The sequence below is a fragment of the Mycobacterium sp. genome, assembly GCF_044342925.1.
In the GTDB taxonomy this organism is placed as follows: Bacteria; Actinomycetota; Actinomycetes; order Mycobacteriales; family Mycobacteriaceae; genus Mycobacterium.
This window is the reverse complement of the sequence record NZ_JBIIOV010000005.1, coordinates 1-42304: the sequence shown is the minus strand read 5'-3', so window position 1 is coordinate 42304 and position 42304 is coordinate 1. Positions and strand designations below refer to the sequence as shown.

Annotated in this window: 42 protein-coding genes and 4 pseudogenes; 31 read left to right on the top strand and 15 right to left on the bottom strand. The window is 68.0% G+C overall.

Features of this window, described 5'->3' with window-relative positions; genetic code table 11:
• From ADBZ6I_RS01540 to ADBZ6I_RS01525, 4 genes are all read left to right on the top strand, one after another.
• The coding region (locus tag ADBZ6I_RS01540; RefSeq protein ID WP_526380162.1) for a hypothetical protein at nucleotides 1-214 on the top strand (214 nt) is incomplete at its 5' end.
• Complete coding sequence (locus tag ADBZ6I_RS01535) at nucleotides 211-861, top strand: glycosyltransferase family 2 protein (RefSeq protein ID WP_526380160.1); 651 nt, start codon at nucleotides 211-213, stop codon at nucleotides 859-861. The genes ADBZ6I_RS01540 and ADBZ6I_RS01535, both read left to right, overlap by 4 nt.
• 9 nt (nucleotides 862-870) lie before the next feature.
• On the top strand, nucleotides 871-2055 hold the full coding sequence (locus ADBZ6I_RS01530) for a nucleotidyltransferase family protein (RefSeq protein ID WP_526380158.1): 1185 nt from the start codon (nucleotides 871-873) through the stop codon (nucleotides 2053-2055).
• Nucleotides 2056-2152: 97 nt separating this feature from the next.
• Complete coding sequence (locus ADBZ6I_RS01525) at nucleotides 2153-3856, top strand: glycosyltransferase (protein WP_526380156.1); 1704 nt, start codon at nucleotides 2153-2155, stop codon at nucleotides 3854-3856.
• A 14-nt stretch (nucleotides 3857-3870) separates the two neighbouring features.
• Here the strand turns inward: ADBZ6I_RS01525 and ADBZ6I_RS01520 are convergent, their stop codons facing one another.
• Both ADBZ6I_RS01520 and ADBZ6I_RS01515 read right to left on the bottom strand, forming a co-directional pair.
• Entirely contained in the window at nucleotides 3871-4362 is a 492-nt protein-coding gene (locus ADBZ6I_RS01520) for a DUF2771 family protein (protein ID WP_526380154.1), read from the bottom strand.
• Nucleotides 4359-5966: an MFS transporter gene (locus ADBZ6I_RS01515; protein ID WP_526380174.1), complete on the bottom strand. Its 1608-nt coding sequence runs from the start codon at nucleotides 5964-5966 to the stop codon at nucleotides 4359-4361. Before ADBZ6I_RS01515 ends, ADBZ6I_RS01520 begins: the two co-directional genes overlap by 4 nt.
• A gap of 220 nt (nucleotides 5967-6186) precedes the next feature.
• Here ADBZ6I_RS01515 and ADBZ6I_RS01510 point away from each other — a divergent pair, with 220 nt between their 5' ends.
• Nucleotides 6187-7170 carry a DUF3027 domain-containing protein gene (locus ADBZ6I_RS01510; RefSeq protein WP_526380152.1) on the top strand — a complete coding sequence of 328 codons (984 nt, stop codon included), beginning with the start codon at nucleotides 6187-6189 and terminating at the stop codon, nucleotides 7168-7170.
• Here ADBZ6I_RS01510 and ADBZ6I_RS01505 read toward each other — a convergent pair.
• Nucleotides 7167-7619, bottom strand: a complete 453-nt coding sequence (locus tag ADBZ6I_RS01505; RefSeq protein WP_526380150.1) for an SRPBCC family protein — start codon at nucleotides 7617-7619, stop codon at nucleotides 7167-7169. The genes ADBZ6I_RS01510 and ADBZ6I_RS01505 overlap by 4 nt on opposite strands.
• A gap of 14 nt (nucleotides 7620-7633) precedes the next feature.
• On the bottom strand, nucleotides 7634-7906 hold the full coding sequence (locus tag ADBZ6I_RS01500) for a DUF2530 domain-containing protein (protein WP_526380148.1): 273 nt from the start codon (nucleotides 7904-7906) through the stop codon (nucleotides 7634-7636).
• 37 nt (nucleotides 7907-7943) lie between these two features.
• On the opposite strand from ADBZ6I_RS01500, the gene ADBZ6I_RS01495 reads away from it, so the two are divergent.
• On the top strand, nucleotides 7944-8762 hold the full coding sequence (locus ADBZ6I_RS01495; RefSeq protein ID WP_526380172.1) for a TrmH family RNA methyltransferase: 819 nt from the start codon (nucleotides 7944-7946) through the stop codon (nucleotides 8760-8762).
• A 32-nt stretch (nucleotides 8763-8794) separates the two neighbouring features.
• Nucleotides 8795-9109 (top strand): DUF2537 domain-containing protein, encoded by a 315-nt coding sequence (locus tag ADBZ6I_RS01490; RefSeq protein ID WP_526380146.1) that lies wholly within the window; start codon nucleotides 8795-8797, stop codon nucleotides 9107-9109.
• 1 nt (nucleotide 9110) lies between these two features.
• Here the strand turns inward: ADBZ6I_RS01490 and sepH are convergent, their stop codons facing one another.
• Nucleotides 9111-10064 (bottom strand): septation protein SepH, encoded by a 954-nt coding sequence (gene sepH, locus ADBZ6I_RS01485; RefSeq protein WP_526380144.1) that lies wholly within the window; start codon nucleotides 10062-10064, stop codon nucleotides 9111-9113.
• A gap of 78 nt (nucleotides 10065-10142) precedes the next feature.
• Nucleotides 10143-11267, bottom strand: a complete 1125-nt coding sequence (serC, locus tag ADBZ6I_RS01480) for a phosphoserine transaminase (RefSeq protein ID WP_526380142.1) — start codon at nucleotides 11265-11267, stop codon at nucleotides 10143-10145.
• 168 nt (nucleotides 11268-11435) lie between these two features.
• Here serC and ADBZ6I_RS01475 point away from each other — a divergent pair.
• The 5 genes and pseudogenes from ADBZ6I_RS01475 to ADBZ6I_RS01455 form a co-directional block, all read left to right on the top strand.
• A pseudogene (locus ADBZ6I_RS01475) lies at nucleotides 11436-11591 on the top strand (diiron oxygenase); the annotation flags it as partial.
• A gap of 123 nt (nucleotides 11592-11714) precedes the next feature.
• Nucleotides 11715-12362: a pyridoxamine 5'-phosphate oxidase gene (gene pdxH, locus ADBZ6I_RS01470; protein WP_526380170.1), complete on the top strand. Its 648-nt coding sequence runs from the start codon at nucleotides 11715-11717 to the stop codon at nucleotides 12360-12362.
• Between the two features lie 75 nt (nucleotides 12363-12437).
• Nucleotides 12438-12587 (top strand): hypothetical protein, encoded by a 150-nt coding sequence (locus ADBZ6I_RS01465; protein WP_526380140.1) that lies wholly within the window; start codon nucleotides 12438-12440, stop codon nucleotides 12585-12587.
• A 56-nt stretch (nucleotides 12588-12643) separates the two neighbouring features.
• Nucleotides 12644-13318 carry a TetR family transcriptional regulator gene (locus ADBZ6I_RS01460; protein ID WP_526380138.1) on the top strand — a complete coding sequence of 225 codons (675 nt, stop codon included), beginning with the start codon at nucleotides 12644-12646 and terminating at the stop codon, nucleotides 13316-13318.
• Between the two features lie 85 nt (nucleotides 13319-13403).
• Complete coding sequence (locus ADBZ6I_RS01455; RefSeq protein WP_526380136.1) at nucleotides 13404-14696, top strand: citrate synthase; 1293 nt, start codon at nucleotides 13404-13406, stop codon at nucleotides 14694-14696.
• On the opposite strand, the gene ADBZ6I_RS01450 is transcribed toward ADBZ6I_RS01455, so the two are convergent.
• Together ADBZ6I_RS01450 and ADBZ6I_RS01445 are read right to left on the bottom strand one after the other, a co-directional pair.
• Nucleotides 14672-16285: a phytoene desaturase family protein gene (locus tag ADBZ6I_RS01450; RefSeq protein WP_526380134.1), complete on the bottom strand. Its 1614-nt coding sequence runs from the start codon at nucleotides 16283-16285 to the stop codon at nucleotides 14672-14674. The two genes, ADBZ6I_RS01455 and ADBZ6I_RS01450, sit on opposite strands and share 25 nt — an antisense overlap.
• A 3-nt stretch (nucleotides 16286-16288) precedes the next feature.
• Nucleotides 16289-16582 (bottom strand): DUF2630 family protein, encoded by a 294-nt coding sequence (locus tag ADBZ6I_RS01445; RefSeq protein ID WP_526380168.1) that lies wholly within the window; start codon nucleotides 16580-16582, stop codon nucleotides 16289-16291.
• A gap of 61 nt (nucleotides 16583-16643) precedes the next feature.
• On the opposite strand from ADBZ6I_RS01445, the gene ADBZ6I_RS01440 reads away from it, so the two are divergent.
• From ADBZ6I_RS01440 to arfC, 4 genes are all read left to right on the top strand, one after another.
• Nucleotides 16644-17006, top strand: coding sequence for an FKBP-type peptidyl-prolyl cis-trans isomerase (locus tag ADBZ6I_RS01440; RefSeq protein ID WP_526380132.1), 363 nt, complete (start codon nucleotides 16644-16646; stop codon nucleotides 17004-17006).
• A 221-nt stretch (nucleotides 17007-17227) separates the two neighbouring features.
• Complete coding sequence (arfA, locus tag ADBZ6I_RS01435) at nucleotides 17228-18199, top strand: channel-forming protein ArfA/OmpATb (RefSeq protein WP_526380130.1); 972 nt, start codon at nucleotides 17228-17230, stop codon at nucleotides 18197-18199.
• 12 nt (nucleotides 18200-18211) lie between these two features.
• A complete protein-coding gene (gene arfB / locus ADBZ6I_RS01430) occupies nucleotides 18212-18367 on the top strand; it encodes a channel accessory protein ArfB (RefSeq protein ID WP_526380128.1) in 156 nt (51 codons plus the stop codon).
• On the top strand, nucleotides 18367-19158 hold the full coding sequence (gene arfC / locus ADBZ6I_RS01425) for a channel accessory protein ArfC, sunset domain variant (protein WP_526380126.1): 792 nt from the start codon (nucleotides 18367-18369) through the stop codon (nucleotides 19156-19158). The genes arfB and arfC overlap by 1 nt, the downstream gene beginning before the upstream one ends.
• A gap of 6 nt (nucleotides 19159-19164) precedes the next feature.
• Here arfC and ADBZ6I_RS01420 read toward each other — a convergent pair whose 3' ends face one another.
• The gene (locus ADBZ6I_RS01420) at nucleotides 19165-20508 is read right to left on the bottom strand and encodes a HAMP domain-containing sensor histidine kinase (RefSeq protein WP_526380166.1); all 1344 of its coding nucleotides are present in this window, start codon (nucleotides 20506-20508) and stop codon (nucleotides 19165-19167) included.
• A gap of 4 nt (nucleotides 20509-20512) precedes the next feature.
• The gene (locus ADBZ6I_RS01415; protein WP_526380124.1) at nucleotides 20513-21223 is read right to left on the bottom strand and encodes a response regulator transcription factor; all 711 of its coding nucleotides are present in this window, start codon (nucleotides 21221-21223) and stop codon (nucleotides 20513-20515) included.
• Nucleotides 21224-21308: 85 nt separating this feature from the next.
• On the opposite strand from ADBZ6I_RS01415, the gene ADBZ6I_RS01410 reads away from it, so the two are divergent.
• The 11 genes and pseudogenes from ADBZ6I_RS01410 (at nucleotide 21309) to ADBZ6I_RS01360 (ending at nucleotide 33656) form a co-directional block, all read left to right on the top strand.
• Nucleotides 21309-23297: an ABC transporter ATP-binding protein gene (locus tag ADBZ6I_RS01410; protein WP_526380122.1), complete on the top strand. Its 1989-nt coding sequence runs from the start codon at nucleotides 21309-21311 to the stop codon at nucleotides 23295-23297.
• Entirely contained in the window at nucleotides 23294-25108 is a 1815-nt protein-coding gene (locus tag ADBZ6I_RS01405) for an ABC transporter ATP-binding protein (protein WP_526380120.1), read from the top strand. Before ADBZ6I_RS01410 ends, ADBZ6I_RS01405 begins: the two co-directional genes overlap by 4 nt.
• A 20-nt stretch (nucleotides 25109-25128) precedes the next feature.
• Nucleotides 25129-25764, top strand: a pseudogene (locus tag ADBZ6I_RS01400) (phosphoribosyltransferase); the annotation flags it as partial.
• Nucleotides 25765-25818: 54 nt separating this feature from the next.
• Nucleotides 25819-26304: a GDP-mannose mannosyl hydrolase gene (locus ADBZ6I_RS01395; protein ID WP_526380118.1), complete on the top strand. Its 486-nt coding sequence runs from the start codon at nucleotides 25819-25821 to the stop codon at nucleotides 26302-26304.
• Between the two features lie 33 nt (nucleotides 26305-26337).
• Nucleotides 26338-27069, top strand: coding sequence for an enoyl-CoA hydratase (locus tag ADBZ6I_RS01390; protein ID WP_526380116.1), 732 nt, complete (start codon nucleotides 26338-26340; stop codon nucleotides 27067-27069).
• A 3-nt stretch (nucleotides 27070-27072) separates the two neighbouring features.
• Nucleotides 27073-28239, top strand: a complete 1167-nt coding sequence (locus ADBZ6I_RS01385) for an MBL fold metallo-hydrolase (RefSeq protein ID WP_526380114.1) — start codon at nucleotides 27073-27075, stop codon at nucleotides 28237-28239.
• On the top strand, nucleotides 28236-29813 hold the full coding sequence (locus ADBZ6I_RS01380) for a serine hydrolase domain-containing protein (RefSeq protein WP_526380112.1): 1578 nt from the start codon (nucleotides 28236-28238) through the stop codon (nucleotides 29811-29813). Before ADBZ6I_RS01385 ends, ADBZ6I_RS01380 begins: the two co-directional genes overlap by 4 nt.
• A complete protein-coding gene (locus tag ADBZ6I_RS01375; protein ID WP_526380110.1) occupies nucleotides 29810-32248 on the top strand; it encodes a cation-translocating P-type ATPase in 2439 nt (812 codons plus the stop codon). The genes ADBZ6I_RS01380 and ADBZ6I_RS01375 overlap by 4 nt, the downstream gene beginning before the upstream one ends.
• Nucleotides 32249-32318: 70 nt before the next feature.
• The gene (locus ADBZ6I_RS01370; RefSeq protein ID WP_526380108.1) at nucleotides 32319-32558 is read left to right on the top strand and encodes a hypothetical protein; all 240 of its coding nucleotides are present in this window, start codon (nucleotides 32319-32321) and stop codon (nucleotides 32556-32558) included.
• A gap of 30 nt (nucleotides 32559-32588) precedes the next feature.
• A complete protein-coding gene (locus ADBZ6I_RS01365; RefSeq protein ID WP_526380106.1) occupies nucleotides 32589-33065 on the top strand; it encodes a type II toxin-antitoxin system Rv0910 family toxin in 477 nt (158 codons plus the stop codon).
• 14 nt (nucleotides 33066-33079) lie between these two features.
• Nucleotides 33080-33656, top strand: a pseudogene (locus tag ADBZ6I_RS01360) (amidohydrolase family protein).
• On the opposite strand, the gene ADBZ6I_RS01355 reads toward ADBZ6I_RS01360, so the two are convergent.
• Entirely contained in the window at nucleotides 33637-35361 is a 1725-nt protein-coding gene (locus ADBZ6I_RS01355; protein ID WP_526380104.1) for an NAD-binding protein, read from the bottom strand. The pseudogene ADBZ6I_RS01360 and the gene ADBZ6I_RS01355 overlap by 20 nt on opposite strands.
• Nucleotides 35362-35427: 66 nt before the next feature.
• On the opposite strand from ADBZ6I_RS01355, the gene ADBZ6I_RS01350 reads away from it, so the two are divergent.
• Complete coding sequence (locus ADBZ6I_RS01350) at nucleotides 35428-35841, top strand: hypothetical protein (protein WP_526380102.1); 414 nt, start codon at nucleotides 35428-35430, stop codon at nucleotides 35839-35841.
• Between the two features lie 49 nt (nucleotides 35842-35890).
• On the top strand, nucleotides 35891-36520 hold the full coding sequence (locus ADBZ6I_RS01345; protein WP_526380100.1) for an LpqN/LpqT family lipoprotein: 630 nt from the start codon (nucleotides 35891-35893) through the stop codon (nucleotides 36518-36520).
• On the opposite strand, the gene ADBZ6I_RS01340 is transcribed toward ADBZ6I_RS01345, so the two are convergent.
• From ADBZ6I_RS01340 to ADBZ6I_RS01330, 3 genes are read right to left on the bottom strand one after another with little or no spacing between them, the layout of a single operon-like run.
• A complete protein-coding gene (locus tag ADBZ6I_RS01340; RefSeq protein ID WP_526380164.1) occupies nucleotides 36489-37367 on the bottom strand; it encodes a winged helix-turn-helix transcriptional regulator in 879 nt (292 codons plus the stop codon). The genes ADBZ6I_RS01345 and ADBZ6I_RS01340 overlap by 32 nt on opposite strands.
• Nucleotides 37368-37420: 53 nt before the next feature.
• Nucleotides 37421-38938, bottom strand: a complete 1518-nt coding sequence (locus tag ADBZ6I_RS01335) for a carotenoid oxygenase family protein (RefSeq protein WP_526380098.1) — start codon at nucleotides 38936-38938, stop codon at nucleotides 37421-37423.
• A 14-nt stretch (nucleotides 38939-38952) separates the two neighbouring features.
• Complete coding sequence (locus tag ADBZ6I_RS01330; RefSeq protein ID WP_526380096.1) at nucleotides 38953-40185, bottom strand: acetyl-CoA acetyltransferase; 1233 nt, start codon at nucleotides 40183-40185, stop codon at nucleotides 38953-38955.
• Nucleotides 40186-40249: 64 nt separating this feature from the next.
• On the opposite strand from ADBZ6I_RS01330, the gene ADBZ6I_RS01325 reads away from it, so the two are divergent.
• Nucleotides 40250-41032 (top strand): bestrophin-like domain, encoded by a 783-nt coding sequence (locus ADBZ6I_RS01325; protein WP_526380094.1) that lies wholly within the window; start codon nucleotides 40250-40252, stop codon nucleotides 41030-41032.
• A gap of 438 nt (nucleotides 41033-41470) precedes the next feature.
• Here the strand turns inward: ADBZ6I_RS01325 and ADBZ6I_RS01320 are convergent, their stop codons facing one another.
• Nucleotides 41471-41746, bottom strand: coding sequence for a hypothetical protein (locus ADBZ6I_RS01320; protein ID WP_526380092.1), 276 nt, complete (start codon nucleotides 41744-41746; stop codon nucleotides 41471-41473).
• Between the two features lie 248 nt (nucleotides 41747-41994).
• Here ADBZ6I_RS01320 and ADBZ6I_RS01315 point away from each other — a divergent pair.
• Nucleotides 41995-42304 (top strand): annotated as a pseudogene (locus tag ADBZ6I_RS01315) (hypothetical protein); the annotation flags it as partial.

Genomic DNA, 42304 nt, shown 5'->3' with positions numbered 1-42304 from the left:
GGAGCACCCCACCGTCGAGCACGATGTCAGGGCTTTGATCGATTCTTGTGTTGACGCTCGGCTGCTTACGCCGGTGGAGCTGCCGCGGGAAGCGCCGATGGCAAGCAACGAATCCGATCTGAGCTGGCCGGGAGAATATGCCGTTCCTTCGCTGGTGCCGCATAGCCAACTGATCGACTTGGTGAAGATGTACGACGCGCCTCTTTGTTGGTGAGTGTTGCGCTGATCATCCCCTGTTGGAATCAGGGGCGTTTCTTGAGCGCGGCTTTGGAGAGTGTTGCAGCGCAATCAGTGCGGCCGACTCACATTGTTGTCGTGGATGACGGGTCGACCGATGAGAGCGTTGAGGTTGCGGGCGGGTTTTCGGGTGTGAGGGTGGTCAAGCAGCGGCATCGCGGTGTTGCTGCCGCCCGTAATCGGGGTTTAGGCATGGTAGACGCGGATTTGGTGGCGTTTCTGGACGCCGATGATCTGTGGCCGCCCACCAGTCTTGCAGTCCGCGTGGCGGCGTTGAAGGCTTCGGGTGTTGCCGGGTGTTTTGGCGTTGTCGAGTCATTCGGGACTCGCAAGTGGGGCGGGCCGTTGCCCGCACGGCAGCCTGCTCGCCTACTTGGGTCGGTGCTTGTCACCCGTGAAGCGTTCGATCGGGTGGGGGTGTTTGACGCCTCGTTGTCGATCGGGGAGGACCTGGACTGGGTGGCGCGGTTTGATGCGGCCGGGTTGCGTTGGTGCGCGGTGGATGACGTGGTACTGCGTCGGCGATTCCACGATGCGAACACCACAGCTGATACTGCTGCTGTGCAGCGCGATCTGCTGAAGGTTCTGCGACGCGCCCATCGCGCCAGTCGACGCGCGTGCTGAGTGGGGGCAATGGAGGGTGGCGCGGGCGCACTGCGGATTGCGCGGGGTGGGCACGACCTAGCCGGTGGTGGTTTCCGGCCGAGTGAACAACAGAAATCGCTGCTGCGGATTCTGGGCCTGTCAAGGGACGAGGCGCTGCAGGCGCTGATGGCTTGGTGTGACGCGCTGAATCCGCGGGTTCCCATGGACGGCGGCGCGTTTCGGCTGCTGCCTCTGATTTTCCATCGCATGGTGGAACTGGATGTTGATCACCGGGTTGTGCCGCTGCTGCGGGACGTGTACCGGCAGTCGTTTGTGCACAACATGCGTCTTGTCGAAGCGGTGACTCCCGCGCTGCGGGCGTTGTCCGCACACGGGTTGAGGCCGGTCTTCCTCAAGGGTGCGGCGCTGGTGGCCAACGGCAGTTACCCGAGCTTGGCGGCGCGCCCGATGGCTGACGTCGATGTCTATGTAGATCGCGCGTCGCGTGATGACGCGATCGCGATCCTGTGGGGGCTTGGCTGGCGGTTCGAGAACCCCGCGGTTTACCTGCCGTTTTCCAGGGCCGTAGCTTTTTGCGCGCCTGGCGGATCGGCAAAAATCGACCTGCACTGGCACGTTTTGAACAATGTGCGGGCCCCGACCGCGGACCTGGCGCTGATGGGCGACGTTGGGTATGGGTATGGGTATGGGTATGGGTATGGGGGTGGGCTGGACATCGCGGCGGTGCCGGATCCGACGGCACTGCTGCTGATCACCCTCATTCATGGGGCCGCCCCCAACGGGGAGCCACCGGTGCGCTGGGTCGCCGATGGCCTACAGATTCTGGGTCTGGAAAGCAATCCGGTCGACTGGGGCAGAATCGTGGCTTTCGCGGATGCTCACCGAACCGGGTTGGTCCTGAGCCGGATGCTTGAGGTGCTAAGCGGTTTCGCGGTCGATGCGGTGCCGCTCGATGTCATTGGGGACCTGCGTGCAATACGTGTCGAGCCGATCGAACGCTGGGAGCGCCGGCTCATGGACGCAGACCCTTCGTCGCTGGTCTTCAAGGTGTGCACTGGCATCGTGGCGGCCTCGTCGGCTCACCGCACAGCACGCACACCGGTGCTGCTAGCGCGGTACCTCATTTATTGGCGGGCCGTGCATGAGACCTCGTGGCCACTGTTGCCGTTGTTCGCCGCGGATAGGCTCCGGCGGCATTTGCTCGGTCGGTGATCAGTGATGACATTGCGCAGGCTGGGCGCGCTCGAAGAGCTGGTCGCCCATGGTTGACATGGGCTCACGCGCGCGAGTCGAACGTCACCGATTCGCTATGCAGGTTTTCGCGGCGACAGATCAGGCGATGGCCGACCGTGCCGTCGAAGTGCGTCACGTGAATGTTGCCGGGGTGGCGGTGCAGCTGGAGTTCACTAACCCAGCAATGAGTGCACAAGTCATGCCGGCGTTGTGCCACATAGAAGAGGATGCGAGAGCCGTACTCAACCCCGAGATCCGGCTGCGGATATGGGACTCGAACTCCACCGGCGTTGCGGTGCCGTCAGTACGGCTGCCGCGCGGCGCCTTCGCCGACCGTGGCGACCTCCCCGGGTTTGGGTCAGATCGAATCTTGGTTTCGTTCCACTTTGCCGAACCCGCCGTATGCATCTTTGATCGGGACGCTGGTCGAGGGGTGTACTGGGTGAACGATGCGGCCAATGTGCCCGCTTGGACGCGGGCCTCGCCGCTGCGCACGTTGCTGCACTGGGCGCTAATGGACCGGGGCCGCCACCTGGTCCATGGTGCGGCGGTCGGTGATGCCCACGCCGGGGTTTTGCTGGTCGGACCCGGCGGATCGGGGAAGTCCACGACCGCGTTGCGGTGTCTGGCAGCCGGGATGACCTACCTCGGCGACGACTACGTCGCTGTGGCTGCCGACCCTCCACGCGCCTACAGCATCTACTCGACCGCGAAGTTGTTGCATACCGGTCCGCGGATCGCGGGTCGACCGTTGGGGCCTCCGGCCCCGGGCGACGAGAAGGTGGTACTCGCGCTCGGCGATCACGGCACCCAGCTCATCCGTGAGATACCTCTTCGCGCGGTAATCGCCTTGGGATTCGGGGACCGGGAAGAGTCCGCGCTGGAGACGGTCGATCCCGCAGCGTTGCTGTACGCCGCCACGGCCACCTCCCTCGAGCAGCTGCCACATGCCGGCGCACTGCTGCGCCGACTGATGGGCGATGTGATGCCCCGAGTCTCGACGATGCGGCTGCGGCTCGGTCGTAACCCCGATTCTGTGGTGTCGGCGGTGCGGGGGATCGTCGCGGGTCGACGACTGGCCGTCGTACCCGTGGAAGCCGACGTGCTCCCGTTGGTAAGCATTGTGATCCCGGTGCATCACGGTGTGTCGTTCCTCACCCAGGCCATCGCCAGTGTGCTTGACCAGAAGTACCCCGCACTGGAGTTCATCGTCGTGGAGGACGGGTCGACCGACGACATCGACGCGGCGGTCGCGCAGCTCCCCGTCGGCGTGACGCTCGTACGTCAATCTCGACAAGGGCTCGCCTCGGCACGCAACACCGGCATCGGCGCTGCGCGTGGACAGTTACTCATGTTCCTTGACGTGGACGACCTGTTGCCGCCCGGCTCCCTCGAGCAGCTCGTCCGCGCCGCGATCGAGAAAGATGTGGACGTGGTGACCGGGTTTGCGCAGCGGGCCAATGGCAGCGATGAAGTCCCGCCGCCATTTCCCTACAGCGCCGGCGGCACACTGTACCGTCGAGCCGTCTTCGATGCCGTGGGCTTATTCGATCCCGACATGCCGTACGCGCAAGACGTGGACTGGTTCAACAGATTTCACGAATCGGGCCGGAAGGTGCAGCGCGTCTTTCTGACGACATTGATCGTTCGCCAAAGTCCGCCGAACACAACACATCACCAACACATTGTGAGTAGCCAGATTCTCGGTGTGTTGAAAAGCTCGCTCGACCGTCGAAGAGCGCGTCAAGGGCCGGACGTCAATGCCGATCAGTCGGAATAGAGCCCGGCTAGGTGTCACTTCCAGTCCAGCTGTACCGACCACTCGGCATGCGGCAGGTCGTGCAACTCGCCGTTCTGGTCCTGCACCAGCGTCAGCAGCTGAACGACGAGTCCGAGCACCCGGCCGCGATTCGGGTCGACGGTGGGGATCGTCACCGCCAGCTGGGTTCCGGGCCGGTAGGACGTGGTGGTGGTGTCGCGCTCGTCGGAGTAGACCTTGAGCAGCCGCCAGGGTGCGCCGCTGATCTCGGTGGGCACTGACAGCTGAACGGGATAGCGCTCGCTGACCCAAAGTTCCCCGTGGACAGCCTCTTTGGTGCAGTCGTTGAGGTCCACGACGTTGCAGTACAGGTACGGGCCGACCCGGGTCGTGGTGCCTTCGGAGTAGGCGCTGATCTGCGGCAGCTTGGAGTCGTGGCCGCGGGTCAGCGCCCAGGCGCCGACGCCGGCGCCGATGGCGGCCAGCACCACCAGTGCCGCCAGGATCCACCGGAAGTGCCGTTTCATTGGTGCGCCACCGCCGGCCCGCCCTCCGGTTCGGCCACCACCGGCCGGTTGCCACCGAAGCCGGGGATCAGTGATGCGCCGCGATAGCTCACCACCGTCTGCGCCAGACCCGGCAGGATCAGGGCGGCGATCGCGGTGAAGCCCACCCACAGTTCGGTATACACCAACACTCCCATCGCTCCGCCCATAACCCAGGCCAGTTGCAGCACCGATTCCGACCGCCCGAACGCCGACGCGCGCGACTCCTCGGGCAGGTCGTTTTGCAGCGAGGCGTCCAGCGACGCCTTGGCGACCGCACTGGCGCCGGCGGTGACGAACGTCGCGAGCGCGGCGACGATCAGATTTCCGGTGACCGCGGCCACGAGCGCCATGCCGGTGACCGCCGTCGCCGCCCGGACCACCAGCGTGGCGGGCCGTCCCAGCTGCATCCGGGCAGCGGTGAAGTTTCCGGCGAAGTTTCCGATTCCAGCCGCCGCCCCGATGGACCCGAGGATGCCCAGCTGGACCCATCCGCTGGCGTCGTGCGCTTTGGCGACAAAGGCCGGGTAGAGGAACAGGAACCCGACCATCGCCTTGATGGTGCAGTTGCCCCACAGCGCGGTGATGATGTTGCGGCCCAGCGGCTGTCGCCGCGGACCGGTGGTCGCGATGACCTCGGTGGGCTGGTCGAGCCAGTCCCATCCCCCGGTGCCGCCGTGGTAGGTCAGAGTGGCCGGCACCTCGCCCTCGGTGACCTCCACCCACTTGGGTATCCGCATGGTGAGCGACGCCCCGGCCAGCGTGACGAAGACGACGACGAACAGCGCGCCGGGCAGATGCAACAGGGTCGAGAAGACGTACTCCACGCCGGCGGCGATCCCGCCGCCCACGATCGTCCCGCCGATCAGCCCGAACATCGTCAACCGGGAGTTGACCCGAACGAGGTCGATCGTCGGCGGCATCACCCGCGGAGTGACCGCGCTGCGCAGCACCGAGAAGGACTTCGACAGCACCATCATTCCCAGGGCGCAGGGGTAGAGCACCCACGACGGGTAGTTACCGGTGGCCGGGTCGAAGTGCACGATCATCACCACGGCCAACACCGTGCGCAGCAGGAACGACATCGCCAGCGCCGCGCGCCGGCCGTGCTGGACCCGGTCGAGTGCCGGCCCGATCAGCGGGGCGATCACCGCGAACGGTGCGATGGTGATCAGTAGGTACAGCGCGACGCGGCCCTTGCTTTCCCCGGTCGCCGCGGCGAAGAACAGCGTATTGGCCAGCGCCACGGCCATCGCGGAGTCCACCGCGAAGTTGGCCACCACCGGCCAGGTCAGGGCGGTCAGACCGGACTTGTCGGCGCCGTCGGCCGTCGCCGCCCGGTGCACCATCGAATACATCCGCGAGCCCACCTCGGCGGCCGCCCGGCTGACGCCGGCGCGTTCGGCGCCCTCGTGGCCCAAGCGCGACCGGCCGTCGGAGTCGCGGTGGGTTCGGGGGCGCTCGTCGTCCAGTGGCGGCAGGTAGGGGTTGCCTCTGGGTTGCTCGGGGGGCGGGTCGGGGTGGTCTCCGGACCGGCCGGCGTCGCCGGGGCGGAAACCGGGGGCGTCGCTGGGGTAATTGGCCATGCCGGGGTGTTCACCGCGGTGGCCGGCGGTCCACGCCGGTCCCGGGGATCGACGCCGCGGAGCTGACACGTCCTCGATTGTCCCTCATGACGCCCCTGGGCGGGTCCAGCCGCGCGACGATCAATCGGCGACTCCAAGGAGCCGCGGTGCGGAGCGGGGTAATCGGGTCCAGCCGACCGGTGTAGTCGCGGTGAGGCCGGGTGAGGCAAGATTGTCGACGATGGACAGCACGATCGACGTGGCCGAGCACCCGGCCGACCCCGCGGCAGCCGCCACCCCGGCACAGCCGTCGGCTGAGGTTGCCGCCGTCTTGGAGGGTGCTGCCGACGTGGCCCGGCTGGCCGTCGTCGAGTTCAGCGGCGAGACGGTCGGGGCATATCTCGGCGTCACCGTCGAGGACGAGGCCGCGGCCACCCACCGGTTTCTGACCACCATGCCTGGTTATCAGGGCTGGCAATGGGCGGTGGTGGTGGCGGCCTACCCGGGCGCCGAGCACGCCAGCGTCAGCGAAGTGGTGCTGGTCCCTGGCCCGACGGCTCTGTTGGCGCCGTCGTGGGTGCCCTGGGATCAGCGTGTCAAACCGGGTGACCTGGGACCTGGCGACCTGCTGGCGCCGCTGCCCGACGATCCGCGGCTGGTGCCCGGCTTCCTGGCGACCGGTGATCCGCTGATCGACGACACTGCACTGGAGCTCGGGTTCGGACGGCGCCGGGTGCTCAGTGCGTTCGGCCGCGACGATGCCGCGCAGCGCTGGCATGACGGCGATCACGGTCCCGACGCGGCGATGGCCAAGGCCACCAAACGGGTGTGCCGGGACTGCGGCTTCATGGTCCCGCTGGCCGGCGGTCTTGGCGCGATGTTCGGGGTGTGCTGCAACGAGCTGTCGGCCGACGGACAGGTCGTCGACTTCTTCTACGGCTGTGGGGCCCACTCCGACACTCCGGCGGCGCCGCTGTCCGGATCGCCGGCGTTCGAGCCGTTCGACGACGGCGTCGTCGAGATCGTCGAGGTCGCCCCGGTGGTCGCGGAAGCGGTGGTCGAGCCGGAACCCGAGGTCGTCGTCGAGGGACCTGAAGCCGCCGTCGAAGAGACGGATGTCGCTGTCGAGGAGTCCGAAACGGCCGTCGAGCCGGAACCCACCGTCGAGCCGGAGCCGGCAACCGAGCCGGAAGCCGAACCCGAAGCCGGGACGCCGGAAAACTAGCCTTCCGCGGCGGCCTTGATCCGGGCCAGGCCCTGGTTCATGCCCTCGACGAGCTCGCGCTCGAAATTGTCGATGCCGCCCAGAACGGTCTTGGTGACCCCGGCGGAGACCGCTGTCACCCCGTTCTCGGCACGCCGGGTCTCGATGAGCCGGGTGCCGGTGGCGGTGGGTTCGAGTTCGTAGCTCCACACCGTGGTGTTCACTGGAATTCGGAAGGCGAACTTGCGCTCGGGCACAACCTCGGTGATGACGGCCGTCGTCGGCCAGAACAGCATCCCGCGGCGGTTGAGGTTGATCGTCTTGGTGCCAGGGCGAATGGGGCCGAGCGCCTTCATGACTCGGCACTGCGGGCTCCACTTCGGCATGTTGCTAACGTCGGAGACCAGATTCCACACCTTGCTCACCGGTGCGTTGATCTCGATCTCCGCCTTCAGAATCGGCGCAGCCATGGTTCTCCTTCGATCTAGTGTCGGCTCGGTTCGAGCCCGGTCTGTGCTCCGCGGGACCCCCGCCGGGCGGCGGAGCGCTGCCAGAGGAAGAGGCTGAGCCCGAAGACGCCGACGGCCAGCCCGGCTAGGGTCACCGGGCGCCACGTCTCCAGCGCGGGAATGATGAACGACGCCATCGCCGCCAGCGCCCACAACAGCGCACCGGCACCGATTACCGGCCGGGCGTCGAGCAAGGAGGCCGGCAATTGCGGCGGCGTCTTCTCGGTGGGCTGATCGGGCGGGCTCATCACCGATCACCGTAACCGACCCCTCGGCGCGTACGTTATCGGCGTGCAGGTAGTCGACATCACCGATCCCGGTGATGCCCGGGTGGACGACTTCCGCGACCTCAACAGCGTCGACCGCCGCCCCGACCTGCCCACCGGCAAGGGTCTGGTGATCGCCGAGGGCGTGCTGGTGGTGCAGCGCATGCTGGCGTCGCGGTTCGCCGCGCACGCTTGCCTGGGTACCGGACGGCGGCTCGACGACCTGCACACCGACCTGGCCGGCGTCGACATCCCGTACTACCGCGCGCCGGCGGAGGTGATGGCCGACGTCGTGGGGTTCCACCTCAACCGCGGTGTGCTGGCCGCCGCCCGCCGGCCACCCGACCTCACCCTCGCCGAGGTGCTGACCGGGGCGCGCACCGTCGCGGTGCTCGAAGGCGTCAATGACCACGAGAACCTCGGCTCGATCTTCCGCAACGCCGCCGGGCTGGGCGTGGACGCCGTGCTCTTCGGGCCTGGTTGCGCCGACCCGCTGTACCGCCGGGCGGTGCGGGTGTCCATGGGGCACGTCTTGCTGGTGCCCTTCGCCCGGGCCGCGAACTGGCCGGCTGATCTGGACATCCTGCGTGGCAATGGGTTTCGGCTGCTGGCCATGACGCCGGACCCGAATGCCCGCACCCTGGCCCACGAGGTCGACAACCTGGGCGACGCGAAGGTGGCGGTGCTGGTGGGCGCCGAGGGACCGGGTCTGACCGAGACGGCGATGCGGGCCGCCGACGTGCGGGTGCGCATTCCGATGTCGCGGGGGACCGACTCACTCAACGTCGCGACCGCGGCCGCGCTGGCGTTCTACGAGAGGGTCCGGTGCGGCGGGTAAGTGCCGGGCGCGGAGCGTTAATCTCAACTCCCATGTCCGACGAGGCGGTGTCCGACGAGGCGGTGTCCGACGAGGCGGTGTCCGACGGGCCGACTCCGTGGGGAACCGGGCTGACGGTCTCTGCGTTCGTGGCGGCGTTGGTCGCGGCAGCGATCGTCGTGCTCAGTCTGGGTATGACGCGGGTGCATCCGCTGGTGTCGGTCGGGCTGAACCTGGTCGCCGTCGGCGGTTTGGCTCCGACGTTGTGGGACTGGCGCACACAGCCGGTCCGACGGTGGTTCGTCCTCGGTGCGGGGGTGGGCGTCGCCGTCGGCTGGACGGCAACGCTGGCACTGATGCTGCGTTAACTCAGCGTTCGCCGCTGGAACGCACCCCGAGCAGTACGTCCTCCCACGCCGGCACCGCCGGCTTGCGGCCCGCTCGCTTGGCCGAGGTCGGACGGGGCGTGGGCTGCTCGACGGCCGGCGCCGGGATGGCGGCCGCAACGGCGGCGGCACTGAGCGCCGCGGACGGGGAGTTCACCAGCGCCGCCGGGGCGGTGGACACCGGGGCGACCGGCGCAGCGACGAACGCCGCGGGTGCCTTGACCAAGGCAGCCGGCGGTGCGACCGCGGTGGCCACGACGGCGGGCTGGTGCTCGCGCACCGGCGCGGGCGCCGGCGCCGGCGCGTCGAACTCCAGCTGCGATACCGGCGGCACCTGCCGCAGCGGGCGCTCGAACTCCGGGTCGACCAGGGCGCTGGCCTCCTCGTCGATCGCCGTGACGGTGCCGCCGTGTGCGCCGGGGGTGAACCGGAAGTGGGCGAAGTTCTCCGACAGGCCGGCCTGCCAGCCCATCCGGACCGTCCAGCGGCCGTCTTCGTTCTTCCACGAGTCCCAGGTGGTGTCCTTGGCGCTCAGGCCGCGTCCGGCCAGCGCGGAGGTGATCGTCTCCAGCAGCGTCGCGACCGTCGGTCCGTCAGCGAGTACGGGGTGCGCGGCGGTGGACAGTTCCGCGGCGCGCTGACGCTCCAACAGCACCGGGTGTGCGAACCGCTCTACCTTCGAGACGTCCATCCCGGAGCTCTGCGCGACCTCCTGAACCGACGCGCCTGCCCGAATGCGGAACTGGATGTCCTTGGGACGCAACATTCCTCTGACCTCGCTGTCTCGGGTTGCCTGAGTGGCGCGCACACCATCGCCGCGCACGGCTGCGCGCAGCCGGTCATCGAGACGGATCAGGAATTTGTCGGCGGGGTTGCCGCCTTCGCAAATGATGTGCTTGCCATCGACATCGAGGCCTATCAGTGTCAGTTCCCGCATGTCGACCTCCTTCAGCCGGGACCGTAACGCGGCGTCCGCTGACATAACGAAAGCGACACGCCCGTGTTACAGATGAGGCTAGAGGTGTTCGACGACCCAGTCCACACAGCTGGTCAGGGCGGTGACGTCCTCGGGGTCGACGGCCGGGAACATGGCGACGCGCAACTGGTTGCGGCCCAGCTTCCGGTACGGCTCGGTGTCGACGATGCCGTTGGCCCGCAGGACCTTGGCCACCGCCGCCGCGTCGACCGTCTCGGCGAAGTCGATGGTGCCCACCACCTGCGAACGCAACGCCGGATCGGCGACGAACGGAGTGGCGTACTGCGACGCCTCGGCCCACGAGTACAGCCGCGATGACGAGTCGGCGGTGCGCTTGACCGCCCAGTCCAAGCCGCCGTTGCCCAACATCCAGTCGATCTGCTCGGCCATCAGCACCAGCGTGCCGATCGCCGGGGTGTTGTAGGTCTGGTTCTTGAGGCTGTTGTCCACCGCGATCGGCAGCGACAGGAATTCGGGAACCCAGCGGCCCGACGCCGCGACCGCTTCGATGCGGGCCAGCGCCGCCGGCGACAGAACGGCGAGCCACAACCCGCCGTCGCTGGCGAAGTTCTTCTGCGGGGCGAAGTAGTAGGCGTCGCAATCGGCGACGTCGACGGGCAGGCCGCCGGCCGCCGACGTGGCGTCGATCAGCACCAGTGCGTCGCCGGAACCCGCCGGACGGCACACCGGGACGGCGACGCCGGTCGAGGTCTCGTTGTGGGCCCAGGCGATGGTGTCCGCCGACGGGTCGGACTGCGGCGCCGGCGCGCTGCCGGCGTCGGCCTTGATGACGATGGGATCGCCGACGAACGGGTTGGCGGCCACCGCGGAGGCGAACTTGGAACTGAACTCGCCGTAGGTGAGATGCAGCGACTTCTTGTCGACCAAGCCGAACGCGGCGGCGTCCCAGAACGCGGTGGCGCCGCCGTTGCCGAGGATCACCTCGTAACCGTCGGGTGCGGAGAACAACTCGCGCAGTCCCTCGCGGACGCGTCCCACCAGGTTCTTCACCGGCGCCTGCCGGTGCGAGGTGCCGAACAGCGCGGCGCCGGTGGTGGTCAGCGCGGACAACTGCTCGGGCCGGACTTTCGACGGACCGCAACCGAAACGTCCGTCGGCGGGCTTGAGGTCAGCGGGAATCGTGAGCTGGTCAGGTTCGGCCATGCCCATCAGCGTAGGGAGCAGGGGGCGCGTCGGAAAAATCGAGGCGAAAATCGAGGCGGATTCGGGACCGTTTCGGGTAGGGAAATGTATGCGATACCTGCGGTACCGCCTGCCGCAAGCGGCTGTACAAAACCTATCCCTATGTAAAGCCAACGCGGGAGGCTAGCGATGGCGAGGACCACGATGGTCAGGCGCTGGCGCCGCAATATGGAGGTATGCGACGACGCGGTCTACGTCGACCTGCTGACGACCCTGTCCGAGGGCTCGGTGCGGCGGAGCTTCAACCCGTACACCGATATCGACTGGGACGGGCCTGCCACCGCTTGAATCCAAGCTCGCACTTTGTCTATGTGGTTCCTCAGTCAGCGTGGCGTGGCGAGGCGGGCGGCGTACCGTGAGCCCGTGGCTGATCACGATGGCACGGCGCACCCACACCGGCTCGCCGTCATGCGGGTGGAATACGGCTCGGTGGAGAAGGACGGCAGCAGGGACCTCGACGTCGACTGGCTGACTGATGGCTGGCTTGCATTGCTGCACAACTGGATCGACGACGCCGAGGAGGCCGGAATCGTCGAGCCCAACGCGATGGTGCTGGCCACCGTCGAGGACGGCCGCCCGGTGACGCGGACAGTGCTGTGCAAGAGCGTCGACGCCGACGGCGTCACCTTTTACACCAACTACGACTCGGCCAAGGGCGCCGGCCTCGCCGCGACGCCGTACGCGTCGGTGACCTTCCCCTGGTACGTGCTGGGACGCCAGGTGCACGTCCGCGGTGCGGTCAGCAAGGTCAGTCCGGAGGAGACCGCGCAGTACTGGGCCCGCCGCCCCCGTGGATCACAACTGGGCGCGTGGGCCTCGTCGCAGTCCCGCCCGATCGGTTCGCGTGCCGACCTGATGGCCCAGCTGGCTGAGGTCACCCAGCGGTTCGCCGCGCTCGACGAGGTTCCGGTGCCGCCGCACTGGGGCGGCTACCGGATCACCGCCGAGGTGGTCGAATTCTGGCAGGGCCGGGAGAACCGGATTCACAACCGGATTCGGGTTGTGCCCGGCGGCGGCGACGGGGGAGTCGATCGCATCGAACGGCTGCAGCCCTAGGCGTGCGTCGGCTCTTCGCTGACACGACCCCGCTGCGGATGCCGGCCGCGCTGGCTCTGAACAACGTCTGGGTGGTTGCAAGGGGTGTTCATCGTGGTGGTCGGTGGCAGTGACGACGTGGTCGACGACGTGGTCGACGAGGTCGCGACGGCGGCCGCGTATGCGATGTGGTGCCTGCCGTCACCGCCGTCCAGAGGTGACGCGCGTTTCACCCTTTCGATGTAACACGTCGTTAACACTGACCCAGGCCGCCGCTCAGCGCCCGCGCCTACTATCAAGAGGTGTCTCAACGCCCTGGGGAGGCGGCCGTCGGGCTGCGGGAGCTGAAGAAACAGCGAACCCGGGAAACTCTGGTCGATGTCGCCGCCCGGCTGTGCGCGGAGCAGGGCTACGAGCGCACGACGGTGGATCAGATCGCGTCGGTGGCCGAGGTGTCACCGCGGACGTTCAGCCGCTACTTCCCCAACAAAGAGGCGGTCATCGCCGCGCTCATGGAGGAGATCTCCGAGGAGGTCGCCCGGGCGTTGGCCGCCCAGCCCCGTGACATCACCGAGCACGAGGCCCTGGTTCGGGCTCATACCCAGGTGCTGCGGGCCGCCGAGGTCGGTATGCCGCAGGCCATGTCCTTCCACCGGATGCGCGGTTTCCTCAGCATCGTCACCAGCACCCCGATGCTGAGCCTGGCGACCTTCACCTTCCGGCCGGACGGTTCCACGCACGCGGTCGTGGATGCCATCGCCGGGAGGATGGGCGTGCCGGTGGCTGACCCGGCCGTCCGCGTCGTGTTCGACACCTGGGCCGTGCTGATGGCCACCGCCTTGGGAAGCCCGGGGAGCGATGCCAGCGATCCGGGTGCGGTCAGCGCGCGGATCGAGGAGACCTTCGCGATTTTCACCAGGCTGTGGCAGCCGTGGACCCTCCAGGACCAGACCCCGTCGGGCGGCCCGGGACAATAGCGACTACGTTCACCTAGAACGCGAAGTAGCGTGACCTCACTACGGACGGCCTCTGATGCTGTCCAACGGGCAAGAAGGGGTTGAAGTGGCCGCAACCGACGACACCGCCATGCTGCGGTATCCCGGCGGAGAGTTGGACCTCGAGATCGTCCATGCGACCGAGGGTTCCGACGGGATCGCGCTGGGTCCGCTGCTGGCTAAAACCGGCTACACCACCTTTGACCAGGGGTTCGTCAACACAGCGTCGACCAAGAGCGCCATCACCTATATCGACGGTGATGCCGGCATCCTGCGGTACCGCGGGTACCCGATCGACCAGCTGGCCGAGAAGTCGACCTTCATCGAGGTCAGCTACCTGCTGATCTACGGGGAACTGCCGACCGCCGCCGAACTGGAGGCGTTCACCACCAGGGTCCAGCGGCACACTTTGCTGCACGAGGATCTCAAGCGGTTCTTCGACGGCTTTCCCCGCAACGCCCATCCCATGCCGGTGCTGTCGAGCGCGGTCAACGCGCTGAGCGCCTACTACCAGGATTCGCTGGACCCGCTCGACCACGCACAGGTGGAGCTGTCCACCATCCGGTTGCTGGCCAAGCTGCCCACCATCGCCGCCTACGCCTACAAGAAATCCGTCGGGCAGCCGTTCCTGTATCCGGACAACTCGCTCAGCCTGGTGGAGAACTTCCTGCGGATGACCTTCGGGCTGCCGTCGGAGCCCTACGTTCCCGACCCGGAGATCGTGCGGGCGCTGGACATGCTGCTGATTCTGCACGCCGACCACGAGCAGAACTGTTCGACGTCGACGGTCCGGCTGGTCGGTTCGTCGCAGGCCAACCTCTTCACCTCGATTTCCGGCGGCATCAATGCGCTGTGGGGTCCGCTGCATGGCGGTGCCAACCAGTCGGTGTTGGAGATGCTGGAGAAGATCCGGGTCTCCGGCGGCGACGTCCAGGACTTCGTCCGCAAGGTCAAAAACCGCGAAGACGGTGTGAAGCTGATGGGCTTCGGTCACCGGGTCTATAAGAACTACGATCCGCGGGCGCGCATCGTCAAGGAGCAGGCCGACAAGATCCTGGGCAAGCTCGGCGGCGACGACGAACTGCTCGACATCGCCAAGGCGCTCGAAGAGGCGGCGCTCACCGACGAATTCTTCGTCGAGCGCAAGCTCTACCCCAACGTCGACTTCTACACCGGCGTGATCTACCGCGCGATGGGCTTCCCCACCCGGATGTTCACGGTGCTGTTCGCGCTCGGCCGGCTGCCCGGCTGGATCGCGCACTGGCGGGAGATGCACGATGAGCCGAACAAGATCGGCCGTCCGCGGCAGATCTACACCGGTTACGGCGAGCGCGACTACCTGAGCCTCGGCGGGCGTTGACGCGACGGGTTCGCCAACCCGTAGAGCACGGCCATGGCGGCGTTGTGCCCGCCCAATCCCGACACCGCTCCACCGCGGCGGGAACCGGAGCCGCACAGCAGAATCCGCTCATGGTGGGTTGCCACACCCCACCGCCGCGCCGGGGTATCCAACGGGTCGTCGTCGTCGGCGAACGGCCACGCCAGCGCGCCGTGGAAGATGTTGCCGCCGGTCAGGCCAAGGGCGGCTTCCAGGTCGACCGTCGTCTTAGCTTCGATACACGGTCGCCCGTGCGCGTCGTTCATGAGGACGTCCTGAATCGGTTCGGCCAGAACGGAATTCAGCGAATATAGTACGGCGTCGGTGAGGCGTCGGCGCATCTCGTCGGGCGCGGTGGCCTGAATGCTGTGCGGGACGTGCAGGCCGAACACCGTCAGGGTGGCCGCACCCGAGGCACGCAGGTCGGCCGACAGGATGCTCGGGTCGGTCAGCGAATGGCAGTAGATCTCACAGGGCAGCGGTTCGGGCACCTGACCGGCGATGGCGGCGGTGTAGGCGGTGTCGAGCTGTGACCACATCTCGTTGATGTGGAAGGTTCCGCCGAACGCCTGCTCGGGGTCGACCGCACCGTCACTCAGCCGCGGCAACCGGCGCAGCATCAGGTTGACCTTGACCTGGCAGCCCTCGGTCAGCGCGGGGGCGGGTTCGCCCAGCAGTCCGGCCAGCACCGCCGGGGTGACATTGGCCAGCACATGGTGGCCACGAACGCTGCGCTCGACCCCGCCGGTGCGGTAGCGCACCTCGCCGTCGGGAGTCATCGCGAGCACCTCTGCTCCGGTGACCAGTTCGGCGCCGTGGGCGCGGGCCGCCGCGGCCAGCGCACCGGTCACCGCGCCCATCCCGCCGATCGGCACGTCCCAGTCCCCGGTTCCGCCGCCGAGCAGGTGGTAGAGGAAGCACACGTTCTGCTGCAGCCCGGTGTCGTCGAGCCGGGCGAAGGTGCCGATCAGGGCGTCGGTGGCCATCACGCCCCGCACCAGGTCGCTGCCCACGGCGTCGGCGATGGCCAGGCCGACGGGCTGCTCGATCAACGCCTCCCACGCCGCGGCGGCGTCGCGGCCGCCGGCGGCGACGACGTGGCGGCGGGCGTCGGCGCGGCGCCGCAGCGGATCGATCAGCGTGGGCCACAGCGGTTGGGTCAGCTCGCGGCAGCGCCGGTAGAAGTCGGCGAAGCCTGCCTCGTCCGCGGCGGCGCCGATGGCCGCGAAGTTCGACCGCTCACCGATCAGCAGCCCGCTGCGCCCGCCGTCGGCCGGATCGGGGGTATAGGAGGAGAACCGGCGCCGGGCCAATCGCACGTCCGCGCCGAGGTCGTCGAGGATGCGCGTCGGCAGCAGGCTCACCAGGTAGGCGTAGCGGGACAGCTGGGCCTCCACGCCGTCGAACGCCTGCGCCGACACCGCCGCTCCGCCCGTCTGCTGCAGCTTCTCCAGCAACCGGACCCGCAGGCCCGCCCGCGCCAGATATCCGGCTGCCACCAGGCCGTTGTGCCCGCCGCCGACGACGACGACGTCGACGTCGCGCCCGCCGGCGTCCAGATCCGATGTCATGCCTCAGCTTAGGTAGCGGGTGACCTCCTCGGCGGGCCGAATCGACGCCGCGGCCGGGTCGCCGCCGGTCTCCCGCAGCGCCCGGCGCTGGCGCAGCAGGTCCCAGCACTGATCCAGCGCCGTCTCCACCGCACGTAGCCGGTTCTGCTCCTCGGCGGGGTCGATATCCCTGTGCTGCAACCGGTCCCGCAGCCGGTGCTCCTCGGCGACCAGATCGCGGATGAGGTCCAGGGTGTCGCGGTCGGAGGGCTGCTGTGCGGGTCCCGGGCAGTTGCCGGTGCAGTCGTCGGATTCCACCCGAGGGGTATGCCCGTCGGACCGGGCACGGAAACGGGCCATCAGCCGCTACGGTGGTCCGGTGACGAGCAAACCCGAGATTGACTTTCCCGCCGGCCCGGCCCCCACCGAACTGGTCATCAACGACCTCGTCGTCGGTGACGGCATGGAGGCCAAGCCCGGCGATACCGTCGACGTCCACTACGTCGGCGTCGAGTTCGACACCGGCGTCGAGTTCGACAGCTCCTGGAATCGCGGAGAATCCATCTCCTTCCCACTGCGTGGACTCATCCAGGGCTGGCAGGACGGCATCCCCGGAATGCGGGTCGGCGGACGCCGTCAACTGGTGATTCCGCCGGAACTGGCCTACGGCCCGCCGGGCGCCGGGCACCGGTTGTCCGGCAAGACACTGATCTTTGTGATCGATCTGCTCGGGGTGCGCTGACCCCAGCTGAACCTCCGGATCCCGCGGCCACTGACGATGCGCCGCGAGGCACGAACGGCGAGGATGAATCGGCCCACTAGGTCGATGCCGAACGGCGGATTGATCATTGGATTTTCCGTTCGGTTGGCGTATGTTGCTCGCGGCTTGCAATGAGCCTTGCGATCAGCCTTGCAATGAGCTGATGAATCACATCGCCCTGGACGGGGCGGGGAGGGGGACCGATGGCGGGTTCCGGAGACGCGAAGCCCAGCGCGGCGTCGAGCGCTAACTCGACCGCCAAGGCCACCGAATGGCGCAGGGAGTCGCGGTTCTATCGTCGTTCGCCCGGCTGGGGCTGGTTGTTGGGTCTGCTGCTCATCCCGCTGCTGTTCGGGTGGCTGGGATGGAGCAACCTGAAGCCCTCGGTGAACGCCCAGCTGCCCAGTGTGGGTGTCACGGCGCCGAGCGTTTCGGCCCCGTCGCTGAACCTGTCCCCGCTGTCGATCCTGCGTAACGGCAAGGACTTCACTCTCGCCGGCATCGTGCCCGATCTGTCGGTCAAGAACAGCCTGCTCGCAGCGATGAAGGCGGCGCTCGGGCCGTCGGTCAACCTGATCGACAAGATCGACGTCGCCGCCGGGGCAAAGGCGCCAGCCTTCGACGGCCTGGACGCGGTGTTCAAGGCCGCTGCCGACATCCCCGACTTCCACTTCACTGTGGAGGGCGGCATGCTCACGCTGACCGGCACCGCCCCGTCGGAGGACGCCAAGGCTGCCGTCGAGGCCGCTGCGAAGGCGGGCTGGCCGAACCTCCAAATCATCAACAACATCTCCGTCAAGGGCGCGGCGCCGTCCTGTGACAACCTGCAGGCCACCGTCGATGCCTACCTGGCCGCTCCGATCAAGTTCCAGACCGGTAGCGACAAGCTGACCAAGGACGGACAGCAGCAGCTGTCCAGCGTCGTCTCGGCAGTCACGGCGTGCCCGGATGTGAAGCTGACCGTCATCGGTCACACCGACAACACCGGCACCGATGCGATCAACAAGCCGCTGAGCGAGAGCCGGGCCAAGGCTGTCGCGGGTTACCTGGTGGCGCAAGGCATTCCGGCTGACTCGGTCACCAGCGAGGGCGTCGGGTCCGCCGAGCCGGTCGCCGACAACGACACCGAAGCCGGACGCGCACAGAACCGGCGCACCGAGATCAAAGTCAACTAGGGGACGACAGACATGGGTTTCTTAACACAGTGGTTGTGGTACCTGGTGGCCTTTCTGGCCGGGTCCGCGGTGGCCTACGTGATCACCGTCCTGACCGTCCACCGCACCAGCGCGGAGCAGGCCATCGCCGACCTGCCGGCCGGCTCTCGTGAGATTGGAGTGCTCTGATGCACAACGTCAACGGATGGATGCTCGGCCTGGCGTTCCTGCTGGGTCTGCTGCTGACCTTCGCGATGATGATTCGCCGGGTCGCCCGCGAGGTCCCGGTCACCCATGCGGTGGCCACGCGGGTGCCCGATCTCAAGAAGCCCGTAGCCGAGAAGCCCGCCGTGAAGAAGCCGCACGTCGCCGGCGCGGTAGCCGCCGCCGGCGCTGCCGCGGCCACCGGTGCGGCGGCGAAACTGCACGGCGCGGCCGAGAAGGTGGAGCACGCCGAGAAGAGCGTCGCCAAGGCCGTCCACAAGGGTGCCGAGACGGCCGGCGAGAAGGTCGACGAGATGCGCCGCGGCGATGTCATCGAAGCCGTTCCCTACGGCGCCGGATCGGTCCGGGTCTCGGCGCGCACCAAGGCGCCGGCCGGCTACACGATCAAGGGGGACAAGGACACTGGGCAGTACTTCACCGTGGACAGCCCCGATTACGACACCATCGAGGCCGAGGTGTGGTTCGTCAACGAGGAGAGCGCCCAGAAGGCCGGCTTCTCGCGCTGGGACGCCATGGGCGATCGCCCGGCGGATCTGGTGTCCGACGCGGCCGCCGCGGTGATCACCGAGGAGCACGCCGAAGCCAAGACGGTCATCACCGAGGACCACTCGGCGGGGGACTCCGCGATGGTGATCGTGGACCACGGCGGTGAGCTGCCGGTCTCGACCGTCCGGGTGGTGTCGGAGGCCACCGCACGTGCCGAGGAAGCCGCCGCGAACAATTCCGGCGCAGGCGACACCAACGCCACGAAGTAGCGGCGGTTAGTGCGGCGCCGGCAGGCGCAGCACCAACCGGGCGCCGCCCAGCGGGCTGTCCTCGAGAGCGGCTGTGCCGCCGTGGATGTCGGCCTGCTGGGCCACCAGGGCCAGGCCCAGGCCGGAACCGGAACGCGACGCCGTCGAGCCGCGGGCGAAACGTCCGAACACCGACTTGCGCTCGGCTACGGGCACGCCGCAGCCGTTGTCGTCGACCGCGATCTGCACACCCTCGCGCGACGTCACCGCCGACAGCAGGACGTTGGTGGCGCCGCCGTGCTTGACGGCGTTGGCAATAGCGTTGTCCACCGCCAGCCGCAACCCCGCCGGCAGGCCGACGATGATGCACGTCGGCGACGGTGCCAGCGACACCTCCAGGCCGGGGTAGACGCGCATGGCGTCGTGCGCGGCCCGGTCGAGTAGTTCGGTGATATCCACCGGCACCTGGTCCGCCGCCGTGGACAGCTCGCCCTGAGCCAGCCGCTCCAACGCGCCCAGCGTCGCCTCGATCCGGCTCTGGGTGCGGATGACGTCGCCGATCACCTCGCCGCGCTGCTCGTCGGGCAGGTCGAGGGTGGACAGCACTTCCAGGTTGGTCCGCATCGCGGTCAGCGGTGTGCGCAGTTCATGCGCGGAGACCGCCGCGAAGTCGCGCGCCGAGGCCAGTGCGGCCTTGGTGCGGTCCTGCTCGGTCCAGATGCGCTCCAACAGGCCCTTGAGTGCCTCACCGATCTCGACGGCCTCGGTGGCCCCACTGACATCGACGTCGGGAGCGACGTCCCCGGCGTCGATCGCCCGGGTCTGCTGGGCCAGCCGGCGCAGCGGGCGGACGGCGAAGGCGGCCAGCATCCACCCCAGCACCGCGGCGGCGCCGATGGCGGAGGCGCAGATGATCAGCACCCGGCGGTGCAGGTTGTTGGTGTCGGCGATGGTGTCGTCGTAGGTCGCGCCGACCTGCAGCGTGGTCGGCGGCTCGGGGTAGGGGATGACGACGGTGCGCACCCGGTAGGGCACCCCGTCGATGTCGGTGGTCGCGTAATCGGCGTCCAGCACGGGCAGCACGACATCGCTGTTGGAACGGACCTCGGCGCCGCGGTGCACGGTGATCACCACATCCCGGACGTTCGGCGAGGGTGGGATCTGCTCCAGGCCGCGAGGCACGAACGGCACCGCGAACCCCGCTGCCTCGTCGAGCCGGCGGTCCAGCCGCTCAAGGCGGTCGTTGGTGATGCCGATCCACACGATGGTGCCGACGATGGTGACCACGATCGCCGCGCCGATCGCCGTCGCGAACGCCACCCGGGTGCGCAGTGACGGTGTGCGGCGCACGATCCGCGACAGCATCAGCAAGTTGTCACTGCGTTCGCAGGACGAAGCCGACTCCACGCACCGTGTGCAGCAGCCGGGGCGCGCCGCCGGCTTCCAACTTGCGGCGCAGATAGCCGATGAAGACGTCGACGACGTTGGTGTCGGCGGCGAAGTCGTAGCCCCACACCAGTTCGAGAAGTTGCGCCCGGCTGAGCACCGCCGTCTTGTGCTCGGCGAGCACCGCCAGCAGGTCGAACTCCCGCTTGGTCAAGTCGACGTCGAGGCCGTTGACCCGGGCGCGCCGGCCGGGGATGTCCACCTCCAGCGAGCCCACCTGAATGGTCTCCGAGGAGAACGTGGCCGTGGCGCCGCGGCGGCGCAGCAGCGCTTTGACCCGGGCCACCAGTTCGGCCAGCACGAAGGGCTTGACCAGGTAGTCGTCGGCACCGGCCTCCAGGCCGGCCACCCGGTCGTCGACCGAGCTGCGGGCCGAGAGCACACAGACCGGCACGTCGTTGTCCATGGCGCGCAGCGCGGTGACCACGCTCACCCCGTCGAGTACCGGCATGTTGATGTCCAACACGATCGCGTCCGGCCGGGTCTCGGTGGCGCTGCGCAGCGCCTCGGCGCCGTCCACGGCGGTGGATACCTCGAAACCGGACAGCCGAAGCCCGCGCTCCAGCGATGCCAGCACGTCGGGGTCGTCGTCGACCACGAGCACACGCGGCGCCGCACCGGAGGCCAAAGCGCTGTCCATGCCCCCATAGTGCCGGATGTGCGGGTATAGGAGTGTTAGGCGTGGCCGTGCCAGGATCACGCGGGTACGCCCGAGTAGCACGATCATGCGGGGCCCGAATAGCACCGAGGAGGCACTGACGGTGGTGGACAGTCGCCGCGCGGTGTCCATCGCCGCCCGTCCCCAGCGCGTCCGCGGGCTGACCGACCTGCTGCGTCTGCTGCCCTACCTTCAGCCCTATCGGGCGCGCTGGATCGCGATGATCGTGATCGCGATCGTCAGTCTGGCCGCTACCGTCGCCATCCCGCTGATGACCAGGGCGGTGATCGACGGACCGGTGCGCAACCGGGATCCGCACGGACTGTGGGTGCTGGGCTCGGCTGCGATGGCCGTCGGCGTCGCCGAGGCGGTGCTCTGGTTCATCCGCCGCTGGCTGGTCGCCCGCGCCACCATGGGCGTGGAGGCCGACATCCGCAAGGACCTCTACGCGCGGCTACAGATCCTGCCGATGTCGTTCCACGGCCGCTGGCAATCCGGGCAGTTGCTGTCGCGGATCATGAACGACCTGAACACGATTCGCCGGCTGCTGTCGTTCGGGCTGGTGTTTCTCATGCTCAACACCCTGCAGATCATCGTGGTGACCGCCATCCTGCTGGCGATGTACTGGCCACTGGGGGTGGTGGTGGCAGTCTCGGTGGTGCCGGTGACGCTGACCATGCTGCACTTCGAGCGCCGGTTCACCACCCTCTCGCGGGCGGCCCAGGATCAGGCGGGCCACGTCGCCACCCACGTCGAGGAGGCCGCGCTAGGGGTGCGCGCGGTGAAGTCGTTCGGCCGTGAGGACTACGTCTACGAGCGGTTCGACCGGGAGGCGAGCCGGCTCTACGAAACCCAGATTCAGAAGGTGGCGGTCTCAGCGCGGTTCTGGACGCTGCTGGAGGTCATTCCCAGTGTCACCCTGATCATCGTGCTCGGGTTCGGCGCGTACGCCGTCGGCCACGGGCTGGTGACGCTGGGGACACTGGTGGCCTTCATCACCATGATGCTGTCTCTGGTCTGGCCGATCGCGTCCCTGGGCTTCCTGCTGTCGATGGTCCAGGAGTCGATGACCGCCGCGAACCGGATCGCTGAGGTCTTCGACGCCCCAACCGAAATCACCGACGGCCCGCGGCCGGCCGCACCGAGTGGTGGCCGGCTGGACTTCGACGACGTCGGGTTTCGGTTCCCCGCCACGGACGGTTCGGGCACGGCAGGAAGCTGGGTGCTGCGCCACCTCACGTTGACGGTCGAATCGGGGGAGACGCTGGCGCTGGTCGGTGCCACCGGCGCGGGCAAGTCGGTGCTCACCGCGCTGCTGCCGCGGCTGTACGACGTGACCGAGGGCGTCATCCGGCTGGACGGGATCGACGTCCGTGAGCTGAGTCTGCCGGCGTTGCGCGGCGCGGTGGCGGTGGCGTTCGAGGACCCGACGCTGTTCTCCATGTCGGTGGAGGAGAACCTGCGACTCGGCCGGCCGGACGCCGCCGATGACGAGGTGCGTCGCGCCGTCGACATCGCTGCCGCGCAGTTCGTCTACGAGCTGCCTTTCGGCCTGCAGACCCGGATCGGGGAGCAGGGTATGAGCCTGTCCGGCGGTCAGCGGCAGCGTCTGGCGCTGGCGCGGGCGATCCTGGCCCGGCCGCGGGTGCTGGTGCTCGACGACACCCTGTCGGCTCTCGACGTGCACACCGAGGCGGTGGTCACCGAGGCGCTGCGGGAGGCGCTGGCCGGTGTGACGGCGATCGTCGTCGCCCACCGCGCCTCCACGGTGCTGTTGGCCGACCGGGTCGCGCTGCTCGACTGGGCCGACGGCGGCGACGGTCCGGCCACCGTCACCCACGTCGGCACCCACGAGGAACTGCTGGCGGGAGTGCCGCGTTACCGCTACCTGCTGGCCGCCGACGACGAACTCGACGACGGGTTCGAGCCCCGGCCCGTGTGGGAAGACGACGCCGATCACCGCCGCATGCGGGATCTCGGCGAGGAGGAGCTCCAGGAGCGTCAAGCAGGCAGGCGCCCGGCCGGCTACGCGGCCTCCGAGGGAGGTTCGCGGTGACTGACCCGCTGTGGCGCGGGCGGCTCGACGAGCAGGCCGACCTGCCGGTGGACGAGACAGTGCCGCGGCGGCGTGAGGCCCGGGCGCTACTGGCCAACCTGCTGCGGCCCTACCGGATGGTGTTGGCCGTGTTGGCCGTGGTGGTTGTCGCGGAAAATGCTGCGCGCCTTGCGATTCCGCTTCTGGTCAAGCGCGGAATCGACCATGCGATCCCGCCGTTGCTGGCCGGCGGCTCGGCCGGCGAGCTGATGGTGGTGGTGATCGCGTTGTGCGGGCTGGTGGCCGTGCAGGCGGTCACCCGGCTGGTGTTCCTCAACGCGTCGGGCCGTATCGGACAGCGGGTGCTGCTGGAACTTCGCCGTCGGCTGTTCCGGCATTTCGGCCGCCTCGACGTCGCCTTCCATGACCGCTACACCTCCGGCCGGGTGGTCAGCCGCTCCACCAACGACGTCGACGCCATCCAGGACATGCTGGAGACCGGGTTCGACAGCCTGCTCACCGCGGTGCTCACCTTGGGCGGCACCGCGATCCTGTTGGTGGTACTGGACTTTCGACTCGGCCTGATGTGTCTGGCGGCGTTCCCGGTGCTGGTGCTGCTGGTCCGCTGGTTCGCGGGAGAGTCGGCGAAGACCTACCGCAAGGTCCGGGAGAGCGCGGCGCTGGTGATCGTGCAGTTCGTGGAGACGATGACGGGCATCAAGGCCGTCCAGGCATACCGCCGCGAACCCCGCAACCAGGAGATCTTCGACGAGGTGGCCGACGGCTACCGCGACATCAACGAACGCACCTTCCGGCTGCTGGCGATCTTCATGCCCGCGGTGAAACTGGTCGGCAACCTGACCACCGCCGGGGTGCTGCTCTACGGCGGGTACCGGGTCCTGCACGGCCAGATGACCATCGGCACGCTGACGGCGTTTCTGCTCTATCTGCGGATGTTCTTCGAACCGATGCAGGAGATCTCGCAGTTCTTCAACACCTTCCAGTCGGCGTCGTCGGCGCTGGAGAAGATCGCCGGTGTGCTGGCCGAACAGCCGCGTATCGCCGACCCGCCCCGGCCGGTGCACCTTCCGGCGGTCCGCGGCGACATCACCATGGCCGACGTCTGCTTCGGCTACCTGCCCGACCATCCGGTGCTGTCCGGGATGAACCTGACCGTGCCGGCCGGCCAGACCATCGCGCTGGTCGGTACCACCGGCGCAGGTAAGACCACCATCGCCAAGCTGATCGCCCGGTTCTACGACCCGGGCTCCGGATCGGTCAGCCTCGACGGCGTCGAACTGCGCAGACTGTCGCAGAGCGAATTGCGCCGGCATGTGGTGATGGTGACCCAGGAGAACTTCCTGTTCTCCGGAACGGTGGCTGACAACATCCGGTTCGGCCGGCCGGAGGCCACCGACGCACAGGTGCGGGCCGCCGCCGCGGCGGTCGGCGCCGACGAGTTCATCGCCGCGCTGCCCGACGGGTACGACACCGACGTCGCCAAGCGTGGCAGCCGGCTATCGGCCGGCCAGCGCCAGCTGGTGGCATTCGCCCGGGCCTTTCTCGCCGACCCCGCCGTGCTGATCCTCGACGAAGCCACCTCATCGCTGGACGTGCCCAGCGAGCGGATGGTGCAGCGTGCCCTGGGGACGGTGTTGGCCAGCCGCACCGCGCTGATCATCGCCCACCGGTTGTCGACCGTCGAGATCGCCGACCGGGTGCTGGTCCTCGAACGCGGTCGCATCGTTGAGGACGGCACACCGTCCGACCTGATCGGAGCGGGTGGGCGCTACGCGGTGCTGCACCGCGTCTGGATCGACTCACTGGCGTAGAGACGCGGAGAATCGGGGCTATGACGCGTTTTGCCGACCGGGCCGACGCCGGCCGTCACCTGGCGGCGGGACTGCACAAGTACCGGGACCGGGATGTCGTCGTGCTCGGCCTGCCTCGCGGGGGAATTCCGGTGGCCTATGAGGTGGCCACCGCACTGGGCGCGCCGCTGGACGTTCTGGTGGTTCGAAAGCTCGGGGTTCCGTTCCAGCCGGAGCTGGCTTTCGGTGCGATCGGCGAGGGCGGTGTCCGGGTTCTCAACGAGGCGATGCTGCGCCGGATCGGTCTGAGCGCTGCCGACATCGCCGCCGTCGAAGACGCCGAGCGGTCTGAACTTCGCCGGCGGGTGGACGCCTACCGCGGTGGCCGGCCTGGGGTGCCGGTGGCCGGCCGGGTGGCGCTGATCGTCGACGACGGATTCGCCACCGGTGCCACTGCTCGGGCCGCCGCGCTGGTCGCGCGGGCCCACGGGGCTGAAACGGTGGTGCTCGCCGCGCCGATCGGGGCCGCCGACACCGTCGCCGACCTACAGACCGTCGCCGACGACGTGGTGTGCCTGGGTGCTCCACCGGGATTTCAGGCCGTCGGGCAGGGCTACGACGACTTCGATCAGACCTCTGACGAACAGGTCTGCGCGCTGCTCGCGGCGGCTCACCGGTCCTAGGCGCACCGGTCCTCGTTGTTCCCGGCGCATCGCTACCATCGAGAGGTCATGTTCCTGTCCAGCGACGACTTCGCACACGTCCTTCACTGTGCGCCGCTCATCAGCATCGATCTGGTCGTCCGGGACGAGAACGGGCGTGTCCTGCTCGGGCAGCGTCTCAACCGCCCAGCGCGCGGGTTCTGGTTCGTGCCGGGGGGACGGATCTACAAAGACGAGCGTCTCGACGACGCGTTCCTTCGTATCTCACAGGCGGAGTTGGGGCGTGTTACTACCCGGGAGCAGGCGAATCTTCTCGGCATCTACGAGCACTTCTACGACGACAATGCGCTCGACGTCCCTGGTGTGAGCACGCACTACATCGTGATCGGGTTCCAGCTGCACCTGGACGCCGCGTCGCTCGCGCTGCCTGGCGGACAACACGGGCGGTTTCAGTGGATGGACGTCGACGAGATACAGAACAGTCCGGACGTTCACCCGAATACGAAGCAATTCTTCGAGCCCCAGCGGCGGCTCGTCCCACAAACCGGTCAATAGTCCCGCGGTAACCGGACAGTAGGCTGGTCTCCCATGATCGGTATCGAGCGAGTCGGTGATGTCACAACCATCGAGCTCCAGCGCCCGGAACGGCGCAATGCACTGAACTCCGAACTCGTCGACACGCTGCGTGACGCGGTGGAAAAAGCCGCCGCCGACGATGTCCGCGCCATCGTGCTGACCGGGTCGGGCACCGTCTTCTGCGCGGGTGCGGACCTTTCCGGCGATGTGTTCGCGGCGGACTTCCCGGACAAGGCCATCGCCCTGAACAAGGCCATCGACGCCGTTCCGGTTCCGGTGATCGCCGCCATCAATGGCCCGGCGATCGGTGCGGGTGTCCAGCTGGCCATGGTCTGCGACCTGCGGGTGGTCGCGCCGGGTGCTTACTTCCAGTTCCCGATCGCCAGATACGGCCTGGCCCTGGACAACTGGAGCATCCGGCGGCTGGCTTCGCTCGCCGGATACGGACGAGCCCGGGCCATGCTGCTGGCCGCCGAGAAGCTGGACGCCGACGCCGCCCTGATGACCGGGATGGCCAACCGGATCGGCAATCTGCCCGATGCGCAGGCCTGGGCCGCTGAGATCGCCGGGTTCGCCCCGCTGTCTCTGCGGCACTCCAAGCGTGTGCTCAACGACGACGGCGCGTACGAGGAGCAGGGCGAGGTGCACAAGAGCCTTTTCGACCGGGCGTGGAGCAGTCACGACGTGATCGAGGCTCAGGTCGCCCGGATCGAGAAGCGCGCCGCGAGGTTCCAGGGGGCCTGAATCATGCCTGATTTGCCTGACTTCTCCGCGCTGCTGCCCGGCGGCAAGGCCACGGTGCGACTGGCCGCTGGAACCGCCTCGCTGGCGGCCGGCGGGTGGGCGCTCAAGGCCTTTCACGACGCACCCGCCGCGCTGGGCGCCAGCCCGGCGGCTATCAGCCGGGCTGCCCAGGGCTCACCGAATTACCGCGGCGGGGTCTTTCACAATCTCGAACCGTCCGCCTCGATCAAGATCGACGCCGAAGAGAACCGCCTGGTCCTGTTCGAGATGTTCTCCAACGGTTCGCACAGCCGGCCCAAAAAGGCGGTCCCGCTTGCCGATCCGCCCACCCTGGTCGGCTCCGAACCGCTGTCGGTGACCTGGTTGGGGCATGCCACCGCGCTGGTCGAGATCGACGGTTACCGGATACTCACCGACCCGGTCTGGGCGCAGCGCTGTTCGCCGTCGCGCACCCTGGGACCGCAGCGCATGCACCCGCCGCCGCTGCCGCTGGAGGGGCTACCCGCGCTGGATGCCGTGCTGATCAGCCACGACCACTACGACCATCTGGACATGGACACCGTGCGGCAACTGGCCCGCACCCAGCGTTCGGTGTTCGTCACGGCGCTGGGGGTGGGGGCGCATCTGCGGGAGTGGGGCATCCCCGCCTCCCGCGTGGTGGAACTGGACTGGGGGTCGAGCTACAGCATCGATGACCTAGTCCTGACCTGCCTTCCCGCCCGGCACTTCTCGGGCCGATTCCTGTCCCGCAACAACACGCTGTGGTCGTCGTGGTCGATCGCCGGTCCGCAGCACCGCGCCTACTTCGGCGGGGACACCGGCTACACCGCCAGTTTCACCGACATCGGCGCCCAGCACGGACCGTTCGATCTGACGCTGCTGCCGATCGGCGCCTACAACAAGTCGTGGCCGGACATCCACATGAACCCCGAGGAGGCGGTGCGCGCGCATCGCGACGTCAACCCCGACGGCGGCGGTCTGCTGGTGCCGATCCACTGGTGCACCTTCCGCCTGGCACCCCACCCCTGGGGAGAGCCGGCCGACCGCCTGGTCGCGGCGGCCACCGACGCCGGAGTCGACATCGCGGTGCCCAAGCCGGGCGGCCGGGTGGTGCCGGGCGCACCCGGCACCGCCGATCCGGCCGCGGTCGAACCGTGGTGGCGGTTTTGACGCTTGCCCGGCGCGTTCCGGTGTTCGCGGCCCTGCTCGCACTCACCGCCTGCGGCGGCACCGTTACCGGTCCGGCTTCGCTGCCTCAACCAGGCGAGCCGCCGCAACTGGCCGTCGCGATGCCGTTGCCGGACAACGCCGTTGACAACGCCGTCGCCAAGCTCGACGGCATCGCCGCTGAGCTGATGGCGTCCGCCGGCATTCCGGGGATGGCGGTGGCAGTGGTGCACGGCGGGAAGACGTTGTACGCCAAGGGCTTCGGCGTGCGGGACACCCGTGCGTCCGACAAGGTCGACCCGGACACCGTCTTCCAGCTGGCCTCGTTGTCCAAGCCCGTCGCCGCTACCGTGGTGGCCCACCAGGTCGGTATCCGCGACCTCGGCTGGGATGCCCCGATCACCGCTCACCTGCCATGGTTCGCGCTGTCCGACCCGGCGGCGACCGGGATGCTCACCGTCGCCGATCTGTTCGCGCACCGGTCCGGGCTGCCCGACCATGCCGGTGACCTGCTGGAGGACCTCGGCTATGACCGCCGCGCAGTCCTGGAACGCCTGCGCCGGCTGCCCCTGGCTCCGTTTCGAACGTCCTACGCCTACACCAACTTCGGGGTGACCGCCGCAGCCGAGGCGGTGGCCGCCGCCGCCGGTAAACCCTGGGAGGACCTCAGCGAGCAGGTGCTCTACCGCCCGCTGGGGATGGTGTCGACCAGTTCCCGCTTCGCGGACTACCAGAGCCGGCCCAACCGGGCCGTCGGCCATGTCCTCGTCCCCACTGATCAGGGGGCTCGCTACCAACCGCGCTACACCCGCGACGCCGATGCGCAGTCGCCGGCGGGCGGGGTCAGTTCCTCGCTCAACGACATGACGCGCTGGCTGACGATGATGCTTGCGGGCGGCAGTTACGACGGCGCCCAGATCGTGGAACCGTCTGCGCTGCTGTCCGCGCTGACGCCGCAGATGGTGTCCAGCCCGCCGAGCGAGCCGGCCATGCGGTCGGGGTTCTACGGGTACGGCGTCAACATCGGCACCTCGGCGGCGGCCCGGATGCAGTTCAGCCACTCCGGTGGCTTCGAGCTCGGTGCGGCAACCAATTTCGTCATTATTCCCTCCGCCGACGTCGCCATCGTCGTCCTGACCAACTCCGCTCCGGTCGGGGTGCCTGAGACGCTCACCGCCGAGTTCTCCGACCTCGTCCAGTTCGGTCAGGTCAGACAGGACTGGCGCACGCTGTACGCCGGCGCCTTCGCCGGGATGGACCGGCCGTTCGGCGAACTGGCCGGCAAGCAGCCCCCCGCCGACTCCGTGCCGTCGCGTCCGTTGCAGTCCTACGCGGGCACCTACGCCAACGACTACTGGGGACCGGCGAAGGTGACCGTCCGGGACGACGCCTTGACACTGTCACTCGGGCCGCGCCCGATGACCTACCCGCTTACGCACTGGGACGGTGACATGTTCGCCTTCAGCCCGGTCACCGAAAACGCTCCGCCCGGAAGCGTTTCCCGAGCAACATTCAACGGCGACCGGCTGACGCTGGAGTACTTCGACCAGGACAAGATGGGGACTTTTTCGCGATGAGCCGCTTGCGCGATGAGCTAGAAGAACCACCCGTGAGCTTGAGCATCGTCACCGGACTGACCGACGCCGAGGTCGCCGCCCGGGTCGCCGACGGCAAGACCAACGACGTACCCAGCCGGGCCTCGCGCAGCGTCGGCGAGATCGTCCGCGCCAACGTCCTCACCCGGATCAATGCCATTCTCGGTGTGCTGTTCGCGATCGTGCTGGCCACCGGTTCGCTGATCAACGGGCTGTTCGGCCTGCTGATCATCGCCAACAGCGCCATCGGCATCATTCAGGAACTGCGCGCGAAGAAGACGTTGGACAAGCTGGCCATCGTCGGGCAGGCGAAGCCCGCCGTGCGCCGCGCGTCGGGCAGGGTCGAAATCCCGCCCAACCAGGTGGTGCTGGATGACGTGATCGAACTCGGCCCGGGCGATCAGATCGTCGTCGACGGTGAACTGCTGGAAGCGTCGGCGCTGGAGATCGACGAATCGCTGCTCACCGGTGAGGCTGATCCGATCGCCAAGTCGGTCGGCGACCTGGTGATGTCGGGCAGTTTCGTGGTCGCGGGCAGCGGCGCCTACCGCGCCACCAAAGTCGGCCGTGAGGCCTACGCCGCCCGGCTGGCCGAGGAGGCCAGCAAGTTCACCCTGGTGAAATCCGAACTGCGCAATGGCATCAACAAGATCCTCAAGTTCATCACCTATCTGCTCCTGCCGGCGGGGCTGTTGACCATCTACACCCAGCTGTTCCTCACCGGTGGCGGCTGGCGGGACTCGGTGCTGCGGATGGTCGGTGCCCTGGTGCCGATGGTTCCCGAGGGCCTGGTGCTGATGACCTCCATCGCGTTCGCCGTCGGGGTGGTGCGACTGGGCCGGCGCCAGTGCCTGGTTCAGGAGCTCCCCGCCATCGAAGGTCTGGCCCGGGTCGACGTGGTGTGCGCCGACAAGACCGGAACACTGACCGAGAACGGCATGCGACTGGCGCAGACCACCACGCTGGCCGAAGTCCGCGACGACCAGATCGCCGCGGTACTTGCCGCCATGGCGGCCGACGACCCCCGGCCGAACGCGAGCATGCAGGCCATCGCCGAGGCGTACCCGAACGATCCCGGCTGGACCACGACGGCGGTGGCGCCGTTCAAGTCCGCCACCAAGTGGAGCGGCATCTCCTACGGCGAGCACGGCAACTGGGTGATCGGCGCCCCGGACGTTCTGCTCGAACCGGGAACACCCGCGGCCGCCCGGGCCGAGGAGATCGGTGCGCAGGGCCTGCGGGTGCTGCTGCTCGGGTCGTCGGACACCGATGTCGACGCCCCCGACGCGCCCGGCCTGGTAACTCCCGTCGCCCTGGTGGTCCTGGAGCAGCGGGTGCGCCCGGACGCCCGGGACACCTTGGAGTACTTCGATTCCCAGCAGGTCACGGTGAAGGTCATCTCGGGTGACAACGCGGTGTCGGTGGGTGCGGTCGCCGGGTCGTTGGGTCTGCAGGGTGAAACTCTCGACGCCCGCGAATTGCCCACCGAACCCGATGCCCTGGCCGACACCATGGAGCAGTACACCACGTTCGGCCGGGTCCGGCCGGACCAGAAGCGGTCCATGGTTCACGCCCTGCAGTCGCGCGGGCACACCGTCGCCATGACCGGTGACGGCGTCAATGACGTGCTGGCCCTCAAGGACGCCGATATCGGCGTGGCGATGGGCTCGGGCAGCCCGGCCTCGCGTGCGGTGGCGCAGATCGTGTTGCTGGACAACAAGTTCGCCACGCTTCCCTACGTGGTCGGTGAGGGCCGGCGGGTGATCGGCAACATCGAACGGGTCTCCAACCTATTCCTCACCAAGACGGTTTACTCGGTGCTGCTGGCGCTGCTGGTCGGGGTGGCCGGACTGATCTCCCATTTCGGGCACTCCGATCCGCTGCTGTACCCGTTCCAGCCCATCCACGTCACCATCGCGGCCTGGTTCACCATCGGTATCCCGTCGTTCATCTTGTCGCTGGCGCCCAACAACGAACGCGCCAAGACCGGATTCGTGCACCGGGTCATGACCGCCGCGCTGCCCGCCGGGGCGATCGTCGGGCTGTCGACGTTCGTCTCCTATCTGGTCGCCTACCCCGGTCGGCTGGGCACTGCGGTGCAGCAGACCCAGGCCTCCACGGCGGCGTTGATCACCCTGCTGATCGGGGCGTTGTGGGTGCTGGCGGTGGTGGCCCGGCCCTACCAGTGGTGGCGGGTCGCACTGGTGGCCGTCTCCGCGGCGGCCTACCTGTTGATCTTCGCGCTGCCGCTGGCCCGGGAGAAATTCATGCTCGATCCGTCCAATACGGCGGTCACCGGCACCGCGGTGCTGATCGGCCTGGTGGCTGCGGCGTTGATCGAGGCGTCGTGGTGGATCCAGGGCCGTATCCTCGGCGAACCTAGGCTGCTGTGGCGGAGGTCCGACGAGGGTGCGTAAATTGTCGGCGGGACCGCCGCCCGCTACGGACGGCGCCCGTTCCACCAAGTCACCAGGAAAGGGTGAAAATATGTCGTTCCTCGACAAGGCCAAGGAAGCTGCCGAGAACCTCGCCGACAAGGCCAAGGATGCTTTCGAGCAGGGCAAGGATGCCGTCGCCGACACCGTCGACAAGGTGCAGGATGCGGCTGGCGACGCCAAGGACGCTGTCGCCGACAAGGCAGCCGAAGCCAAGGAAGCGGCTGAGGGTGCCGCCGACAAGGTCAAGGGCGCCGCTGAGGGTGCCGCCGACAAGGTCGAAGGCCAGTAGTACAAGGCCAGTAAAGAAGGTCGGTAACAGATGGCGAAGGTCTCGGTTTCCGTAGACGTTCCGCTATCTCCCGAGGAGGCGTGGAAACACGCCTCCAACCTGTCCCGGTACAAGGAATGGCTGACCATTCACCGGGTCTGGCGTTCCACGCTGCCCGAGACTCTCGACAAGGGCACGGTCGTCGAGTCCATCGTCGAGGTCAAGGGCATGGCCAACCGGGTCAAATGGACCATCGTCAGCTTCAAACCGCCGCAGTCGATGACGCTCGACGGCATCGGCGTCGGCGGAGTGAAGATCAAACTGATCGGCAAGGTCAGCCCCCAGGCCGGAACCAGCGAAGGGACCGGATCGAACGAAGGGGACGGGGCCGCCTCGGTCGTCACTATGGACGTCCATCTCGGCGGCCCCGCCCTGTTCGGGCCGGTCGGCATGATCGTGGCCGCGGCGTTGCGCGGCGACATTCAGCGGTCACTCGACCGCTTCGTGGTGACGTTCGCTCCGCAGTAAGGGTCAGGACGGACATGACCGCCAGCCGGTACGAGTACGGCATCGATTTCGGCGCGGTGGCGGCGATCGACATCCACACGCACGTGGAGATCGACTCCGCGGGCGGGTGTGCCTATGACCCGGAACTGGCAGAGGCCACCGGCCGCTACTTCAAACTGGGGCCCGATCACTTCACCCGGGTCGACGATCTCGCCGATCAGTATCGCCGCAACAACACCGCGGCGGTGGTCTTCACCGTCGACGCCCGGACCGCATCGGGGCACGTCCCCAACTCGGTCGAGGAGCTGATCGAGGGCACCATCCGCAACAACGACGTGCTGATCCCGTTCGGCTCCGTCGACCCGTTGACCGGTGACGCGGCGGTGCGGCGGGTCAACGAACTCGTCGCCGAAATACTTTCCGCCCCAACTTGTCCGGGCGCTCAGCCGGCAGCTGCGGACCAAGGCGTTGTTCGGCACCGATCACCCGTACATCACGCTGGAACGGTGGCGGCGGGACTTCGAGACCCTCGACGTCGACCCGGAGACGCTGGCAATGATTCTGAAAGGCAACGCCTTAGGAGTTCTCGGTATCAGCGCAGCGGATCGCTGAGCCCCAGACCGTCGGTCATGTTCATCGGCGGCCGCGCCCTGTCCGGGTGGCCGATCTGTCCCTTACGCAGAATGCTGAGCAGATCGTGGTACGGACCCACCAGGTAGGCGGTGTCACCTGCGCGGAACCGGGTTTCCCTGCGTGGGTAAAGATCCGGTGCGCTGCTGCCGCTCACGACCGAGATCACCCGGGTCCGGATGGGCAAGTCGGCGATGCGCATCCCGTCCAGTTCGCTGCCCGGGCCCACCACCACCCCGCCCACCATGAACGACTGCTGGCCCACGGAGAAGGTGCCCACCACGTCCAAGCCCATCGCGGCACCGACGAACCACGGCGTGGCCAGGTCCGCGGTGGAGCGTACGTGGTTGAAGTCCAGTCGCTGGCCGACGGCCGTGCCGAGTGCTTTGTCGTAGATCCGCAGGACGATCGGAGTGCGCGACTGCGGCGAGGACCCCGTCAGCTGCCGAAGGACCAGGCCGGTCTCGATATTGACCATGTCGTCCTCGGTCAATACGGCCACCGCGCGGGCGCGGTCGGCACGAGCCGCCGCCAGCGTGCTCGGCAGCGTCGCATCGCCGATGATCACCGGGACGTTCGCTTCGGCGGCTGCGGAGAGATACCGGTTGTCCTCGTTGCGTTCGATGACGGTGACCGCGTGTCCGAAGTCTTTGAGCATGGCGGCGACGCGGACCCCGAACGATCCCAGGCCGACGACGACGAAGTGCTGGCGCAGGTGACTGACCCGCTGGCGGTCGGCGGCCTGCGCCAGCCGGCGGGACACCAGCACATCGGCGACGAAGGCGACGTTGACCGAGATCAAGGCGATGCCGCTGAACATCAGCACGACGCCGAACAGCCGCAGCCACAGCGGCTGGCCCAGGAAGTCGAAATCGCCGTAGCCGACGGTGGTCATGGTCTCGGTGGTGAACGACAGTGCGTCCACCCATCCCATCCTCGGCTGGAAGGAGAAACGCAGAATGAGCGTGGACACCACCAGCAAGGTTCCAGCCACGGCCAGGCCCCGGTAGAACATCGGGTTGACGTCGTCGTGGAACGCCCGGGCGCCGTCGAAGGCCCGCACCGGAGGGGATCGGTGCACGGGCGGTTCCCCGCTGCCGCCGGTCTGCAGGCCCTGGGCGCTGATCTCCTCCGCGCGTCCCATGACGGTGGTGGAGTCGCCCTCGAACACCTCGTCGTCCAGGCGCGGGCAGGCGACGATCTCCCCGGGGTTGGGTGACTTGTCGCCGCGGATGATCGCCACCGGCGCCAGCCGGCCGTACAACTGCCGAAGCGTGCCGTCCCGTGCGGCGGTGCCGTTGGCGACGACGAAGTCGACCCCGCCGGCGGTGAGGGTGTGCGCGGTGCGGCCCAGCATCGCCTCGACCACCGACGGTGCGGCCAGATCGGCGACGTCGAGCACGGCACCGGCCCCGATGCTGTCGTTCATGGCCTGATAGAGCACCCGGTTGGACAGCCGTGCCACCACTCGGACCTCAGGGTTGGCGTGCCGCGCCAGCAACGCCACCTCCAGATTGACCGAATCGTCGGCGGAGGCGGCGATCACCGCGTGCGCCGTTCTCACCCCGGCCGCGTCCAGAGCCGTCGGGCTCTTCAGGCGGACCACCGCCAGGTCGTCGTCGTCGAGTTCGTCGACGATCCGCATCGCCAGTGCATCGTCCCCGCACACGATGATGTGTCCCCGCATGGGCAAACGCTACTGCCGACCACGGCCTGCGCGTGGGAGGTCACGGTGCGATTAGGGTCTGGGGTTATGGCACGTCTGCGCCCCGGCTGGCTGGTCGCGCTGTTCGCCGCGGGGCTGTCGGTGGCCACCTGGCTGCCCTGGCTGACCGCGCCCGGTGGGGGGCGGGCCAGCGCCATCGGCGGCACCTTCGGCGATATCTCGGTGCCGGCCCGGTTCGGGGTCGGTCAGCTGATCGTGCTGCTGGCGTCGGTTCTGCTGGTGCTGGGGGCGATGGTGGCGCGGGGTTTGGCCGAGCGCCCGGCAGCGGCCGTTGCCGTGGTGACTTCGGTCCTCGTCGCGGCCCTGACGTGGTGGTACTTCCGCGCCAACGTGGTTGCGCCGTTGACCGCCGGGTACGGGTTCTACGTCGGTGTCGGCTGCGTGGTCGCTGTGCTGGCCTGTTCGGTCTGGGCTCTGGCAACGGTGCTGCTCGACCACTGAGCGGTCATCGCGGGGCCGGTAGGCTGTGGCGGGTTTCGAAGGGATGGGTATGCGCACAGTGATGGGGCCCGCCCAGGCGGCGGTTGTGGCGGGGTTGGCCGTCGGCCTGCTGGTGTCCGGGTGCTCGGGCAACAAGCCGAGTTCGGAGAAATGCCAGACCGTGTCGGCTCAGCTGACCGACGTTCCCACTCGCACCGATCAGGAGCCCAAGCTGCGCATCCCGGTGCCGGCAGGCTGGGAGCGCAGCACCCAGATGGATTCCGAACAGATCCGGTTCGCGCTGCGCAGCCCCGGGCTGGCCGCCGACGGGTTCACCCCCAACGCGGTGGTGACCCTGCAGAAGGTGAACAGCGACCTGGGCAAGCCCGAGCAGATCCTGCAGGCGCAGACCGACCAGCTCGCCAAGAAGCTCAACCTGACCGACGTGCAGTCCACGTCGACCAGCGTGTGCGGCGCCCCGGCGCTGTCGTCGAGCTACACCACCCCAGAACTCAAGCTCGGCAAGAAGATTCCGCCCGTTCCGCCGCGCAAGGCGACGTCACTGGGCGTGGTCTACCGCGGCGGTGACGCCAACTACGTCGCGACGGTGACAGTGCAGACCATCAAGGCCGACAACCCGACCTATGTGAAGGACTCCGAGGAGATCCTCAAGGGCTTTCAGATCCTTCCGCCGGCCTGACGGTCACCTCCGCGCCGATCAGCCGGTGGCCGCACCGGCCGCAGGCGAGTTCGGCGGTGAGCGGTCGGCCGCAGTCGGTGTGCCGGACGACGACAGCCGGTCCGTCCGGGGTGGCGAACCACCGGTGTGCCCACTGGACCGCGGTCAGCAGCACCCCGAGGAATGCCCGGCCTTTGTCGGTGAGCAGGTAGTCGCCGCGCTGCGTCTTGGTTGTGGGGGGCCCGTGCAGCACCCCGATGTCGCCGAAGGTTTTCAACCGCTCGGCCAGCAGGGTGGGGGGAGTGCCCAGTTGCGCTTGGAAGTCGGTGAACCGGGTCGTGCCCAGGAACGACGCCAGCAGTAGCGCCGCCGCCCACCGGTTGCCGAGCACCGACATGGTCTCGGGAAACAGACCGGCCTGGCCGGCGACGGGCTGCCCTTCGGCGCGTCGCCGGGTCGACGCCACCGGCACCGACCGTTCCCACGCGCCGCTGGGCCCCAGCGTCAGATCGACGTTCTCCGGCGTCGCCGGGCGCTGACAGCTGCCGCACCGCAGCACCGGGGAGAAGCCCTGGCCGCAACTGGTGTGGCGCATGGCTGGAAGCAGACCGGCGTGGTCGGGCACCCAGGTGCGCTCCCACTCCCAGATGAGCATCAGCAGCGGCCACAGCGACCTGCTGCGCGCTGTCGGCAGATACTCGCCGTCGCGGTGTACCAGCAACTCCGCATCGGTCAGCACCCGCAGCCGGTTGGTCAGCACCGCATGGGATATCGGCAGCCGGGCCGCGAAGTGGCCGTATCGGCGCGCGCCCAGTACGGACTGCTGGATGATCAGCAGGGTCCATTCGTCGCCGAGTAGCCCCAGCATCCGGCCGATGGCGTTGGTGCCGCCGGCGTGCAGTGCCGCCGGAGGGTGCCGCACTACAGTCCGACCGCGGCTGCGGCGTCGTCGGTCTCGCGCCAGCGCCGCAGCTCTGAGCCGGCCACCCAGGTGGAATGGGTGCCGCTGGAAATCCGTTCGGGCAGTTGGAGTTTGCACACCGGCCCGTCCGCGATGCGGGCGGCGTCGAACACCAGGCAGTAGGATGCGTCGTCGTTCATGTCGGTGGTCAGCGTCACCAGGTAACCGTCGTCCTCCGCGCGGCTTCCGACCCGCGGAGCCATCGCCGTCTCGCTGCCGTAGACGCCGTCGCCGAAGGAGATCCGCTCCTCGTTGCCGGTCGCCACGTCGTGGCGGACCAGTCCGTCGAACAGGAACCAGCCCGGCTTGCCGGTGGCCGCGTAGGCGTAGCGGTAGGGCTCGCCGCTGTGGGCGGCGTTGATCATGCCGAACTCGGAGATGGTGTCGCTCAACGGCTCTTCGGTGCAGGCGCCGGTCTTGAGGTTCAGCCGCCAGCGGTGCAGGCGGGTCTGCATCCGGTCCAGGGCCAGGAACCGGAATGTCCGCTGCCACTTGGTGCCGGTCGGGTCGTCAGCGGGATCCGGTTGGCCCTGATAAAAACCGTCGAGCACGATCTCGTCGCCGTCCTCGTAGGCGTTGGTGAAGTGCAGCACGAAGGTCGGGTCGGCCTCGAACCATCGGATTTGATCGCTTGTGCCCCGGCGGGGGATGACGGCGAAGCGCGACGGCATGTCGCGGTGGTAGCGGGGCAGGTGCACGCCGCGTTGGAGTAGTTCCGGATCCCAGAAGAAGGGAAAGTCGTTGAGAATGGCGTAGTTCCGGGTGAACGCCATGTCGTGCGGCAGTCGCGGACCGGGCAGTGGGACGTCGACGTAGTGCGCCAGGTCGCCTGCGGCACTGACCACGCCGTAGTGCAGATAGGGCGCCTGCTTGCTGTAGTTGAAGAACAGCATCTCGCCGGTGCGGTCGTCGACCTTCGGATGCGCCGAGACACCCCAGGGAGTCGGGAAGGAGCCGTTGAAGGTCTCCTTGCCTTGTGTTTCGCCGCTGTACGGGTCGACGCGGTACAGGTCGCCGCACTGGTAGAAACTGGTCAGCGCGGTTCCGCGGTGCACCACCACATCGGTGCTGGAACCGTCTTTGAGCATGGTGCGGGCGCCCCAGCCGTGGTCGGTTCTGGCCAGTTCGGGCGGTTCGGCCAGCCCCGGCCACAGCGGGCCGCCGGCCTCCTGCTCGGCCTCGAAGCCCTCGGTGCGCACGAACCGGTTGCGGTAGAACGCTTTTCCGTCCCGGAAGCCGACGATGTGCAGCATCCCGTCGCCGTCGAACGGGTGGTAGAACTTCAGCGCGGGATGCAGCGGGTTCTCGGTGTTGCGCAGGTAGATGCCGTCGAGGTCGGCCGGGATCTCGCCCTGTACCGCGGTCAGGTCGTCGGCCCGCCACTCGGTGTTCTGCGGCCGCCACGGCCCGGTGCGGTAGGGATGGTCATCATCCTCGGGCAGGGTGGACAGAAACTTGCCGACAACTTCGACCTCCATGGCGGGACCTCTCACTACTCCGGCGAACCGATGACGAAACTGACTGTGGTGGCGGTACTTCCACCGATGTTGAGCGTGCCGAACCGGCGCGCGCCGTCCACCTGGTAGTTCCCGGCCAGGCCGCTGACCTGTTTGGCGGCATCGAGCATCATTCGTACGCCGGTGGCTCCGACCGGGTGGCCGCCGCCGATCAGACCGCCGCTGGGATTGATCGGCAGCCGGCCGCCGATCTCGATGTCGCCGTTCTCGATCGCCTTCCACGACTCGCCTGGCCCGGTTAGGCCGATGTGGTCGATGGCCACGTACTCGCTGGGGGTGAAGCAGTCGTGGACTTCGAATCCGCTGAGGGCGTCGAGGTCGACACCGGCCCGGGTGAAGGCGTCCTGCACGGCGGCCCGAACATGGGGGAGGACATAGGGATTAGCTGGATCCGTTTTCGCGGCACGATCGAACTTCTGCCGTAGTCCCAGCCCGACGGTGCGGTGCCCCCAGCCCTCGATGCGCCCGATCGGCCGCACCCCGGGATGCTCGGCCAGGAACTCGTCGTTGACCAGCACAACACCGGCACCGCCGTCGGTCATCTGACTGCAGTCGAAGCGGCGGATCCGTCCCTCGACCGGCGGATTCACCTCGTCGTCGTCGCCGACGGCGGCGAGGTCCGGCACCGTCCAGTCACGGGTCTGGGCGTTGGGATTCCGCTTGGCGTTGGCCAGGTTCACCGCGGCGATGGCACGCAGGTGGGTGTCGTCGATGCCGAACCGGCGGTCGTATTCGTCGGCCACCTGATCGAACATGTAGGGCCACATGTATTTCGCGCCCTGGCCTTCGTGTCCGGTCCAGGCCGCCGCACCCAGATACTCGGCGGCGAGGTCGCCGGGAACGGTCTTCTCCAGTTCCAGTCCGACGACCAGTGCGGTTCGGTAATTGCCGGCGCGTAGATCGGCCATCGCCGCCAAGGCGGCCACACTGCCCGATGCGCAGGCGGCTTCGTGGCGGGTGGCGGGGGTGTCCCACAGACCCTCGTGCACGGTGGCCGGCATGGCGCCGAGATGGCCCTGACGGGCGAACATCTCACCGAAGGCGTTGCCCACATGCACCACACCGATGTCGGCGGCGTCGATCATCGCTTCGGCGAGGGTCTGATCGACCACCTCGCGCGCCAGTGCCGCGAAGTCGAGGCCCTCCCGGTTGAGGTTGCGGGCGAAATCGGTCTGATACCCGCCCAGAATCCAGACGTTTCCGGTCACCCTTCGAACGTACTACAACTAACAGAGTGCGGTGGGGCGGGTCGCGTGCTGATACTTTGCGCGCGTGAGAGCCCTGATCATTTCTCTGCCGCCACTGGCGATCGCGGCGGTGCTGTTCGTCTTCTTCTCCGCCGTCAGTGCCGGTGTGCGTCGGCTGGTGCGGGCGCACTGCAGCGACGAGTCCCGCGACGAACTCGTCGACCAGGCGAAAAATCTGCTGACCGGTATCTCGGCGACCTTCGCGTTCTTCGTCGGCTTCGCCATCTCGATGAGCTGGGGTGCGGTCACCGCCGCCCAGAACGCCGTCGAGCAGCAGTCGGCGGCCATCCAGCAGATGGCCTGGGAACTGCGCAACATCCCCGACCCGGGCGTCTCGGCCGCACTGACCGCCAAGCTCACTGCGTACACCGAGACGGCAGCCACCGCTGACGCCAACTTTCTGGCCAGGGGTGATGCCGGAGCGCTGCCCTCGATGGCCGCGCTGAACGACTTCGAGGACGCGCTCAACGGCTATGTGAACGGTCCGGACGCCGACCCCAGCGCCACCAGCCTGCGCGCCAGCAGTTCCAACCTGGTCTCGTCGGCGGCGTCGGTGTCGGCGGTGGCCCACCGCGCGCTTCCCTGGCCGCTGGCCGGGCTGTTGGCGATCGTGGCCGTGCTCGTGACCGCCGTCATGGGCACTACGACGGTGACCGGCGGGCGCCCGACGATGGTATTCGTCTACGTGTGGTGCTTGATACCGGCGCTGTCGCTGACCGTCGTGCTCGCTCTGGCGTTCCCGTTCGCTCTGCGCTCGGGGATGACGCTGGCGCCGTTGCGCGTGCTGGCCGACAGCCTTGCGCGGTGAGCAGCGGCGAACGGCCCAGCCGGCTCTGAGCTGAACCGATAGGACCTCGGCGGGTGTAACCGTCGACGAGCGGTACAAAAACGATAAGTGCCCCCGGCAGGATTCGAACCTGCGACACCGGCTTTAGGAGAGCCTGCAACGTCTCCTAGTGGTGACCTCAAAAGGTGCTTTGAGCTGGCAATTTAACGCCATCCGGCACCAGTCGAAACCACGGCGTGTCGCAGATCCACCGACCAAGCACCGACCACAGATCAGCGTTAGTTTCCGGGCTCGGAAAACGAGCGAAGCCCCTCGGCTGCAACCAAGGGGCTTCACGGAGGATTTATGCAAACCACCGTTTTTGCGCGCGGTCGAATTCTACCGCGGGCACATGACTACGTCACTGATCGTTCGCACGAATCCGCGTTCAGATTGCGGGTATTCGCCGTGTCGTCGGCGCTACTTGCTGTCGAGCGCCCGGATCAGAAGGTCCTTGATCTCGGCCTGGCCCTCTTCCATCGAGCGCACACGAGCGTTGGTGTCTGCGAGAGTGTTCTTGACCCCGGCGACATCGTCCTTGAGCGCGGTCACGTCGGATTTGAGTTGCCGTTGCCCTTCGGCGAGTTCTCGCTGGTTGGCTCCAAGCGCGTTAACGGCGGCAAGCACGGCTCGATAGTCGGCCTGAGTGGCCTCCAGAGCGGCGACCCGCGCCTCAAGATCTTCCAACGTAGCCACGGGTGCATCTTATCCGGCGGATCAGGAGCGGGTGGTCGGGAATGCGGTTCGCTCGCTGTCGGCAGCTGCAGCGTTGAGGGCGGTCTGTGATGACCCTAGAGAACACCTTGACGGTCGACGCCCGGCACGGCGGCCCGGCGGACCGGAGCGCCGCAGGCGCGGAGGGCCAGAGGGCCGACCGCGCGAGCGAAGCGAGCGCTCTTGGTAGTACTCAGAGTTATTGCTTCACCCCGGCCGCGAGTAGCAACGTGGCGGCTGTCGTCGATTCGGCGGAACGGCGCCGGATTCGATGGGGTGCACGGGCGATGCTCTGGCAGGCGTCATCGCTAAAGGCCGTGCGCTGCTGTGGGCGAATGCTGCACAACGACGCTGTCGGAGATCCAGACGACGGTCAGGGCGTCCGGATCGTGCGCCGTGAGGTTGATGGCCGGATGGTCGCCCACTATCAAGGGCTGATGACCTGCGGATCGGTTTGGTCGTGTCCTCGATGCTCGGCGGTGATCGCGCACACGCGATCCGCGGAGATCGGCGCAGCGGTGCGCGAGTGCTATCGGCAGG

Excerpts from the sequence above, each read along its gene's own strand:
- ADBZ6I_RS01530 (WP_526380158.1), top strand. The coding sequence starts at position 871 with ATGGAGGGTGGCGCGGGCGCACTGCGGATTGCGCGGGGTGGGCACGAC.
- ADBZ6I_RS01525 (WP_526380156.1), top strand. The coding sequence starts at position 2,153 with ATGCAGGTTTTCGCGGCGACAGATCAGGCGATGGCCGACCGTGCCGTC.
- ADBZ6I_RS01520 (WP_526380154.1), bottom strand. The coding sequence starts at position 4,362 with ATGAAACGGCACTTCCGGTGGATCCTGGCGGCACTGGTGGTGCTGGCC.
- ADBZ6I_RS01515 (WP_526380174.1), bottom strand. The coding sequence starts at position 5,966 with ATGGCCAATTACCCCAGCGACGCCCCCGGTTTCCGCCCCGGCGACGCC.
- ADBZ6I_RS01510 (WP_526380152.1), top strand. The coding sequence starts at position 6,187 with ATGGACAGCACGATCGACGTGGCCGAGCACCCGGCCGACCCCGCGGCA.
- ADBZ6I_RS01505 (WP_526380150.1), bottom strand. The coding sequence starts at position 7,619 with ATGGCTGCGCCGATTCTGAAGGCGGAGATCGAGATCAACGCACCGGTG.
- ADBZ6I_RS01500 (WP_526380148.1), bottom strand. The coding sequence starts at position 7,906 with ATGAGCCCGCCCGATCAGCCCACCGAGAAGACGCCGCCGCAATTGCCG.
- ADBZ6I_RS01490 (WP_526380146.1), top strand. The coding sequence starts at position 8,795 with ATGTCCGACGAGGCGGTGTCCGACGAGGCGGTGTCCGACGAGGCGGTG.
- sepH (WP_526380144.1), bottom strand. The coding sequence starts at position 10,064 with ATGCGGGAACTGACACTGATAGGCCTCGATGTCGATGGCAAGCACATC.
- serC (WP_526380142.1), bottom strand. The coding sequence starts at position 11,267 with ATGGCCGAACCTGACCAGCTCACGATTCCCGCTGACCTCAAGCCCGCC.
- pdxH (WP_526380170.1), top strand. The coding sequence starts at position 11,715 with ATGCGGGTGGAATACGGCTCGGTGGAGAAGGACGGCAGCAGGGACCTC.
- ADBZ6I_RS01450 (WP_526380134.1), bottom strand. The coding sequence starts at position 16,285 with ATGACATCGGATCTGGACGCCGGCGGGCGCGACGTCGACGTCGTCGTC.
- arfA (WP_526380130.1), top strand. The coding sequence starts at position 17,228 with ATGGCGGGTTCCGGAGACGCGAAGCCCAGCGCGGCGTCGAGCGCTAAC.
- arfB (WP_526380128.1), top strand. The coding sequence starts at position 18,212 with ATGGGTTTCTTAACACAGTGGTTGTGGTACCTGGTGGCCTTTCTGGCC.
- arfC (WP_526380126.1), top strand. The coding sequence starts at position 18,367 with ATGCACAACGTCAACGGATGGATGCTCGGCCTGGCGTTCCTGCTGGGT.
- ADBZ6I_RS01415 (WP_526380124.1), bottom strand. The coding sequence starts at position 21,223 with ATGGACAGCGCTTTGGCCTCCGGTGCGGCGCCGCGTGTGCTCGTGGTC.
- ADBZ6I_RS01410 (WP_526380122.1), top strand. The coding sequence starts at position 21,309 with ATGCGGGGCCCGAATAGCACCGAGGAGGCACTGACGGTGGTGGACAGT.
- ADBZ6I_RS01395 (WP_526380118.1), top strand. The coding sequence starts at position 25,819 with ATGTTCCTGTCCAGCGACGACTTCGCACACGTCCTTCACTGTGCGCCG.
- ADBZ6I_RS01390 (WP_526380116.1), top strand. The coding sequence starts at position 26,338 with ATGATCGGTATCGAGCGAGTCGGTGATGTCACAACCATCGAGCTCCAG.
- ADBZ6I_RS01385 (WP_526380114.1), top strand. The coding sequence starts at position 27,073 with ATGCCTGATTTGCCTGACTTCTCCGCGCTGCTGCCCGGCGGCAAGGCC.
- ADBZ6I_RS01375 (WP_526380110.1), top strand. The coding sequence starts at position 29,810 with ATGAGCCGCTTGCGCGATGAGCTAGAAGAACCACCCGTGAGCTTGAGC.
- ADBZ6I_RS01370 (WP_526380108.1), top strand. The coding sequence starts at position 32,319 with ATGTCGTTCCTCGACAAGGCCAAGGAAGCTGCCGAGAACCTCGCCGAC.
- ADBZ6I_RS01365 (WP_526380106.1), top strand. The coding sequence starts at position 32,589 with ATGGCGAAGGTCTCGGTTTCCGTAGACGTTCCGCTATCTCCCGAGGAG.
- ADBZ6I_RS01355 (WP_526380104.1), bottom strand. The coding sequence starts at position 35,361 with ATGCGGGGACACATCATCGTGTGCGGGGACGATGCACTGGCGATGCGG.
- ADBZ6I_RS01350 (WP_526380102.1), top strand. The coding sequence starts at position 35,428 with ATGGCACGTCTGCGCCCCGGCTGGCTGGTCGCGCTGTTCGCCGCGGGG.
- ADBZ6I_RS01345 (WP_526380100.1), top strand. The coding sequence starts at position 35,891 with ATGCGCACAGTGATGGGGCCCGCCCAGGCGGCGGTTGTGGCGGGGTTG.
- ADBZ6I_RS01340 (WP_526380164.1), bottom strand. The coding sequence starts at position 37,367 with ATGCTGGGGCTACTCGGCGACGAATGGACCCTGCTGATCATCCAGCAG.
- ADBZ6I_RS01335 (WP_526380098.1), bottom strand. The coding sequence starts at position 38,938 with ATGGAGGTCGAAGTTGTCGGCAAGTTTCTGTCCACCCTGCCCGAGGAT.